Annotated in this window: 31 protein-coding genes and 1 pseudogene (2 of these 32 cut by a window edge); 16 read left to right on the forward strand and 16 right to left on the reverse strand. The window is 68.5% G+C overall.

Going from position 1 to position 57,671, the window contains the following annotated elements:
- The 4 genes in view from fdh3B to GTW51_RS01385 are tightly spaced (at most 7 nt apart) and all read left to right on the forward strand, a layout consistent with a single transcriptional unit that may run on beyond the window.
- Window positions 1–302: the 3' portion of a formate dehydrogenase FDH3 subunit beta gene (gene fdh3B, locus GTW51_RS01370; RefSeq protein ID WP_163042081.1), read on the forward strand. 295 nt of this gene lie to the left of the window's left edge; 302 of the gene's 597 nt are visible here — the last part of the coding sequence; the start codon falls outside the window, past its left edge; it ends in the stop codon at window positions 300–302.
- Between the two features lie 7 nt (window positions 303–309).
- A complete protein-coding gene (locus GTW51_RS01375) occupies window positions 310–1,389 on the forward strand; it encodes a formate dehydrogenase subunit gamma (protein ID WP_163042082.1) in 1,080 nt (359 codons plus the stop codon).
- 5 nt (window positions 1,390–1,394) lie between these two features.
- A complete protein-coding gene (locus GTW51_RS01380) occupies window positions 1,395–2,372 on the forward strand; it encodes a hypothetical protein (protein WP_163042083.1) in 978 nt (325 codons plus the stop codon).
- The gene (locus tag GTW51_RS01385; protein WP_163042084.1) at window positions 2,369–2,557 is read left to right on the forward strand and encodes a hypothetical protein; all 189 of its coding nucleotides are present in this window, start codon (window positions 2,369–2,371) and stop codon (window positions 2,555–2,557) included. The genes GTW51_RS01380 and GTW51_RS01385 overlap by 4 nt, the downstream gene beginning before the upstream one ends.
- A 22-nt stretch (window positions 2,558–2,579) precedes the next feature.
- Here GTW51_RS01385 and GTW51_RS01390 read toward each other — a convergent pair whose 3' ends face one another.
- Window positions 2,580–3,131 (reverse strand): metallophosphoesterase family protein, encoded by a 552-nt coding sequence (locus GTW51_RS01390; protein WP_163042085.1) that lies wholly within the window; start codon window positions 3,129–3,131, stop codon window positions 2,580–2,582.
- A 142-nt stretch (window positions 3,132–3,273) separates the two neighbouring features.
- On the opposite strand from GTW51_RS01390, the gene GTW51_RS01395 reads away from it, so the two are divergent.
- Genes GTW51_RS01395 through GTW51_RS01425 form a run of 7 tightly spaced genes read left to right on the forward strand, consistent with a single transcriptional unit; the run spans window position 3,274 to window position 9,358 of the window.
- Window positions 3,274–4,281: an AAA family ATPase gene (locus GTW51_RS01395; protein WP_163042086.1), complete on the forward strand. Its 1,008-nt coding sequence runs from the start codon at window positions 3,274–3,276 to the stop codon at window positions 4,279–4,281.
- The gene (locus tag GTW51_RS01400) at window positions 4,281–5,216 is read left to right on the forward strand and encodes a DUF58 domain-containing protein (protein ID WP_246232483.1); all 936 of its coding nucleotides are present in this window, start codon (window positions 4,281–4,283) and stop codon (window positions 5,214–5,216) included. Before GTW51_RS01395 ends, GTW51_RS01400 begins: the two co-directional genes overlap by 1 nt.
- The gene (locus GTW51_RS01405) at window positions 5,200–5,637 is read left to right on the forward strand and encodes a hypothetical protein (RefSeq protein WP_163042087.1); all 438 of its coding nucleotides are present in this window, start codon (window positions 5,200–5,202) and stop codon (window positions 5,635–5,637) included. Before GTW51_RS01400 ends, GTW51_RS01405 begins: the two co-directional genes overlap by 17 nt.
- Window positions 5,634–6,596, forward strand: coding sequence for a VWA domain-containing protein (locus GTW51_RS01410; protein ID WP_163042088.1), 963 nt, complete (start codon window positions 5,634–5,636; stop codon window positions 6,594–6,596). The genes GTW51_RS01405 and GTW51_RS01410 overlap by 4 nt, the downstream gene beginning before the upstream one ends.
- The gene (locus GTW51_RS01415; protein WP_163042089.1) at window positions 6,593–7,513 is read left to right on the forward strand and encodes a vWA domain-containing protein; all 921 of its coding nucleotides are present in this window, start codon (window positions 6,593–6,595) and stop codon (window positions 7,511–7,513) included. The genes GTW51_RS01410 and GTW51_RS01415 overlap by 4 nt, the downstream gene beginning before the upstream one ends.
- Window position 7,514: 1 nt before the next feature.
- On the forward strand, window positions 7,515–8,153 hold the full coding sequence (locus GTW51_RS01420) for a hypothetical protein (RefSeq protein ID WP_163042090.1): 639 nt from the start codon (window positions 7,515–7,517) through the stop codon (window positions 8,151–8,153).
- The gene (locus GTW51_RS01425) at window positions 8,147–9,358 is read left to right on the forward strand and encodes a BatD family protein (protein ID WP_163042091.1); all 1,212 of its coding nucleotides are present in this window, start codon (window positions 8,147–8,149) and stop codon (window positions 9,356–9,358) included. The genes GTW51_RS01420 and GTW51_RS01425 overlap by 7 nt, the downstream gene beginning before the upstream one ends.
- 1 nt (window position 9,359) lies before the next feature.
- On the opposite strand, the gene GTW51_RS01430 is transcribed toward GTW51_RS01425, so the two are convergent.
- Window positions 9,360–9,920: a VTT domain-containing protein gene (locus GTW51_RS01430; RefSeq protein ID WP_163042092.1), complete on the reverse strand. Its 561-nt coding sequence runs from the start codon at window positions 9,918–9,920 to the stop codon at window positions 9,360–9,362.
- 265 nt (window positions 9,921–10,185) lie between these two features.
- Here GTW51_RS01430 and GTW51_RS01435 point away from each other — a divergent pair, with 265 nt between their 5' ends.
- Window positions 10,186–11,187 carry a ring-cleaving dioxygenase gene (locus tag GTW51_RS01435; RefSeq protein WP_163042093.1) on the forward strand — a complete coding sequence of 334 codons (1,002 nt, stop codon included), beginning with the start codon at window positions 10,186–10,188 and terminating at the stop codon, window positions 11,185–11,187.
- Here the strand turns inward: GTW51_RS01435 and GTW51_RS01440 are convergent.
- From GTW51_RS01440 to GTW51_RS01470, 7 genes are all read right to left on the reverse strand, one after another.
- Window positions 11,184–11,366 carry a hypothetical protein gene (locus tag GTW51_RS01440; RefSeq protein ID WP_163042094.1) on the reverse strand — a complete coding sequence of 61 codons (183 nt, stop codon included), beginning with the start codon at window positions 11,364–11,366 and terminating at the stop codon, window positions 11,184–11,186. The genes GTW51_RS01435 and GTW51_RS01440 overlap by 4 nt on opposite strands.
- A 138-nt stretch (window positions 11,367–11,504) precedes the next feature.
- The gene (locus GTW51_RS01445) at window positions 11,505–14,438 is read right to left on the reverse strand and encodes an autotransporter family protein (RefSeq protein ID WP_163042095.1); all 2,934 of its coding nucleotides are present in this window, start codon (window positions 14,436–14,438) and stop codon (window positions 11,505–11,507) included.
- A gap of 81 nt (window positions 14,439–14,519) precedes the next feature.
- Window positions 14,520–15,029 carry a hypothetical protein gene (locus GTW51_RS01450; protein WP_163042096.1) on the reverse strand — a complete coding sequence of 170 codons (510 nt, stop codon included), beginning with the start codon at window positions 15,027–15,029 and terminating at the stop codon, window positions 14,520–14,522.
- A gap of 584 nt (window positions 15,030–15,613) precedes the next feature.
- On the reverse strand, window positions 15,614–16,441 hold the full coding sequence (locus GTW51_RS01455) for an alpha/beta fold hydrolase (RefSeq protein WP_163042097.1): 828 nt from the start codon (window positions 16,439–16,441) through the stop codon (window positions 15,614–15,616).
- 480 nt (window positions 16,442–16,921) lie between these two features.
- Complete coding sequence (chrA, locus tag GTW51_RS01460; RefSeq protein ID WP_163042646.1) at window positions 16,922–18,160, reverse strand: chromate efflux transporter; 1,239 nt, start codon at window positions 18,158–18,160, stop codon at window positions 16,922–16,924.
- The gene (locus GTW51_RS01465; protein ID WP_163042098.1) at window positions 18,141–18,455 is read right to left on the reverse strand and encodes a PadR family transcriptional regulator; all 315 of its coding nucleotides are present in this window, start codon (window positions 18,453–18,455) and stop codon (window positions 18,141–18,143) included. Before GTW51_RS01465 ends, chrA begins: the two co-directional genes overlap by 20 nt.
- Window positions 18,456–18,533: 78 nt before the next feature.
- Window positions 18,534–19,355 (reverse strand): sulfurtransferase, encoded by an 822-nt coding sequence (locus GTW51_RS01470; protein ID WP_163042099.1) that lies wholly within the window; start codon window positions 19,353–19,355, stop codon window positions 18,534–18,536.
- Between the two features lie 549 nt (window positions 19,356–19,904).
- Here GTW51_RS01470 and GTW51_RS01475 point away from each other — a divergent pair.
- From GTW51_RS01475 to GTW51_RS01490, 4 genes are all read left to right on the forward strand, one after another.
- On the forward strand, window positions 19,905–20,954 hold the full coding sequence (locus GTW51_RS01475; protein WP_163042100.1) for a DUF3089 domain-containing protein: 1,050 nt from the start codon (window positions 19,905–19,907) through the stop codon (window positions 20,952–20,954).
- A 170-nt stretch (window positions 20,955–21,124) separates the two neighbouring features.
- Complete coding sequence (locus tag GTW51_RS01480) at window positions 21,125–21,784, forward strand: ParA family protein (RefSeq protein WP_163042101.1); 660 nt, start codon at window positions 21,125–21,127, stop codon at window positions 21,782–21,784.
- The gene (locus GTW51_RS24275; protein ID WP_281354554.1) at window positions 21,781–22,407 is read left to right on the forward strand and encodes a DUF697 domain-containing protein; all 627 of its coding nucleotides are present in this window, start codon (window positions 21,781–21,783) and stop codon (window positions 22,405–22,407) included. Before GTW51_RS01480 ends, GTW51_RS24275 begins: the two co-directional genes overlap by 4 nt.
- Window positions 22,408–22,496: 89 nt before the next feature.
- Window positions 22,497–23,186, forward strand: coding sequence for a YcjF family protein (locus tag GTW51_RS01490; protein ID WP_163042103.1), 690 nt, complete (start codon window positions 22,497–22,499; stop codon window positions 23,184–23,186).
- A gap of 122 nt (window positions 23,187–23,308) precedes the next feature.
- Here the strand turns inward: GTW51_RS01490 and GTW51_RS01495 are convergent, their stop codons facing one another.
- The 7 genes and pseudogenes from GTW51_RS01495 to GTW51_RS01525 form a co-directional block, all read right to left on the reverse strand.
- Entirely contained in the window at window positions 23,309–23,512 is a 204-nt protein-coding gene (locus GTW51_RS01495; protein ID WP_163041839.1) for a hypothetical protein, read from the reverse strand.
- A 13-nt stretch (window positions 23,513–23,525) separates the two neighbouring features.
- Window positions 23,526–24,815: an ABC transporter substrate-binding protein gene (locus GTW51_RS01500; RefSeq protein WP_163042104.1), complete on the reverse strand. Its 1,290-nt coding sequence runs from the start codon at window positions 24,813–24,815 to the stop codon at window positions 23,526–23,528.
- Window positions 24,816–24,892: 77 nt separating this feature from the next.
- Window positions 24,893–25,759, reverse strand: a complete 867-nt coding sequence (locus tag GTW51_RS01505) for a prohibitin family protein (RefSeq protein WP_163042105.1) — start codon at window positions 25,757–25,759, stop codon at window positions 24,893–24,895.
- 111 nt (window positions 25,760–25,870) lie between these two features.
- Complete coding sequence (locus GTW51_RS23800; protein WP_163042106.1) at window positions 25,871–37,747, reverse strand: non-ribosomal peptide synthetase; 11,877 nt, start codon at window positions 37,745–37,747, stop codon at window positions 25,871–25,873.
- Window positions 37,748–37,796: 49 nt separating this feature from the next.
- Window positions 37,797–45,599, reverse strand: a pseudogene (locus GTW51_RS01515) (SDR family NAD(P)-dependent oxidoreductase); the annotation flags it as partial.
- Complete coding sequence (locus GTW51_RS01520) at window positions 45,596–46,924, reverse strand: flavin-containing monooxygenase (RefSeq protein ID WP_163042108.1); 1,329 nt, start codon at window positions 46,922–46,924, stop codon at window positions 45,596–45,598. The pseudogene GTW51_RS01515 and the gene GTW51_RS01520, both read right to left, overlap by 4 nt.
- On the reverse strand, window positions 46,912–57,671 hold the 3' portion of the coding sequence (locus tag GTW51_RS01525; RefSeq protein WP_163042109.1) for an SDR family NAD(P)-dependent oxidoreductase. It continues 10,036 nt past the right edge of the window; only the last 10,760 of its 20,796 coding nucleotides appear in the window; the start codon falls outside the window, past its right edge; the stop codon is at window positions 46,912–46,914. The genes GTW51_RS01520 and GTW51_RS01525 overlap by 13 nt, the downstream gene beginning before the upstream one ends.

Consider the following 57,671-nt stretch of genomic DNA (forward strand, 5'->3'; position numbering starts at 1 on the left):
TCGGCGCACCGCAGTATCCGCAGGCCGGCAATTTCGGCTCGCGCGGCAAGATGGACAAGTGCACCTTCTGCGCCGGTGGCCCGGAAGCCGACAACTCGGAGATCGAGTACGCGAAATACGGCAAGAACCGTCTGGCCGAGGGCAAGCTGCCGATGTGCGCCGAGATGTGCTCGACCAAGTCGCTGCTGGCCGGCGACGGCGAGATCATCGCGACGATCTACAAGGAGCGCGTCGCCATGCGCGGCTACGGCACCGGTGCCTGGGGCTGGCAGACGGCCTATCGCGAAACGCTGGGGGCCTGAGACGGCGATGAAAATCATCCGCACCCTCGCCCTCGGGGCGACCCTCGCACTGGCGGCCTTCGCCACCTTGCCGGCGACGGCGCAGATCGAAGGCGGCAACACGCCGGCGCGCACCGAGTCCATCGACCCGCCGGGCGGCGCCCTGCCCGACGGCGTCGACCCGAGCGGTGCCGATCCGACGGCGGCCGCCCCGACCGAGCGTCAGCTCATGGACGCGCTGCAGGGCGGACGCATCGACGGCCGCGTTTCCATTCCCGACAGCAAGTCCGCCGTTCTCGAACAGCCGCAGGGACGTGAATACCGCTCGTTCCGCGAGGGCTGGCTGCCGTGGATCGCCGGGATTGCCATTCTTGGCATGCTTGGCGCCCTGGCGATCTTCTACTTCGTCCGCGGTCGGATCCTGACGGAACCGAGCGAACTCACCGGCCGCAAGATCCTGCGCTTCAGCTTCTTCGAGCGGTTCAACCACTGGATGACGGCCACTGCCTTCATCCTGCTCGCGCTGACCGGCCTTAACTACATCTTCGGCAAGCGGCTGCTCGCTCCCATCATGGGCCCGGACGCCTTCGCCTCGATGAGCCAGTGGGGCAAGTACATCCACGTGTACGTGTCCTGGGCGTTCATGCTCGGGGTGATCTTCATGATCGTCGTGTGGATCAAGGACAACATCCCGTCGAAGACCGACCTGCGCTGGATCAAGGAGTACGGTGGCTTCGTCGGCGACCATCATCCCCCTGCCCGCCGCTTCAACGCCGGGCAGAAGGGGGTCTTCTGGGCGGTGGCGCTCGGAGGCGTGGCGCTGTCGATCACCGGCCTGCTGATGCTGTTCCCGTTCTCGGCGCTGGACATCAACGGCATGCAAACGGCGCAATACATTCACGCCACCGTCGGGGTGCTGCTGGTGGCGGTGATGATCGCCCACATCTACATTGGCTCGCTCGGCATGAAGGGCGCCTACGACGCCATGGGCAGCGGCAAGGTTGATCTCGGCTGGGCCACGACCCACCACAGCCTGTGGGTCGAGGAAGAGCAGGCCAAGACGGCGAAGGGCGCACAGCTGCGCCCCGATGCGACGCCGGCGGAGTGACGAAGATGCGCCTTACCAGACTGATCGTGCTTCTCGCCGCCTCGACGGCCGCCCCGCTCGCGCTGGCGCAGACGCCGCCGGCTGCGACCACCCCGGCGCCGCCTGCCGCGGCGACAGAGGCTCCGCCCGCAGCGGCAACACCGTCTGCGACGCAGACGCCCGCACCGCCCGCCGCCGCCGGTCAGGCACCTGCCGCCGCCGCGCCGGCAGCAACGGGAACAGCCGAGGCCTCGGCGGCCACATCCGGCCCTGCCAATCTGTGCACGGAGTTGGTGACATTCCTGACGCCCGAGCCGCCCGAGACTGCTGCTGCACCGGCAGGCCAGGCCGCGCCTGCCGCGCCGGCGGCGGCATCGGGTCAGGCTGCGGCTCCGGCCGCACAGGGCCAGGCGGCTCCGGCCGCATCCGGCCAACCGGCAGCGGCAGCGCCGGCCGACCAGGCTGCGGGTCAGCCGGCCGCGTCCGGCCAGCCTGAACCGGCGGCGCCGACTGACACGGCCGAGGCACCGCCGGCTGCGCCGGGCGACGCCGAGGCACCTGTCGAAGAAGGCGCGCTGGACAGCGAGGCGCAGCCACAGGCCGCCGATGGACAGCCAGCAGCAGCGGAGGAGGCAGAAGGCGGCTCGGCTCAGGATTCGTCCAACCAGGCCGGCGCCGCGGTCGAGGCACCCCAGGACGGCAATGCGCCAGTAGCCCAGGGCTCGGGCCAGAATGCGCCGCAGACTTCCGGCCTCAGCGCGCCGATACCGGCATCGCCGGAGGTCGAGAAGAAGGCGCCGACCATGACGCTCGAGGAAGGCCAGGCCCTCGCCGACGCGAACGATATCGCGGGATGCCAGGAGGCTGCCCGGTCGATGCGCCGCGAGGGGGTCGACATGCCGCCGGCGCTGATCACGCTCGCCGCCCTCGACCTGCAGTACCAGCAGACGGCCGCTCCCGCCGCCCCGGCGACGACCCCAGACAGCCCCGGAGTGAACCAGTGAAAGCCATCCTTTCGGGAATTCTGATAGCGGGCATCATCGCCGTCGTGGCGTCATTCGCCCTGTCGGAAGCGCAGCGTCCCGCTTACGAGCGTTACAGCACGACCAGCGTCCGGGTCGGCGAGCCGGGCAACAACCTCGTCGGCGCCGACTGGAGCGGCGACGACGTCTCCGAGGTCGACAGCTGACGCCCGCCGCTGATTGATCGGTTCAGCCCGGCCTCTGAGTAGCGGCCGGGTCTATCCGCCGACGTCGCGGCCCCAGTATCTGCGCCAGCGTCACGGGCCTGAAGTCCCACGCATCGACCCCGACGTCGTACTGGCGCGTCTGCGGCTTCAGCTTGCCGTGCGAATGCCCGTGCAGGTCGATGGCGCCCTTGCCCATCTGGTTCCAGGTCCGGAACGCGTAGTGGCAGAGGATGAGCAATCGGCCATCGACGGTAATTTCCTTGTAGGTCTGGACGCTCTCCCATCCGCTCGCCTCGGTCGTGGCGCTGTCGTCGTTGTTGCCGACGATCAGCTGCTTGCGCCCGTTCAGCCGCGCCAGCAGCGCCGATTTGGCGGCCGCGTCGCCGCGCGCGAAGTCGCCGAGATGCCAGACGACGTCATACTCGCCTACGGTCTCGTTCCAGTATGCGACCAGCGCCTCGTCATGCGCCGCCAGATCGGGGAACGGTCGCCGGTCGATGCGCAGGATGCGGGGATCGGTGAAATGCGTGTCGGCCGTGAAGAACATGGAATACGCGGTACCAGTTCGATTCATCGCCGGCCACCCGGCGGGAGATATGCTAAGGAAGGGAAAGCGTCCCCTACCCTTGCGCGGAGGCTTGCGACATAATGGGTGAGTCTGGGGGAAGTGGCACCGACCCACGGGCTGAAGAAAATCCGTCAGGATCGGCAGTGCCATGCATCTATCACCCGTCCAGCCACGCTCCAGCGAGGTCGCTATCGCGGACCGTGATGGGGATCACGCGCTCGCGGCGCTGCAGCGGGCGGTCGAAGCCGGGCTGATCGGTCACCAGCCGCTCGTCGAACGCCTGATGATCGGCCTCCTCACCGGCGGTCATCTGTTGATCGAGGGCCCTCCCGGCCTCGCCAAGACCCGCGCCGTCAAGCGGCTGGCCGACGGGCTGGAATCCTCGTTCTCGCGCATCCAGTGCACGCCAGACCTGATGCCCGCCGATCTCACCGGCACCCAGGTGTTTCGGCCCGAGCGCGGCGTCTTCGAGTTCGTCGAAGGGCCGGTCTTCCACTCCCTCGTGCTGGTCGACGAGATCAACCGCGCGCCGCCGAAGGTGCAGTCGGCACTGCTCGAGGCGATGGCCGAAAATCAGGTGACCGCCGGTGGCGTGACCTATCCCCTGCCCGAACCCTTCATGGTCGTCGCCACCCAGAATTCGATCGAGCACGAGGGCACCTTCCCCCTGCCCGAGGCGCAGCTCGACCGCTTCCTGATGCATGTGCTGGTGCACATGCCGGACGCCGCCTCCGAACTCTCGATCCTCGACCTCGTCGAGCGCGAGGCCAGCGGCGCGGCGCCGAGCATGCCGCACCCGGTCACCGCCGCCGCGATCGTCGCGGCGCGCCGCGCGGCGGCCAACGTCCATCTCGCCCCGGCGCTCAAAGACTATATCGTGCGCCTGGTGATGGCGACGCGCGAGGAGCAGCCGGCGCCGGAAATCCGCCGGGCTATCGAGCATCCGGTCTCGCCGCGCGGCACGCTCGCCCTCGCCGCCTCCGCCAAGGCCCGTGCCTTCCTCCATGGCCGTGATCACGCCGTCCCTGACGACGTTGCCGAGCTCGCGCCCGACATTCTCGCCCACCGGCTGGTGCCGACATGGCGGGCGGCGGCAGACGGGGTGACGGCACGCAGTCTCGTCACAAGACTGCTCGACATCGTCCAGCCGCTCTGATGAGCCGCATCCTGCCGCAGGCGGCGAACAGCGGCGCCGAGGTCGACGCGGACGATCTGTTCCGGCTGCGCCATCTCGTCCGCCACATCCCGGAGCGCGGGCTGGCGCCGACCGGCCGCCCGGGCGGCTTTGCCGGCAAGCGCCGCGGCAACGGGCTGGAGATCGTCGACGTCAGGCCGTTCTCGGAGGGCGACGACAGCCGCCACGTCGATGCCGCCACGACGGCGCGCACCGGCCGGACGCATGTGCGGACCTTTCGCGACGAGCGGGAGAAGACCGCGCTGCTGGTCGCCGACTTCCGACCCTCGATGCTATGGGGCACGCAAGGCCGGCTGCGGTCGGTGGCGGCGGCAACGGCCCTCGCCCTCGCCGGCTGGCGGGTGATCGAGGCCGGCGGGCGGGTCGGCATCTTCGCGATCGGCGCCGGCGCACCCCTCTACATCGCGCCGCAGGGCCGCGAACGGGGTATGGCCGCCGTCGCCGGCGGCCTGGCGCGAGCCCACGCGGAGGCGATCGAAGCCGCTGCTGCCGGACGCCGCACTGAACCCGCCCTTTCCACGGCCCTGGAGGCGACGGTGTCGCTCGTTCCCCGCGACGGCACGCTCTTTCTCGCCACCGGCCTCGACGAGCCGGGCGCGGAGTTCGATGCACTGATGGCCGCACTTCGCCGGCGGGCCAGGCTGGTGGCGCTGCTCGTCCGCGACCGGTTCGAGACCGCTCCGCCGCGCGGCGCCTATCCTTATCTGTCGGGAGCCGGCTCGGCGCTCCGTTGGGCCTTCGTCACCGGCCGCGAGCGATCCGATCCCGATCCGCGGATCGCACGGCTCGAACATCTGGGCGCCGAGGTCCGGACGATCGATGCCGATGCCGATCCCGAAGCGATGGCGCAGTCACTGGTCGAACTGGCAAAGGGTGTCGATGCCGGCCGATCCTGACCTGCTCGCCCAATTGCGCCCGGTGCGCCTGCCGCCCGAACTGCAGGCCTTCGCGTGGCCGGACGTGTTTGCCGCCGTGGCGCTCGGCATTCTGGCGGCGCTGGTGCTCTTGGCCGTCCTGCGGCTTGCCACCCGCCGGCAGGAGACGCCGTTGGCGATTGCCCGGCGCAAACTGGCCGCGGCCAAAGACCTGCCGACCGATAAACGGCTGTTCCGCCAGGCCGTGCTGCTCGACCGCCTGTCGACGGGCAAGGAACAAGCAAGCCGCCGGCCCGCCAATACTGCCACTGCGCTGACACGGGCGAAGGCTGCGATAGGCGACGCGCTCTACCGGCCCGGCGGCGCCAACGATCCGGACGCAATCGACACCGCGATTCTCACCTTCGCCGGCTCCCTGCCCCGGTCGGGACGGGGCGCATGAGCATGTGGAGCTTTGCCTTTCCGTACGCCTTCCTGTCGTTGCCCTTGCCGCTGCTGGCGCTCCTGCTGCTGCCGCCACGCCGCGCCGCCACCGGGGCGCTGATCGTGCCGGCCTCGATCGCCGAGCGGCTCACCGCCGGATCGGCCGATGGCGTCAGGGTGCGTGCCCGACGGCTGCTACCGGCACTGCTGTGGCTGGCCCTCGTCGTCGCCCTCGCGGGCCCGCAGCGTCTCGAGCCTGTCGCGGCGCTGCCGACCAGCGGCCGCGACATCGTCCTGTCGATTGATCTCTCCGGCAGCATGGAGAAGGAGGATTTCGTCCTCGACGGCGCGCCGGTCTCACGCCTGGACGCCGTCAAGCGGGTCGCATCGAGCTTCGTGCGCAGCCGCGCCGGCGACCGCGTGGGCCTGGTGATCTTCGCCGAGACTGCCTATTTCGCCGCGCCGCTGACCTTCGACGTCGAATCAGTCGCCCGCGCCGTCGACGAGGCGGTGATCGGCATCTCCGGCCGCTCCACCGCCATCGCCGACGGCCTGGGCCTCGCGATGAAACGGCTGGAACGCTCCGATGCCGCCTCACGCGTGGTGATCCTCCTGTCCGACGGCGCCAACAATGCCGGGACCGTGCAGCCCGATGACGCCGGCGCGCTGGCCAGCCGGCTCGGCATCCGCGTCCACACCATCGCGCTCGGGCCGGAGGATCTGGAGACCGCGCCGCAATCCCGCGATGCGGTCGACACGGCAACGCTGCGTTCGATCGCCCAGGAGAGCGGCGGCGAGACGTTTCGCGTCCGCACCACCGCCGACCTCGAGGCGGTGACCGGCGCGATCGACGCGCTGGAGACCAGCGCCTTCGACCGCCCGGCGGCGCAGATCCATCGCGCCTACTGGATCTATCCCGGCATTCTGGCGCTGCTCCTGTCGCTGGGCCTGATCCTCGGCGGAAGGCGCATGGCATGAGCGATGCCCTCGTGCTGCTCCGACCGTACTGGCTACTGGCATTGCCGTTGATCGCCCTCGTCGCGATGATCGTCGCGCGCCGGTCGCGGGGCCTCGCCGGCTGGGAGCGGGCCGTCGATCCGCGGCTGCTGGCGGCGATGCAGCGTCTCGGCAGTGTCGTGCCGGGCACCGCCCGGCGGACATGGCTGCCGATCCTGATCGCCGCGCCGATCGTGCTGGGCCTTGCCGGGCCCGGCATGCGCGACGCCAACCCCCCGACGTTCCGCAATCTCGACGGCATCGTCCTCGCCATGGACGTATCCCGCTCGGTCGCCGAAGGCGGCGGGCTCGAAGATGCGAAGGCGGCGGCCCAGCTGGTGCTGCAGCGTGCCGGGGCGCGGCCGGTCATGCTCATCGTCTTTGCCGGCGACGCCTTCGTCGCGACGGCCTTCACCACCGATCCCGAGGCGCTCGGCTCGACCCTTGCGGTCCTCGACGCCGAGACCGTGCCCGCCACCGGCAGCCGCCCCGATCGTGCGCTGGCGCTGGCCCGCCAGACGCTCGCCGACGCGAACATCCTCAACGGCGACGTCGTCCTCATAACCGACGGCGACGGCCTCGGGCCCGCCACCGTCGCGGAGACCGAGACGATGCGCGCGGCCGGGATGCATGTCTCGACGATCTTCGTCGAGCCGACAGAGCGCCCTGGCGACATGCCGGTGCCGGACCCGGCCGGGCTGCAGCGCATGGCAGAGGCCGGCGACGGTTTTTATGCAGCGGCGAACGAGCCTTGGAGCGTCGCCGAAGGCATCGGGCAACGCGCGGCGAGCCGGCTGGAATCCAGCGACTACGCTGTCCTGTTCGTGACCGATTACGGCCGCTATCTCCTCATCCTGGCGCTGTTCCCGGCGCTGGGACTGTTCCGAAGGACGAGCTGAGATGCGGCGCCTCCTTCCCCTGGCGTTCGTCGCCGCCGCCATTCTGGCGGCCGTCATCGCTGGCCCGGCCGCCTTCGCCCGGCTGGCGCTGTCGGCGGGTGTGCCGGGCATCGCCGCGCGACTGGCGGATGATCCCGTGACACGGGGCGTCGCGCTGTTCGAGGCCGGCGACTACGCGGCGGCCGATGATGCGTTCCGCGAAGCCGGACGCGCCGCCACCTACAACCGCGCCATGTCGCTGGCGGCGCTCGGGCGTTACGACGAGTCCGTCGCCTATTTCGAAGCCGTGCTGTTCCTCGATGCCACCGACGCCGATGCACGGTTCAACCGAGATCTCGTCGCCCGCTTCGTCGACCCGGTGATCGGCGAAGCCAACACGATCGACGGCATCGCGGCGACGGCCGACGCGCCGGACGCCGACGCGGCCCAGCCCGATCAGGCGCCCCCCAGCACGCTCACGCTGGCGGAGCAGCGCTCGGTGGTGCGACCGCGCACCGGCCAGGCGGTAGCGGCCAGCGAGGCATGGCTGACGACGCTTGCCGACGATCCCGGTCTCTATCTGAAGCTGCGGCTCAAGGCCGAGCAGCAGCGGCGCGAGGATCTCGGCATCGCCAACCCGCCGGAGGACACGGCATGGTAGCTCTCGCGCTGCGGATCCTGATCCTCGTCTTCGCCTTCACTATGCCGGCCGCCGCCGCGCCGGAGATCACCTCGCGCGACGCGCGGCTGACGGTGGAGATCGACCCCCTCCCGGCAACGCCCTTCGAGGGCGAGATGATCCTCATCACCGTGCGCGGTCTCTACGACGTCACCATCGGCCTCGAGCGGCTGGAACAGCCCGACCTTCGCAATTTCGGCTGGGTGCAGCTTGGCCGCGACAGCTGGACGACGCAGCGCATCGAGGGCCGCCAGCTGACCGTCTTCGAGCGGCGCATGGCGCTCTATCCGGAGGCCGCCGGCGCGCTGACGATCGCGCCCTTCATCCACCACCTGACGCTGGTCGCCGGCAACAGCGAACGCTTCGTCCACGACGTCGTGTCGCCGCCGGTGACCGTCGCGGTCGAGCCGCGTCCGGCCGATGCCGGCGCCTGGTGGCTGCCTGCCCGCTCTCTGACCTACAGCGACGAATGGGATCGCGATCCGGCGATGCTTGGCAATGGCGAGACCGCGACGCGGACGGTGCGGATCGAGGCGACCGGCCTTCCGGCCAACGCGCTTCCGCCGCCGCCGAAGATGCTGGCGCCGTGGCTGATCTCCTTCGTGGCGCCGGAACAGCGCAGCGTCGAGCTGACGGAAGACGGTCCTGTCTCGACGGTCGTGTGGCAATGGCGCATGCGCCCCGTTGGGTCGGAGCCGGGACGACTGGAGGCCTTTCACATCCCCTGGTTCGACACGTCCACGCGGCAGATGCGCGATATCGTGCTCAATTCCCAACGCATCGCGTTCGCCGCGATGGCCGAGCCGCCAGCCGGCGGCATGGCTGGCTTCTTCACCGCCAACGCCGCGCTGCTGGCCGGCGCCGGCAGCTTCCTCGCAGTGCTGGCGCTGCTGCTGCCGGGCCGCCGACTGCGCAGCCGCGCCGAGTTGGCCGGGCTGGCCCGGCGCATCATGCCCGATCGCGATGCCCTGGCGCTCCGCCGCGCCGCGCGCCGCGGCGATATGCCGGCGACGCGGCTGGCGGCACGCGGCCTCGTCGCCCATTCGGCGGGCGCGCGCCTTGCCACGCGCCGAGAGGCCCTGTCCGCGCTCGACCGGCACCTCTACGGACGCTTCCCCACGACCGGCTTCGACCTGCAAGCCTTTGTCCGCACCATGCTTCGCGGCGGGCGGACCGCCGGCGACTGACCTAAGACGCGCGGCGGCGGCGCACGAAGCGGATCGCAAGTGCCACGAGGAGCACGACGACCGCCCCGCCGATCGCCCAATGCTCGATCGAGCCGACCTGACCCATGACCGCCTCGATCGACCGGCTGAACAGATAGCCGAGCGAGATGAAAGTGATGGCCCAGACGCAGGCAGCCACGGCGTTGACCGCGAGGAAACGCCACGCCGAGACGCTCGTGGTGCCGATGGCCACCGGGCTGACCGTCCGCAAGCCGTAGAGAAAGCGGAAGCCGAAGATGAAGCTGTTCGGGTAGCGTTCGAACGTCTGCAGGGCGCGCTTGAAGGCGGCCTTGTCGCGAATGCGCCGGACGAATTCCGTATCGCGGTACCGGCGCCCCAGCGCGAAGAAGACCTGATCAGCGATAAACGACCCTGCCGTGGCCGCGATCACGGCGGGCCCGAACCCGAACAGTTCGCGGTGGACCATCAGGCCGCCCAGGAGGACGATCGTTTCCCCCTCGACACCAGAGCCGACAAGGAGTGCAAGGAGCCCGTAACGGGCGATCAGATCCGGCAGATCCACGGGAGCGGATGGTCCTCGGTTGGGAAGGCCGCGCCAAGATCGCCGCTTCGGTCACAGTGTTCCATCCGCCGGCCGGCCGGGCAACGGCAAATCTGGGATGGCGCATGATCCCGCACAGCCATGCAAACAATGCAGGACGCGACAAGTCCGTATAGAGCCGGTCACCGGAGACCGACGCCCCTCGCCCGAACCGTTCCGACACGGCGGGAATGCGTCTATCCTGAGCCGCGAACCGAGCGCCCAGCCAACCGGAGCAGATGCGACAATGACAAACCGAGGCATCCATCATGTCAGCGTCATCGCCGGGGCGGCCGCGCGCAATGTCGCGTTCTACACGGGGGTCCTCGGCCTGCGGCTGGTCAAGAAGACCGTCAACTTCGACGATTCCGGCGCCTACCACCTCTATTACGGCGACGAGACCGGCACGCCCGGCAGTATCATCACCTTCTTTCCGTGGGAGAATGTCGCGCCCGGCCGTCTCGGCATCGGCGAGACGCAGGAGACCGCCTTCCGCGTGCCGCAGGGCGCCATCGGCTACTGGACGCATCGCTTCATCGACAAGGGCGTCGCCCACGAGCGACTGGAGAAGCGCTTCGGCGAGACGGTCCTGCCCTTCCGCGACCCGGACGGCACGCGCCTCGCCCTCGTCGCGGTGCCCGGCATCGAGGCCGAGCCGGCTTATGTCGCGGGCGGGATCCCGGCCGAGAACGCGCTCCGCGGTCTGCACTCCGTCAGCCTCCTGCTGGAGGACGCGGGGCCGACCGGCGCCATCCTGACCGACGTGCTGGGCTTCAGGCAGAGCGCCAGCGAGGGTTTCCTGACCCGCTTCGACAGCGGCGCGCCGTTCGGCGGTATCGTCGACATCCGTGCCGTCGGCGATTTCCTCAAGCCGCGCCAGGGTGGCGGCTCGGTGCACCATGTCGCGTTCCGCGCCGCCGACGATGCGGAGGAAGCCGCGATGGTCGAGCGCCTCGCCGAGAACCACGGCGTCACCACCACGGAGCCGCTGGACCGCAACTATTTCCGCTCGGTGTATTTTCGCGAGCCGGGCCACGTGCTGTTCGAGATCGCCACGGACATCCCGGGCTTCACCGTCGACGAAACGATGGCCGAACTCGGCGGATCGCTGCAACTGCCCGCACAGTTCGAGCCGTTCCGCGAACGCATCGAGGCGGCCCTGCCCCCGATCGACGGACGCCCGAACCAGTCAGATGCCGGCAGCGCCTTCGACGATCGCCCGGCAGACGAGGGCTCGTCGGCCGGCTAGTTGTTCCAGCGATCGAGCCGCGAGGCCCGCTTGGGCGGCAGCGTCGCCTGAATGATCTGCTGCTTGTGCCGCAGCTCCTCCGGATCCATGCCGAGTAGGTACGCGCTGGCGCGGAACGCCCTGAAGGCCTGGTAACGGTACTCGGCTGGCTTGAGGGTGCAGGGCTTCCTGTTCGGCAAGCCGATGCGCTTCGACGATCTGTGCGACGTGCTGAGTCAGGGCTCGCCGAACCTTCCCCGCGCCCTGGACCTAAAAGTCGTAACGCCTGGCGAACCGGGATCCGCGACCAGCTGGCCGCGGATCCCGTCGCGTGTCGGCTAGAACTGCCACCGCAGATTGGCCTGTACCGCATTGGCGGTAACGTCGTCGGCGAACTGCCCGAGATAGGAGACGCCGAAGCTCGTCCGCTCGTTGAGCGCGAGGTCCGCACCGATTTCCACCAGCGCAGTATTCTGCGCGAGCGGCGTGCCGAACACGGTGAAGTCCGCGGCCGGCGCAGCGGCGAAGGCCAGCCGCGCCTCGGGCGTGGTGTCACCGAAGGCGTACTGCCAGGTCAGCGAGGCATTGGGCTTCAACGCCATGCCGTTGGGAAGCGCGATGTCCGTCGCAACCCTGAGACCGAGCGAGGAATAGCCGACATCGGTGGAGCTCGATGCGCTGGTCAGTCCGGCCGCGGCGCCCGTTTCGGTGAAGCCGTCGTTGTGGACATTGACGTAGGCAAGCCCCGCGAAGGGCTCCATCGCCAGCTGCCCGAGTGCGAAGCCGTAGCCGATCTCGGCAAAGCCTTGGGCGGTCCCGCCGTCATATTCCGCCTCGGCCCGCTCGCCATAGCCCGGATAGGCGATGGTTCGCGACGCATCGATCTGGTTGAAGGCGTAGCTGGCGCCGAGGCGCAGGTTCCAAGGCCCGTAGCCGGTGCCGGCATAGAGCGCCAGGAGCAGGCTGTCGACGTCCGATGAACTTGCCAGCGCGTCGGTGTCGGCGGTGGAACGCGAGTAGCCGATGGCCGCACCGAGGAGCCAGTTCTCGACCGTCACGTCGGCGCCCGCGATGATGCCCTCGATATCGGCGTCCACGTCGGCGATGCCGCTGCCGCCGTCGTAATCGCTCCAGCCGCCGAAGGCCTGTCCCCAGACGGTGCCGTCGAAGGTCGGGGCAGCACCGTTCGGCGCCATGTTCGGCGTCGGTGCGCCAAAGGTGGTCGACGGCCCATAGGCCAGCGCCGGGCCGCCATTGGAAAGGGCCGCCATCGGACCGGACTGGCCGGCGTAGGTTTCCTGGCGCAGACGCCCGAGCAGCGCCTGGCGGGTGTAGAGGCTGTTGCCGGTCAGCACGGATTGCTGGCTCGCATAGGCTTCGCCGGACAGAGCAGAGAGAGCGCCCGGCAATTCGCCGGCGGTGAGGCTGTAGAGCGGGGCCAGCGCCGTCGGCAGGCTGGTCAGCATGCCGTTCGTTGTGGTGTTGATGTAGCCATCGAGTGCGGAGGCGACCGCGTTCTGGTTCCGCGTCATGCCCGGCAGGCTGGCGATATCGGCGGTGAGGCCGAGCGTCACCGTGTTCGCACCATAGTCGAGGCTGGCTGCGAACAGGTCCGGCAGGCCGGTGATCGACACCGTATCGAACGTCCCGGTGATCCCCTGCGTCGCGCCGACGATCGTGTAGCTCTCGGCAAAGTCGAGGGTCTGGAAGGAAGCGCCCAACGCACCGGCGAGCCGGGCCGTGCCGACGATCTGGAGCGTGTCGGCTCCCTCGTCGAGCATCCGGACGTTGAAGGTGCCGGCCGCGGTCTGCACGAATGTGCCGCCGAACAGATGCGTGATCGGAACGCCGGTTCCGGACACGCTGATCAGGCCGCTGTTCTCGAACCGCTTGCCCACGCCCGCCGTGGCGGCGATCCGGCCGTCGATGACACCCTGGTTGACGATGATCGTGCCGGCGCTGGTCGGTCCGGTGCGCAGGGCATCGGCGACAGGCGTGGCATACAATATGCCCTCGTTGAGCAACGTGCCGTCGCGGCCGTGCATATCCGCCGCGGCACCGGCAAGGCCGGTCGCGGTGATCGTGCCGGTGTTCTTCAGCACGCCATAGGTCTCGCCGCGCATGCCGATGCCGGCCGTGCCGCTGACCTCGATGGTGCCGCTGTTGATGAGGTCCTCGCCGCGGACTCCGGAGAGCACCGCGGTATTGTCGGCGTCGGAGATCAGCGTGCCGGTGTTGCGGGTCGGATTGTAGATTCCCGGAATGGTGGCGAGATAGCCGTTGATGCCGTTCGCGTCGACATAGATGCCGACGACATTGTCGCCATAGGCGGAGTTCGAGGAGACCAGCGCGCCGGGGATGTCGATATTGTGCCAAGTATGCACACCGAATGCGTCGACATGCATCACCGCCGGATGCACGACGCCGTCCGCGGTGACCCAGTTCACGACGAGGTTGTACTCGCCGGGCTGCCCGGCGCCGGTAATGCCTTCGAAATGCGTGGCGACGGCACCTGGATGGTCATAGGTGTCATAGGTGCCGGTTTCCATGTCGTAGATGTAGCCGTGCTCCGCATGGAGCACGCCGTCGACGAACAGCTCGCCGTAGCCGCCGGCAATCTTGTTGCCATAGATGCCGTAGGCGGTGGTGCTGATCGCACCGGGAACGTTGTTGGTCGTGTAGGTGCCGGCATTGATGTCGTAGATGAAGGCGTTGCCGGTCGCGAAACGGGTGTCGTAATTGCCGACCACGTGGTTGCCGAACGTGCTGTGCGCGATGGTGAACTCGGTGTCCGCGCCGGGATAGATCAGGTTCGTGATCTGCTGTCCCGGCACCGCAGCGCCGTCGTAGAGATAGCTGAGATCGAACGGGTTCGAGGCTTCCGTCTTGTAGCTGCCGACCACGCGCAGGACGCCGTCCGGGTTGCCGAAATGCGGCCCGTAGGGCGACGAGCCGATGGCGCCGGGGAAATTCGCGCCGTTGGCCGTGGCCTCCGGCATCGGCGACCAGGCTTTGCTGGTCATGTTGTAGTAGAGCCCGCCGGTCTGGCCCGACGAAGGAATCGTGTAATTGCCGACGATGTTGTCGTCGCGGATGCCTGTGAGGAAGGTGCCGTTGGTGCCGAAATTCAATGTCTGGAACGATGTCGGCTCGACCGACCTCACGGACTGCGCCTGAACCGGATGCGTCAGGGCGCTGCTGCCCAGGAGCAAGGCGACGAAGCCAAGCGAGCGCGCGCGCGCCTTGAACGGCCGAACAGATTGAATTGTCATGGCTTCCCCCAGCTCCCTGATACGGGGCCATGGAACGTTAGGCGCCTAAGCAGCAAAAGGCGATCCGCTTTTTCGCCCGATTTAGGCCACGAAGTCGCTTTCTTCGCCGAACGACAAATATGCCATGGTCTTCGCTTGCCTTACGGTTGACGAGTCGGCGCCGGTGAACGATGCCACGTTGCCGCCGGTGAACCCGCCGTCCTGCGGCACGGCGAGGTTCTCCCTCGTCGCCTCGGCGCCGAGATAATTATAGGAGAACTTGGCGCCCCAGAGCCATTGGCTGTCGCCGAAATGGCTGAAATAACCCGCTTGCACGCTTGGTGCGAATACCGATTCGGTCCCGAAGCCCGGGCTGATCGATCCGCCCGCGGCGCCGACCGCGTACAATTCCTCATTGGCGAAGATCGCCGCGACGCCCTGCGCATAGACGTTCTGGTCGGTGAACTTCACCGAATTGAAGCTGCCGCCAAAGCCGGCAAAGAACGCCGCATTCGGCACCAGCGACGGGGAGACGGCTGCAGCCGGGCTCGTCACATCGCCCGCTTGCGCGCCGAACGCGCTGCCCATGGCGACCAACCCGCCGAGCGTCAAAGAATAAATTGCTCTTCTCATCGTATTCCAGCCCCTTGGAATGTAAATTATTTCGTTGAAGTAACATCGGAATACGAAAGCAACGCCCCATTCTGCTGACGAAATAATCCGCTGATGATCGCGCGCTCTTAGCCGTGCTTTGACGGGTCAAAGCCTGGATAGGATAGAGCATTGCGCAAATGTCGGACGCGGTTTTTCATGCCCGCGGCAGAATTCACCTGGAGTGTGGCTGGCATGCCCTTACTGCGGGCGCGAACGCGGCGGGCAAAATGCCAAGGACGGATGCTTGAAAAGCCCCGTGCTGGGGGTAGCCCTGAGTCACTTTCGTTGAGCTGCCCCGCCGAAGACACGACCTCGATGCCAGCAGATCTGGAACCGCTCCGGCAACTCTCGCAACTCTCGCGCGGCAATATGAATTGGCGGCGCGTAATGGTCTGAACGATATGGTGGGCCCGGCAGGAAAACTACCTAGCCAATAAAATACAATTAATTCAAACGGTTATAGTATCGCGTTGGAACCCGTGTTGGAACCGCTTAGCTGATTTTATTGCACCTGGTTTCAAACATGAACGAACCGGGTGTCTCTATCGGCGATCAGACTGGGATGCATCAGCGATGATCCTGGCAATGCACTCGTTTACGACCTCGGGTTTATGACCCGCGAGCGAGAGATGCCCCAGACCGTTTAGCAAATGGAAATGGCCGTTTCCGGCGAGCTGCGCAGCCTCCTCACCGAAACGGGGCGGTGCCTGCAGGTCTTGGGAGAACCCGATGATGTGGATCGGAACTCTGCAGCTAGGAAGCCTGTCCGTCACGTCGAAATCGATGCATGCCTGCCATTGCGCGACCAGGAACTCCCCGGCACGGTCGCCATAGCTCCGCTCCACAAACGGACGCAGCTTTGACCACAGCTGGTCATTCCCGAGCACTTCTGACGGGTACATGAATGCCCCGTAGTGGTGGATGGCGAACTCCAGCGGGAGCCGGCCTCCATTCTTGCGGAATTCGACCTCGGCGATCATCCAGTCACGGCAAAAGCCCGTCGGCTTCTGGGCGGCCCCCATCGGAATGGCTAGACTTACGAGGTCGGGATAACCCAAAGCCATCTGCAGCGTCACGAGCGATCCCATCGACAGCCCCACGACGACAACAGGTGGCTCGCAAACGGCCCCGATCAGATCAGCGCAATTTCTTGCCATATCGGCGATGGACCACGGCGGATCGCGCCGGCTGACCGTCTGACCCGCGCCTCGCGGATCGAAGGACGTGTTCCGAAATTGGCTGGAGAAAAAGTCAAACTGATCGGCCCAATCGGCTGCAACGTTATCCCCTCCGGGGACCCAGACAATGTCCGGCCCCCTTCCCTCCTGTAGATAATAGAGGCTGGCGTCTGAAAGCTCTAAAACGGGCATCTCCAACGATCCTTTTTGGAAACCGCGTGAGGTTGCGTGTCGCGAAAATGCTGGCTGAGGATAGACCGCACCGCCCGGCTCCTACACGCTTCTCGTGGTCTGAAAATAGAGCACATTGACGTCTGAAAGGGATCACTTGGCCATCCAAATGGATCACTTCACAATGGTCGGCTGGCTCTGCAGGAGAACTCGCGAAGCCTGCCTTGCAAGGCATTAAGGGTTTCTCCGCTTGATCCGCGAAGACTTCGTACCCATCCAAGTGAGCCTGTTTTGATTTTGCATCCTGAGGGAAATTATTTGATACCGGTTGCAAGAAACTATTCAAACCGTCTTTTGCACTTGCGCTCGTGCTGATCTCCTCACTCAATCCACTTGTCCAACGCCGGATCAGCTTCACGCACCCACTTGCGCACTTGGATAGTGGCTCATCGCCGGGAAACGGACGTCACGATGGGGTCGGCGAGAACGCCTAGCGAGAAACTAGACGGTCGCTGTGGTCAGGCTCAGGCTCATCCCACCTAACCCCATGAGCAGGACCACAATCCATGGCGGCGCCTTCCAGATGGTCAGCAGCACAAATCCCGCCAGGGCCAAGGCGAAATCGTATGGACCGAGAACGGCGCTCGTCCAGACGGGATCGTAGAGCGCCGCCCCGAGAATGCCGACGACGGCCGCATTGGCGCCCCGCATGGCGGCCTGCGCCTTCGGACGGGTTCGGAACGCATCCCAGAACGGCAAGGCGCCAATCAACAGCAGGAAGCCCGGCAAGAACACCGCGACAAGACAGATGACGGCTCCGACCAAGCCATCCGGCTCCGGTCCCATTACGGCGCCGAGGTAGGCGGCGAAGGTGAACAGAGGACCCGGCACGGCTTGCGCGGCGCCATATCCCGCCAGGAAGGCGTCAGGGCCGACCCAGCCGGGCCGGACAACCTCAGCCTCGAGCAAGGGCAGAACCACATGTCCGCCCCCGAATACCAGCGAGCCCGCCCGATAGAAGGCGTCCAGCAGGGCCACGCCCTGTGATGAACTGGCGGCGGCAAGAAGGGGCAGAGAGACTAGCAGCAGGAAGAACAGAGCAAGGGCGATCAGCCCGGCTCGTTTGGATACGGGGAACGCCAGATGCCCGACCGTTGCAGCGGGAGCATGACGGCAGAGCCACAGCCCTCCCAGCGCCCCGACGACAATGGCCGCGACCTGCCCGACCGAACCGGCGAGGGTCACGACCAGCAACACCGCAACCAGCGCGATGCTTGCCCGCTCGCGATCCCGCGCGAGCGATCGCGCCATTCCCCAAACCGCTTGCGCGACGACGGCGACCGCGACGATCTTCAATCCGTGAAGCAGGCCAACGCCAAGCCGGCCGTCGAACGCCGTCGCGCTGTAGGCGAAAAGGACGAGGAGCAAGGCGGAGGGAAGCGTGAAGGCCGCCCAAGCGGCGAAGGCGCCGATCGGTCCGCCCCGCAGCAGACCAAGCGCGAACCCGACTTGGCTCGACGCCGGACCGGGCAGGAACTGGCAGAGGGCAACGAGGTCGGCGTAGCCAGCCTCGTCGATCCACTTGCGGCGCGTTACCAGCTCGTCGCGGAAGTAGCCGAGATGAGCGATCGGCCCGCCGAACGACGTCAGCCCGAGTTTCAGAAAAGCCCGAAAGACCTCTCCGGCCGTTCCGCCCCGTGGGCCGAGTTCGCCCGGAGCGTCAGGAACGGTTGCGGCCATCTGCGACTTCACGAAACAGCTCCGCGACTTTGCCCCTGGCCAGCGCCAGTGCCTCGACGCCGTAGGGCGTGGCCCGGTAGATGCGACGCTGCGTGCGACCCGCTCGCTCCGTGCGCGATGTAAGATATCCCTTGCGCTCGAGCGCATGGAGCATCGGGTAGAGCGTTCCGGGACTGACCTTGTAACCGTGTCGAGCCAGTTCCTCGATCATCCAGTGACCGTAGAGATCGCCCTCCGCCGCATGGTGCAGCACGTGGAGACGGACGAGGCCGGACAGGATCTCCTGATGTTCCATTCCTCACGTACCGCAAAACCTGCCCTCACAATCGGATCTCGATAACGATAACCGATCTAAAGGTAGCTTGACTATATCTCAATCGGATGACGCGCTTTGCCGTTCCGACGCGATCGGACAAGCCTCGTCCTTGGACCAGTCCGAGAAGCTCAGGTAGTAGGCATCTACCTTCACATACCCGGCCTCGACGGCCGCCAAAACCGCCAGGGCGGCCCGACCACCGCCGTCGCAATGGGTGATGATCCGATCGCCCGGCTGAAATCCCGATTCCTCCAGAATGGTCTTGATGTCGACAGCCGACTTCAGGCGACCGTCCGGCTGGAGCAGGTCTGCATGTCCCACGCGTCGGGCATCTGGCAGGTGACCGCCTCGGGCGTTTCCGCGCATGTCGACGCCGTCGAACTCGTCAGCGGTACGAGCATCCAGAATGCGCGTCTGCGTTCCCAAGGCAGCCTTCACGTCGTCGCGTGTGACCAGCCCAACCGGTCCGACACCGCGCTTGCCCTGGAACGGCACCGACCGCGGTTCAGTGACGGTGTCGTCCGGTTGGAAACCCGGCCGAGAGCGGATGACCCGCCACCCGCCGTCCACTACCGATGCCGTCACGCCGAAATGCCGCAGAATGAACCACACACGAGCGGCCTCGGTCATTCGGCCCTCGTCGTAGACCGCCACAGGCCGATCGCCGTCGATCCCGAGTTCCCCGATCAGCGTGTCCCAGTGCGCGGTGTTGGCTAATCCGGTTTCGGCCTGCTTCCCCGCCATTTCCCAGTCCCGCAGCGGCACAAGCACGGCGCCGGGCCAATGGCCCGCGCGGTAGTCCGCTTCGTCCCGGACATCGAGCACGAGCCAAACCGACTGGTCGAGCGCCTCCGCCTCTATCAGGTTCTCACGGGACATCAGCACTTTCCTCGCATCGGTTGATCCGTTGGCTTCGACAGATAAGGCGGCAACCGCCCTTTGCACTCCTGATGCCGCGATAAGGGATCCCTGGTGGGCGGCGTTTTCCTCTCTTGTAATACTGGCGTCGGATGTGAAATTCGGCGGAATTGCAGGAGCATCACGCATCCTTCAGCCTCAACATTCCGATGTCGACTTTCTCATGATCAGACCTGAGAGCCGACAGTTCGTTCTTCCACCCATAGCCGCCTTCGGCGTCGGTTCATTTGGGGTATGCCTTTACCGAACCACATCGCCAGCGCTTGGCGAATCGGCGATGTCGCTTGCCCATCGCAAGCTCCTCTCTCTGTCAGAAGAGCCCTCCGGTTTTGCAAAGACGAGCCCGACCGCGACGGACGCGGCATCCCAGGCAACGATGCCGGCGTGGCACGCCCTCCACCACCCACATGGACTCCTGCGTCAATAGGGGTATGTCTCGATGCTGGGTCAGTCAGACGCTGCCGTCATTTGTGAAATCGATGGCCCGCCTGCAGATATGGGGAGTCGGCCATGCACTCTTTCATCGATGGCGGGGCTGCGCGATCAGGCCCGATCCTGTTTGCCGCTGCGATCCTCGCCTTTCTGGCGATCCAGACGAGCAGTCGAGCCCTTGCGACAGGCGAGGAGCGTTTGCCGCCCGCCGCGCAGGCTGTGATACCGTCGGCGCCCGACTACGACGACGAGGATAGCTGGCTCGCCATTCCGGACGACCCGGACCGCTTCGCCGTCGATGTCATCTGGGTCTACCCGTCGGTGCTCACCGACCAGTCGGCCTGGCTGATGGACATTTCCCGACAAGACCTCGTCGAGGCAGCCGCCGAGACGGTTGCGACCGAGGCGCGCGTCTTTTCCGGTCAGGCCAACCTCTACGCGCCGCTTTACCGCCAGATGAATCTCGCGGGTTTCGGCCTCGAAGACGGGGCGCGGGCCAAGCTGGTGGCCGAAGGCGCCGACGACGTCGGCCGTGCGATGCGAAACTACATGGCGCATCACAACAAGGGGCGCCCGTTCATTCTCGCCGGCCACAGCCAGGGCTCCTACGTGCTGACCGAACTGCTCGTCCAGAACTGGGGACGGCTCGGCATTGAGGATCAGCTGGTCGCCGGGTATCTAATCGGCTGGTCGATCACCGACGAGGACCTTCGGGCCAATCCGGCGATGACGATCTGCGACACCCCGGACCAGACCGGCTGCTTCGTCAGCTACAACTCCGTCGCTCCCGGCAAGCAGGGCAAAGCGCCGATGATCCTGCCCGGCGCCGTCGTCGTCAATCCGCTGACCTGGACGCGGAACACGGGGCTGGCGCCCGCCAGCGCCAATCTCGGATCGACCTTCTTCAATCCCGACGGCACGTCCGACACGCTGCCGGGCTTTGCCTCCGCCGAGATTGCCGATGGCGGGCTGGCCGTGGTGGTCAAGGATCCGAACCGCGTGAAGCAGAGCTTTTTCCCCGCCGGCGTCTATCACGGCTATGACTATGCACTGTTCTTCGAAAATCTTCGCTCCAACGCGGCGCAGCGCATCCAGTCGATCCTGGCCGCGCCGCCGTCGTCGCCTTAGGGTCGTCAAACGTGGCGCGATCGCCCTACGAACCGATCGAGGGGCATCGATGCCGGCCGCGGCAAGGCGCGGGCAAGCCAAGGGGGGCAGGGTCTGAACATGCGTCGCGGCCACCTGGCCTGCCGGCGCGAGGTCCCTGGCCAACAGGAAAACGGCGGGATGTGAACCGTATGGGTGGATCCGTCATTGCCGTCGCATCGCTGAAGGGGGGCAGCGGCAAGACCACGCTGGCCTGCTGTCTCGCCGTCCACTGGCATCTGAAGGGCAGGACCACGCTCCTGGTAGACGCGGACCCGCAGCGCTCGGCGATGCGGCTCGCCGAGCGCCCCAAGGCGCTGGGGGGCGTCGCACTGTTCGAGCGGGCGAACGCCGATGTCTGGAACGCCGTCCGGCGGCGATCCGGCGGCCAAGACGTGACCGTGATCGACACGCCGGGCTTCGACAGCGAGATCACCGTCGCCGCCCTGGCCGCAGCCGATCTCGTGCTGATCCCGGTCAAGGCTTCGCCGCTGGACGTGGACAGGATGATGGATACCGTCAAGACCCTGATGCACGGCGTTCCCGGATGGACACCGACCTTCCGCTGCGTCCTCACGCAGACGACGCGGGGCAGCGTGATCGCCCGGCATGTCCGCGAGGAACTGACGGATGGCGGGTTTCCGCTGCTCGACGGCGAGATGTTCAACCGTGTAGCCTATGCCGAGGCCGGCCTCTTCGGCGCGACTCCCAGCATGGTCATGCCGGGCAATCCGGCCGATCGCGAGATTGCCGCGATCGCTGAGGAGATCGAGCCGCTGCTGGATAGGGCAAGCAGGGCCATGAGCGCATGAGCAGGAAGCTTCCGCGGACATCCTCCCAGACGCTGGAAGACCTCCGCCCGGCCGAAGTCGTCCCGCCCCCTCGCCCGTCGATCCCGGCGCCGCGCCGGAAGAAGGCCGGAACGCCGGGCGCCGCGACCCCAGATGCAACGATAATCGCGCCATCGGATCCGGCACCCGCCGCGCCTCCGCCCGCTGCGGCGGTCGACGCCCGCGTGCGGCGGGAAGCGCGGATGGCGTTTCGGACCGCCGCTGCCCGGCTGGTCATCGAGCGCCACTCCAATATGGCGGCTTTCGCCGGACTGATCCCGCTGCCGCTGGTCGATATCGCCGCCATCTCGGCAATCGTCGACCGGATGCTGCGCAAGCTGGCGCACCTGCACGGGCGGCGCCTGCGCCCCGAACGCAGTCGGCGAATGGCAACCGCCCTCCTCGCCGGCGTCGCCGCGCCCGGCATCGCCCGGCTGACGGCGACGACACTGCTCGGGCTCGTGCCGGCGGCGCAGATGCTGGGCATGGTCGTCGGCTCCATCTCGGCGGCGGTGCTCGTCCGCATCATCGGCGAGGCCTATCTCAACAGCCTGTCCGAATCCCGACCCGCGCGGCATGCCGCGGCTTCCGCTGCGCCGGCCTGAGCGGGCGCCGGACCGCACGCCCTGCGGTGGCGGCTGAGCAGTAATTTGCTTGCGGTAACCCTTCCCATTGTCGGTAGGGAAGAGTACGTTTGCTAGGCAATTACATGGCTCGTGTATTCCGCACGAAATCCTTGTCGCCGCGTGTTCTTCGACCCGGCAGAAGCCTTGGGAGGCAATCGATGGCGAACAGTGCGACGGCGCGAATAGCAGAAGAACCGGGCGGCGATGCGGACGCCGCAGCGAAGGCAGCCGCCCTCGAAGCTGACTTCGACGAACTCGACGATACCAAGCACGAACTGGTCGCCGATAACCTCATCAAGGACTACGTTCTGGCGGCGACAGCGGCCAGTATCGTTCCGGTCGCCTTCTTCGACATCGCCGCCGTGGTCGCGATCCAGCTGCGGATGATCCAGAAGCTGTCGCATCTCTACAGCCGGCCGTTCTCCGAAAGCGCGGGCCGGAAGGTGATATACGCCCTCGCGGGGGGCGTGCTGGGCTACGGCGCCGGGTACATGGTCGCGGCCAGCGCGACGAAGCTGATCCCGGGCATCGGCTGGATGGTCGGGATGGTCTCGCTGCCCGTCGTCGCCGGCGCATCGACCTACGCCGTGGGACGGTCCATCATCCGTCACTACGAGGACGGCGGTACGTTGCTCGACTTTGATTCCAGCAAGATGCGGGCGTTCTACAAGGAGCAGTTCGAGAGCGGCAAGGATCTCGCTCGCAAGGTCAAAGGCAAAGCGCGGAAGGAAGGCTTCAAGGAAGAAGCCGCTTCCTGACACGCCCGCCTGCCGGGCACCGCGCCCGGCACAAATGACGAAAGCCGCTGCCCTGACCGGCGGCGGCTTTTTCGTTCTGACGCGCCGCAGGCGGATGTCGCCCTGCGGGGCGTCGCGTTCCCTCAAGCCTTGAAGCGCTTCCGGGGCTCGACCGGTCTCCGTCGGTCGGCGGCGATCAGCACGATGATCCCGACCAGGGGGCTGAAGAAGAACGAGATGAGGAAGTTTCCGGCGAATCCGAACCGCGTATCGCGGCCGAGCATGCCGATGACCCAGCTCGCAACCGCCCAGATCAGGAAACCCCAAGGATTCACCAGCATCGTCATCTGTCGATCCAATCTAGTCCAGCGCGGCCGGCAGACCGCTGTCCACCTTCTGGTGGTCCGAAGGCACATTATCCCATTGGAGAGGAATCTTGTAATTCGCCACCGCACGGAATTCCTCGCCGTCGTGGCGCACGATGAAGACTTCCGTGTCGGTCACCAATCCGGTGCGGTCAAAGAGCAAGGGGCCGCTGACGCCGGTGAAGGGTGACGCCTTGTAGCGGGCGACCTTCATCGTGTCGGCCATCGCCCTGGCCTCCACGGTTCCGGCTCGCTTGGCGACGTCGCCGAGCAGGGTCACCGCATCATAGCCGAGCGCCGCATCGAGATCCGGCGTGGCGCCGAATTCCGTGCGGAACGCCGTGGAGAAAGCCTTTGCCCGCTCGGAGATGTTGGCGGGATCGTAGAGCGACACGCCGACGACATCCAGCATCGCGGCCTTGCCGACGGCCTTCTCGATGCTGGCCGAGAACATGTATTCCATGCCGAGGATCGGTACGCGGACCCCCAACGCCCGGGCCCGGGTGATGAAATCCGCCGTTTCCGCCAGGGAGGACGAGACGACGAAGATCGCGTCGAAATCGGTCCGGGCGAAAGCGTTGTTTTCGAGAATGAACATCAGCAACTGGTCGTTCGAACGCTGGCTGCTCGACACATAGCCCCGGAACACCAGTTCGCCCCCGGCGTTCGTGGCGGCGGCGGTGAAGAAGTTGGCGCTCTCCTTGGCATAGTCCGTCTTGTCCGACAGGACGATGAAGCGACTCAGACTGTTCTTCAAGGCGTAGTTCGCCATCATCTCGGCGTTGGTGCCATTGTTCGGCTGCAGCGCGAAGACGGTCTGGAAGTTGTGGTTGGTCAGCGACTGCGCGGTAGCGTGGGTCGCCAGATACAGGACGTCGCCGCGGCTGTAGACCGCGCTCGCGGCCACGGCCGTATCGGACCACTCATGCCCGACGACGGCCAGGAGATTGTCTGTGCGGGCGATGCTGTGGGAGAGATCCAGCGTCTCGCTGACCGTTCGCTCCAGTGCCCGATCCTCCGAATGGGCCTCCTCGGCGACGAGTTCGAGCACGACCTGGCGACCGAGAACGCCACCTTCGTCCTCGTTCAGCCTATCGACCGCCATTCGCGCGCCGCGGACGAAATTCTTCTCGTCGTCATCCGAGGAGTAGACCGCGACCACCCTCAGCCGATCGTCAGGCGGGCCGAAAAGCGTCGCGAGACGGGGAGAGCGGGTGTGAAACGACGTGGTGCCGGTCAGTTCCGCGACCGCCAGGAGGCCGAGCGCTGCGATCGATGCCGCCAAGACCAGCCAAGGCCATGTCCGCCGAACGATCGGCTTCCCTCGTACCGGCACCGGGTCGCTTTGGTCCGCCATCATCCCTACCGATCGCCGCCGAGAATGATCGGCAACCCGTCAGCGCCCGACCCGATCACGACGGTCTTCGAATTGGGTGAGTTCGCGAGGTCGCGCGTCGCCTGGATGCCCTGCCAGCGCAGCAGATCCTCGTTCAGGCTCTGCCGGATGATGTCCTGGTAACGCCTGGTGCCCTCGGCCTCGATCGCCTTGCGCTCGGCCTCCTGGCGCTCGATCCCCAGCCGGTATTCGTATGACTTCTCCTCTTCCGACAAGGTCAACTTGCGCTCGACCGCCAGACGTACGGCGGCCGGCAGTTCGACGCTGCGGACCAGGACGTCGTCGATGATAACGTAGCGGTCCTCGACGCTGGTCAGGCTGCTGACGACGATGGATTCGAGGAAGCCGCGTCCGCTCGTATAGACCTGTTCCGGCGTGTATTGGCCGACCGCCCGGCGCAGTACCGCTTCGGTTTCCGGAAACACGATCTTGTCGAGATATTCCGGGCCGACCGTGACGTGCAGCAGCGGCAGCAGCCGCAGGTCCGGCTGATAGCGGACGGCGATCTCCAGTTCGATCGGCAGTCCGCCCTGGGTCAGCATCGTGTAGGCGCGCTCCTTGGTCTGCAGGCGCACGTTGTAGACATACATCCGGTCCCACGGGAAAATGAGGTGCAGACCCTCACCGTAGATCTGGTTCATCTCGGTGCCGGTGAACCATCGGTAGAGAACACCCGCCTCACCGGACTCGACGGTGATGACGATCCGGTGCCAGAGCACCGCGAACGTGACGCCGAGACCGATCAGAAGCACCAGCAGATACAGACGGACGCGCCGGCTGCGGTCGCTGCGCAGCACCCTCTCGTAGTCGTCGAACTCTTCATCCGATGTCATTCGACGGACTCGCTTTGGGGAACTCGGCACAAGGGAAGACTATACGGGGTCGGACGCCCCACCGCCAGCATGCGGTGCCGGCCAAGGCCCGAGACGGGCATCCCGCGACGGTCAATCATCGCGGCCATCCAAGGCCGCGCGCAGGATCGGAAGCCATTCGGCAAGCCCAGACCCCACAAGCACGCCGTAATGATCGCCGGCAACGCGGTGCAACGTCAGCGAGCGGGCGACCCCGCGCCATCCGCCGATGCCGCCCGACGTTCCCTCGCACCGCACCAGGGTGATCGACGTGTCGGACGTTCCCGGTCGGTAGGCCGCGAAGGCCTCGTAATGGACGCAGAAGACCGCGAACAGGCGCCTGATGTCGTCCGCACTTGCGCCCGGCAAAACCATGCTCAACTGCGGCAGGCCCATGACGAAATCGACGACGTCCTGGCCGGGCGCCGGCGCGACGCCGATTCCGAACAGGTCGCGCAGGAAGTTCCGGGCCCGGAGCCCGACGCCGTCGTCGCCCGCACTGCCCGTTGGTCCGGCAAGCTCGTCCGGCGTGTAGGAATCGATCAGCCCGAGAAACGCGACCGCCTCCCCGGCCTGCTGCAATTGCCGCGCCATCTCGTACGCGACGACACCGCCGAATGACCAGCCGCAGAGCCGATACGGCCCGCGCGGCTGGACCGCCCGGATCTGATCGCAATAGGAAGCCGCAAGATCCTCGATGCTCCGCCCGTCGCAGGCTTCGCCCGACTCCAGCCCTACGGCGCGGATGCCGTAGACCGGCCGGGTTGTATTCAGCTCCGCGACCAGCGTCTGGTAGCAGGTCAGCGTCCCGGCAATCGCGTGGATCAGGAACAGCGGCGTCTTCGCATCGTATCCGCCGTCGGTCGGATGCTGCAGCAGAACGATTTGCGGGGCTCTCGCCGACAGGGACGGCGGAGCTTCGACGTCTACCGGCGCACGCGCCCGTTCCCTGTATCCCCGTTGGCGCAGCAATCGCGCCTGGTCGGCGATCGTGCAGGCATGGGCTAGATCGGCGACCGAGACCGCGCTTCCCAGTGCGTTCTCGAGCCGGCCGAGCAGTCGCACTGCCAGCAGGCTGTTGCCGCCCACGGACGCGAAATCGTCGTCGATGCCGATCGCAGCGGCCTGCGGATCCAGGCCGAGAACGTCGATCCAGATCGCCATGATCTGCATCTCCAGCGCGTCGCGCGGGGCGCGGGGCGCGGCCGAGGCGACGTCCGGCCTGGCAACATTGCGCAACGCGGCGCGGTCGATCTTTCCGCTGGTCGTGGTCGGCAGCCGGTCGAGGCGCACGATCACGGACGGCACCATGTGGGCCGGGAGCCTTTGCGAAAGGAGCTGCCGTACCCCGGGCTCGTCGAAGTCGGAAGCGCAGGCTCCCACATAGGCCGTCAGCGAGGCGTCTCCGCTGAGCGAGCGTTCTGCAAGGACGGCGACTTCCTGGCAACCCGATGCGCCACCGATCGCGGCTTCGATCTCGCCCAGCTCGACGCGGAACCCGCGGACCTTCACCTGCGCATCCGCCCTGCCGTGAAACTCGACCACCCCGCCGCTGCGCGGCCGGAAGCAGGCGAGATCGCCGGTCCTGTAGAGCCGCACGCTCCGGTCCCCGAGACGATGAACCCGGAACGCCCGGTCGGTCAGGTCGGCGCGCCCGTGATAGCCGGCGGCAAGCCGCCTACCGCCGATATGGAGCTCCCCGACGATGCCGTCCGGGACCATGTTGCCATCCGGGTCGAGGATGTAGATCTCGGTTCCCGGCAGCGGCCGGCCGATGGGAATGAGTTGCTCACCGGCCCTGACCTCATGCACCAGTGCCGTGACGGTCGCTTCCGTCGGACCATAGGCATTGAGCAGCCGCCGCCGCGCAAGCGGGCCTCTTGCCCACAGGGCGACGACCTCCGGGGCGAGGGTCTCGCCGCCCACGATCAGCAGGCGCAGCTTCAGCGCTTCCAGATCGGCGCCGCTGCGCTCCCATGAAGCCAAGAGCTCTTGCAAGTAGACCGGCGGCAGGTCGGCCACGGTGACCTGCGCCTCGGCCAGAAAGGCCCGGAAGCTTTCCGATGTCGGAAGTTGGTCCGGCCGCAGGACCAGCCGTGCTCCCGCCGCCAGTGTCGGCAGGATCTGCTCGATGGCCGTATCGACGGCACTCGAGGCGAACTGCAGCACCCCGTCGCCCGCCGTCAGTTCGTATTGCCGGGCGATGACCTGGCAGTGCTCGGAGAGCGCGCCATGGGACACCACGACGCCCTTGGGTGTCCCGGTCGAGCCGGAAGTGTAGATGACATAGGCGGGGTCGGAGGGCCCGACCGTCACCGCGACGGGCCGGGCGAACCGTTCGAGGAGGCCGGGCCGCGCCCGGTCGAGATCGACCACGGGGAACGGCTCGCCTTCCAGCTCCCGGACCCGCTCCGCCGTCGAGCCGCGGCAAAGGACCAGCACCGCGCCGATATCACGCAGGATGATTAAAACGCGCGCGTCGGGATAGGTGGGATCGACCGGGACCCAGACGGCGCCGATGCTCATGACCGCGACGAGCGCCGCCACCATATCCGGCTCGCGCGGCAGCAGCACCGCAACGGCGTCACCCGGCCCGACACCCTGCCGGCGAAGCAGCCGCGCGATCTGCCGGACGCGGGCGACCAGTTGCCTGTAGCTTAGGCGCGTCGGGCCCGCGGCCATCGCGATTGCCGCGGGCGTCCGTTCCGCCTGGGCGAATATCTGCTCGTGGATTGGCGGCGCGGCGGCCGGCAGGGCCCCACTGCGGCTCCAATGGTGCAGCGAACGGTTGATCTCCGGCGGGGTCAGCATGGGCAGGACGGACGGTGCCGGCGCCACCGGAGCGATCGCGACCTCCAGAATGCGGCGCAGATGCGCCACCATGGCCTCGACGATGCCGTCGGAAAAGCGATTGCCGTCATAGGTCACGACCAGCAGCGCGCCGCTCGCATCGTCCTGGACCTCCAGGCCGAGCGCCGTGTCGCCGATCTGGCGGATATGGGCCATATGCGATACGCCGCCCCGCGCGAAAGGCGACATGTCCCCTGCCTCGGAACCGAAGTTCTGGTAGGCGAAGGTCACCTGGTAGGGTGGTTCCCCGGTGGCGGTCCCGCCCCGTTCGCGGGCGATTGCGGCGAAGGGATAGTCGGCGTTGTCCAAGCCCTCGGCGAGCGCTCCCTGAACCGAGGCGGCCAGATCGGCAAAGGGACGCGCCGGATCGAGAGCGAGCCGCAGCGCGATCATGTTGGCGCAGTAGCCGACCGTGGACGCGAAGCGGCGCGACGGCCGCCGCAAGGTCGGCACCCCGACGACGAGGTCCGTTTCCCCCGTGTAGCGATAGAGCAGCGTCGCGAACGCGCCGAGGTAGAAGGCCGCGGCGCCGCATCCGAGCCGCGCCGCGGCCTCGCGCAGCCGTTCCGTCATGGCCGGCGGCAAGCGACATTCGAGGACGCGACCATCGGCGGTCGCTTGCGGGCAGGCGATCGCCTGCGATGGCAGCCTTAGTTGCGGCAGGGGGCCTGCGAGCCGATCCAGCCAATAGGCCTTCTGCGCCTGCCCCTCGGCCGATGCGGCAAAGGCGGTCTCCCAGGCGACGAAGTCGGCATAGTCCGCCCCAAGCTCCGGCTCCGGCAAGGCGGCTCCGGTGGCGAAATGGTCGTAGGCGGCCCAGAATCGCTGCGCGATGAGGGCGCTGGAGAGACCGTCGGTGACGATATGGTGGGCGACGAGCAGGACGACGCTCTCGCCCATCGCCAGCCGGCCGCCGCTGACATGCTCGGCCCGGAACACGCCCTGGCCGAGATCGAACGGGGCGAGGACCCGTTGCCGCAGGAATTCCGCGGCCTCCACTTCCTTCGGCATCGCCACGGCGCGGACGCGGACGGCATCCGACCTTGCGGCCAGGGCGACGTCCTTTCCGTCATCGACGATACGACACGCCAGCAGCGGATGTTCCTGCGTCAGCCACGCCAGCGCCGCGTCGAGGGCCGATGCATCAACGGAGCGGACCGTGAAGGCCAGCGGGACATTGTAGTCGCCGCGTTCGGGCACGAGGCGCTGCAGCACCCAGAGGCCCTTCTGGCTCTCGCCGAGCGGACAGGCGAAGGCCCGGCCATTGCCCCGATCCGGCGCGCGAGGGACCGTCGCCACGGGAAGCGGGAGCTCCTCGCCCTCCACGAACGCGGCAAGGGCGCGCGGGGTCTGGTGCGTCGCGAGCGTCCGGTGATCGACTATCAGCCCACTGGTGGCCTCGACGGCATAGATCAGCCGCATGCGGATCATGGAATCGACGCCGAGGGCGTCGAAGCGATCGTCTGGCTGGATGGCCTCGATGGCGAGGCCGAGTTCGGCAGCGAGGGTCCGGCTGATGAGCCGGAGCGGCGTTTCGCCGGGCTCGGCCGCTGGCGGCGAAGCAGCGGGCGGCGGAAGGGCTGCCGATGCGCCCGCGCCCGCCTGTTCGGGCGCGGCGCCCGGCAGCCAATGGCGTTCGCGCGCGAAAGGATAGCCGGGCAGGACCAGCATCGCCGGGAGGGCCGCCTCTTCCACGAACGCCGTAGCCAATGTCTCCGGACTCTCCCGGTGGCCTTGATCGGCGAGCTTGCGGGCTAGCTCCACCTGGTCCGTCGCGACGATGTCGATCCGGCAATCGAACGCCTCGCGGCCCTCGATGAGGGTCCGCGACAAGGCTCCCATCGACAGGCCCGGCGTGGCGGCCAGATGATCCGCGAGCAGAAGGCGCAGCTCGGCGAGATGGGCGTCGGTGCGTGCAGAGACCGGAAACAACCGTGGCCCCAGCGCCTCGGCAATCGAGTCAGGCGGGATCGGCCCTTCCTCCAGGATGAGATGGACGTTCGATCCGCCTGCGCCGAAGGCGCTGACGGTCGCCCGCCGCGGCTGCGGCTCACCCCCGGTCACCGGCGCAGCCCAGGGCAGCAACTCTGTTTGTGGCGTGAAGGGCGTGCCGTGGAAAGCGTCTGCTGCTGATGCGGAACCCAGCCCCGGGGACGGAAACAGGCTCTTCTGGTCGAACTGCAGCAGCACCTTGGTCAGCTGCGCCAGGCCGGAAGCCGCCTCGGCATGACCGATATTCGCCTTCACCGATCCCAGCGCGATCGAGGCCGGTGCCGCCTCGGCGAAGACCCGCGTCAAGGCGCGCAGTTCGATCGCATCGCCGAGCGACGATCCGTTGGCGGCGGCCTCGACATAGCCGATCGTCGCCTTGTCGATGCCGGCCCTGCGGAACGCACCGTCCAGCAGACGCACCTGCGCGTCGACACTGGGCACTGCGTAACCGGCGGAATGGCCCGAATGATTGGCGAGACTGCCCTTGATCACGCCGAGGATGCGTTCGCCGTCGCGTCGCGCGTCCCGCAGCGGCTTCAACAGGACCGCGCCGACGCCCTCCGCCGGCAGGTAGCCGTCGCCGCCGGAGAAGGGCCGGCTCCCGGCATCGCTGCCGACGAGCCCGCCGCGACTGAGCGCCTCGTATTTGGCCGGATGGATCGACAGGTTGACGCCGCCGGCGATCGCCAGCCGGCATTCGCCGGCGCGCAGGCTCTGGCAAGCAAGGTGCACGGCCTGCAGGCCGGCCGAGCACATGCTGTCGACCGCGATGCTCGGCCCCTGCAGGTCGAAGAAGAACGAGGTCCGGTTGGCGATGCCGGAATAGGAGGACAGCGCCAGCATTGCGCGACTGTCGGAGTCGACGGCCAGAGCGGGATACTGGTTGTACATCGCACCGACGAAGACGCCGACGCGCGCCTCGTAGTGGTGGGCAAGATGCGCGCGCGTATGGCCGGCGCGCTCGAGGAGATGCCAAGCGGTCTGGAGGAACAGGCGTTCCTGCGGATCGGCCAGCGCGGCCGCGCGAGGGCTGTAGCCAAAGAACGCTGCGTCGAACCGGTCGACATCGGAAAGGAATCCGCCCCATCGGCAATAGCTGGCGCCGGGCTCGCCCTTACGCTCGGAGAAGCGTGGCAGGAGCTCCGTGCGATCCGGCGGGATCTCGGTGATGCCGTCGCGCCCCGCGCGAAGTGCCGCACCGAAGGCCTCGATCGTATCCGCGCCCGGATAGCGTCCGGCGACGGCGATGATCGCGATGTCCCGGCTGCTCGCGGCCTCCTGATCCTGAAAAGCCCCTGCTGGCAGGCCTTCAACTGCCGGGGTATTCGCGTTGACAATGAGCTCTTGAGTCGTCGCCACCGCAGCGGCCTGCCGCGCGAGCAGCTCATCGGCCAGCCGGCCGATCGTCGGGAACTCGAACAGCAGCGTCTGCGGCAACGGGCCGAGCCTTGCTTCCATCGCCTCGACGATCTGCGTCGCGGAGACCGAGTCGACGCCGAAGCGATCGATCGTGTCGTCGAGCGACAGGCGGCTTTCGGCGATGCCGAGAACGGCCGAGAAGCAGGACAGGATGGTGGCGACGAGTGCCCGCCGGTCGGCAGCGCCCGCCGGGTCGGCGACAGTACCCGCCACCACCGGGGCTGCAGAAGCAGCTTCGGCCGGGGGTGGCGCCACATCCGCGAGACGCATGAGCCGGCGCAGCCGGTCGTGATCGCCATCGAGCACGAGCAGCTGCTCGTCCGGCATCGCGAGGACGGCCGCGAGCGCCGCGAGCGCCGGGCCGGTTTCGAGCGGCCGCGCGCCCACTTCGCGGGCCATGGCCGCTATGGCCCTGTCGGGCATTTGCATCCCGCCGTCGCGCCAATAGGGCCAGTCGACGGCGATCGTCCGGCCCTGTCGCAAGCCCCTGGCGACCTCGGCATTGCGCGCCGTGGCGAACGCATCGAGGAAACCGTTCGCCGCCCCGTAGTCCGCTTGTCCGGGATTGCCTACCGCCCCGGCCGCCGAAGCGAAGAGCAGCATGAAGTCGAGCGGTCGATCGCCGATCGCCGCGTCGAGAATCCGCGTGCCGGCAACCTTTGGCGCCAGCACGGCGCGCAGCGTCGCCGCATCCTTGCCGAGGAAACGTCCGTCGCGGGAGATACCCGCGCCGTGGAAGACCCCGGCCAGGCGCCCGTCGGCCAATTCGATCTCGCGCAGCAGGGCCGACATGGCCGCTTCGTCGAGAAGGTCGACGCGGCGATAGCGGGCGGTTGCGCCGGCCGCTTCCAGCGCCTCCAGGCGCTGGCGGATACCCGGGTCGAGGGGCGAACGGCCGGTCAGCCAGAGCGCGACATGGCCGCCGGCCGCGGCGATGGCGCCGGCCACATGCAGGCCGATTCCACCGGCGCCGCCGGTGAGGAGATAGCTGCCGCCGTGCTTCCAGGGCGACGCGATGGCGGCGTCGCCGGGCGTTGCCTCCCGCCAGGATCGCACGAGACGGCGCCCGGCGAGATGGCGGATGTCGCGGTCGCCGGCCGCGTGCGCGGCGTCCTCGGCCAGCCGGGTCGGAAGACCGTCGACCCCCGTCTCGACCGCGACCAGCTGACAGGCGATCGTTGGATGCTCCAGGGACACGCAACGCAGCATGCCGGCCAGGCCCTCCAGCGGAGCGTCCCTGCCCGTGGCTGGCACGACGACCTGAACGACGGCCGCCGCCGGCCGGTCGCGCGCCAGCCGCTGCAGCAGTTCCATCAGCCGAGCCGCGTAGAAGGCATAGCGTTCATCGATGCTGCCGGCCGACGCCTGCAGCCGCACGATATCGACCGACCGGGCGCGCGACGCGTCGTGGAAGCTGGCGTCGTCGACGCCGCAAAGGATGACGAGCCGCGACGTTTCCGGCGGCAGTACCGCCGACCGGCGCGGCCGCTCCTGCCAGACCGGCGCGAAGAGAAGCGGCAGGCCTAGCCGGCTGGCGGCGGCCGGGGTTGGCAAGGGCGCCGCGTCCGCGGCATCCGGCAGCCAGCAATGCTCCGTGGCGAAAGGATAGGTCGGCAGGCTGACCGGCCGCGGCCGCAGGCCCGTACGCCGAGCCGCCCAGTCGATCGCCACGCCCCGGACCCATGCTTCGGCCATGGCCTCCGGCCCGGGAGCATGACCGTCCTCCCCCGCCACACGCCGGGCGCGCCCGCGAACCGTCCCGGCAGTTTCCCGGCCCGAGAGAACTCCGCCCAGCTTCTCGGCCAGTTCGTCCTTGTTGCCGGCAACGATGGCGAGCCGCTCCTCGAAGGCTTCCCGGCCCTCCTGCAGGACGTGGGCCACGGCAGGCAGGTCCGCTGCGTTCAGGTCATTTAGCGCCGCCAGCAAGCTCTCGGCGGCCGCCTGCAGACGCTCCGGGCTGCGCGCCGACAGCGGATAGATGTCGGGACGGGGCTCGGCGGCCGGTTCATCGGCATGGCGATACTCTGCGAGGATGACATGCGCGTTCGACCCGCCGGCCCCGAACGAGGACAGGCCGGCGATCCGTGGCAGGCCACCCGCTTCCCGCTCCCACGGCTGCAGTTCGCGCTGTACCCGGAACGGTGTCTCGTCCCAGGCGATGTTAGGGTTCAGCGTCTCTGCATGCAGGGATGGCGCGAACTGGCTGTGCCGCATCTGCAGGAGAAGCTTTGTCAGCCCTGCGATGCCCGCGGCGCTCTCGCCATGGCCGATATTGGACTTGACCGACCCGATCGCGACGCTGCCCGCGCGTTCGCCGCCATAGGCCTGGGAAAGCGCCGCGATCTCGATCGGGTCGCCCAGGCTGGTGCCCGTGCCGTGCGCCTCGACATAGCTGACCTCGCCCGGGCGGACGCCCGCCCTGGCCATCGCCGCCGCGATCACCGCCGCCTGCGCCGCTGGATTGGGAACCGTGTAGCCGTTGGTCTTGCCACCGTGGTTGAGCGCCGAGCCGAGGATCACGCCATGGATCCGGTCGCCGTCGGCTTCCGCCTGCCGCAGCGGCTTCAACAGGACAGCGCCGACGCCCTCGGCCGGAACATAGCCATCGCCACCTTCGCCGAAGCTCTCACAGCGCCCGGTGCTGGAGAGAAAGCGGCCCTGCGCCAAAGCCAGGTACTTGTTCGGGTGCAGCGTCAGGTTGACGCCGCCGGCCAGCGCGACCGCGCAGCTTCCGGCCCGCAGGCTGTCGCAGGCAAGATGGATCGCCGTCAGCGACGAGGAGCACATGCTGTCGACGGCAAGGCTGGGCCCCTGGAAATTGCAGAAATAGGAAACCCGGTTAGCGATCGAGGCGGCGCTGCCCGTCAGCGCCATCGGCTGTCCCTGCGCGCTGCGTTCCGGGCCGTAGAGCTGATATTCCTGGTACATGACACCGACGAAGACGCCGACGTCGCCGCCCCCCGCGGCACCGGGCGCGATGCTATCTCTCGTGTAACCGGCGTCCTCCAGCGTCTCCCAGGCGCATTGCAGGAATAGCCGCTCCTGCGGGTCGATGAACTGGGCGTCGCGCGGCGCGATGTTGAAGAACAGCGGATCGAACCGGTCGTGGCCGTCGACGAAGCCGCCCCAGCGGCTGGTCGTCTTGCCCGCCTGCCGCTGCGGATCGAAGAAGCGGCGATGGTCCCACCGGTCGGCGGGGATTTCGGTAACGCTGTCGCGCCCCGCGGCCAGATTCCGCCAGAATTCTGGCAGCGTCCGCGCACCGGGATAGCGACCGGCGAGACCGATGATGGCGATCGGCTCGCCGCTGCCCGAGATTTTCCGGCTGCTTCCGGACGCGGCCTGAGGGGGAGCGGAACGCGCGACGCGCTCTGGCTGGGCGCCGGCGACCGAAGCGAGACGCGCGCCATGCCGCTCGCGGAAATGGCCGATCAGCGCGCCGAGCGTCTGGTGCTCGAAGAACAATGTCCGCGACAGCTGTCCGAAATCCTCCTCCAGCCGATCGGTCAGGCGCGTGATCATGATCGAGTCGATGCCGTATTCCTCCAGCGGCGCCGAAACCGAGATGGCCGCGGCGTCCATGCCGGAAGCGTGGGCGACCAACCCGACGAAATAGGTCTCCGCGACGTCCCGCCCCGGCGTTGCGGTTTCCGGAGCGACGCCTGGCAACGTTCGGCCTTCGGGCAACGTGGCCAGCCGGCGCAGGGAGAACCCCTCAATGCGGACGCAAAGCCGGCCCGATTCGTCGGCGAGATCGATGTCCAGCTTCCGGATCGCCGCGCCCGAGGGGACGGTCCGCAGATGCGCCCACATCGCGCCGGTGGTCGGGGCGTACACCTCCATCCGCTCGATGCCGAAAGGCAGGGCCAGCTGGGCGTCGTCGTCATCAACGAACAACGCCATCGCTGCTTGAAAGGCGGCGTCGAGCATGGCCGGATGCAGATAACAGCCGGACGCCTCTGCCGTTGGCAGCCGCAGTTGCGCCAATACCTGGCCGTTGCCGGACCAGAGGCCGACAACGGAACGGAAGCTCGGCCCATACGCGATGCCGAGCGCAGCATAAGCCGCGTAGAGCCAATCTGGATCGTGTACGCGTCGGCAGGCGGCCTTCGACGACTCGAGATCGATCGTCTGCGGCGCTTCCGCCGGGGTCGTCGCCGCGACCGTGCCACGCACATAATCCGACTGCGGATCGTCCCTCGCGACCAGGCGGAAGCCGGAACTTGCCGTCCTCGTTGCCGTCGTCTCGACCCGGACGTCGATCGTGCCGCTGTTCAGCTCGAGGGGCCGGCGCCAGGTCAGGCCGGAGAGCGTCGCCGTCCCCACGCCGTCAACCCCGGCGGCTGCGCGGCGGACGAGCTCCAGGCTCATCGCGCCGGGGAGTATCCGGCTGCCCTGCACCCGATGGTCGCGCAGATAGAAGGCGTCGGCCTCCAGCCTCGTATCGGTGAAGGACGCTTCGGCCGCCGGCGTGGCCGTTGCGCGCGTCGCTGCCTTCGACGCCCCGTCTCCATCGATCCGATAGATATCGCGGGCAAACGGATAGGTCGGCAGCCTGAGCCGGCGGCGCGGTGCGGGATCGATCGCGCGCCAGTCCACCGTGCCGCCGCCCGCCCAGTGGCGCGCGATGTCGGCCGGCTTCGCGCCAGGCGACAGTGCATCCGCGTTGACGTGGGCACGCCCGAAATGCAGATCAGCGGCGCTCTCCCCCGCCAGGAAGTGACCCAGTTGTGCCTGCAGCGCCGCGACGGAGGCTGCGACGACGGCCAGGCGCTCCGCCATGGCGGCGCGACCGACCTGAAGCGTGTGCGCCAGGTCGTGCAGATCGGCGTTACCGATTCTTCCGCTGTCCAGCACCGCGAGGAGATTTTGAGCACTCTCCTTCAGACGTTCGCCGTCGCGCGACGACAGGACAACGATCGCCGGTGGCTGCGCGCCCGGCGCCGCCGCAACCGGCAGGGGGGCCGGTTGCCGGTATTCCTCCAGGATCACATGCGCGTTGACGCCGCCGAAACCGAAGCTGCTGACCCCTGCCCGAAGCGGCAGCGCCGCACCGGACGCATCGCGAGCCGGCATCCAGGGACGCTGGCCGCGCACGATCTCGAACGGGCTGTCGCCGAGATCGATGAACGGGTTCAATGCCTCGCAGTGGAGGCTCGGCGCGATCTGGCGGTGCTCGATCTGCTTCAGCACCTTGATCACCCCGGCCATCCCGGCGGCGAGCTCCAGATGGCCGATATTGGTCTTGACCGCGCCGATCGCGCAACCCACGCCGGCGATGCCTTCGTCTCGCTCCGGAAGCGACCGGAACGCCGACTTCAGCGCGTTGATCTCGACCGGATCGCCCAGCGCCGTGCCCGTGCCGTGTGCCTCGACATAGCCGACGCTGCGCGGATCGACCCCGGCGCGCGCGTAGACGCTGCGCAACAGATCCGCCTGCGCCCGCGTGTTGGGAGCGGTCAGCGACTGGGCGTGTCCACCATGGTTGATGCCGGTGCCGCGCACGATCGCCAGGATCGGATCACCATCCCGCTCGGCGTCCGACAGGCGCCGGACCAGGATCATGCCGACGCCCTCGCCCCTGCCATAGCCGTCGGCATCCGGCGAGAAGGTCTTGCAGCGCCCGTCCGGGGCCAGCATGCCCGCCTTGGCGAAGGCGATATGGCCCTCCGGCGTGACCATCGTGTTGACGCCGCCGACGAGGGCCATGGTGCAGTCGCCGCCGCGGATCGCCTGCACCGCGCGGGTGCAGGGCGACGAGCGAACTCGAACAGGCTGTCTCCACCGGTTCGCTCGGCCCGTGCAGATCGAGGAAATAGCTGATGCGGTTCGGCCCGACGGACGCGACGGAGCCGGTGGCGAGATAGCCTTCGCCCGCCGGATCGGCGTCGATCCCATCGCGATAGCCGCTCGACGCGGTAGCGACGAACACGCCGACGCTTTGGCCGGCGAGGCTGCGCGGCGAGTGCCCCGCATCCTCGATCGCCTTCCAGGCATGCATCAGCATCAATCGCTGCTGCGGGTCCATCAGCCGGGCTTCGCGCGGCGAGATGCCGAAGAACAGCGGGTCGAATTCGAAAACGCCCTGGATGAAACCGCCCCAGTGGATGTCGGTCTTGCCTGCCTCGTGCTTCGGATCGCCGTCGAGCGCCTGCCAGGACCATCGGTCGGCGGGCACGGGGCTGATACAGTCGCGGCCGGCCAGGAGGTTGTCCCAGAACTCGTCGGCGTCCCGCGCCATCGGAAAACTGCAACTCTGGCCGACGATGACGATCGGGTCTTCGTCGTTGGGACGGGCAGCCTCCGCGACCGGGCGCCGCGCCGGCCCGGCAATCGCTTCCACGTCGCGGCGCATAGCCGAAGCACTGTGGGGGGCGGCTTCCGGTTCGGCAAGCGCCGGCCCATCCGGGGGGAGCGCGCCCGCGACATGTTCCGCCAGCCGCTTGAGCGTTCCGAACTCGAAGAAGTCCGCCGGCGTCAGCGACAGGCCGAGTTCGTCATTCAGTCGCGACGCGAAGCTCGTCATCATCAGGGAATCGAAACCGTAGTCGCCAAGCTCGGTTTCCCCGTCGAGGGCTGCGGCGTCGACTTCCAGGGTCCGCGCGGCGATGGCGGTCACGCGGCCGAGCACGTGCGCCAGCCTGGCGATGCCGGACGCCACAGGATCGCCCCCTGCTCGCGCGGCAACGGGCGGGACCACGTCCTGCCGATCTCCGGCCCCGGAGACGACGGCGGCAATGGCCGCTGCGAAGGTGCTGGCCCCGGCAGTCGCCTGCGTCACCCAATGCCGGGTGGTCGCGAAGGGATAGCCCGGAAGCGCGATCCGCCGGCCACTTCGGCCGCGTCGGAGCGCGGACCAGTCGACGTTCAACCCGCCGGCCCAGAGCGCCAGCAGGTCTTCCGCCCGTCCCCGATCCGCCAGCCCGGCGGCGGCATCCCGCAGCGGGCCGTCCGATTCCAGCACCGCCATCAGGCTACGGTTGGTCTTCACTTGGCCGACATGGAGGTCCGGGGGCGACCGATCCTCCAGGAAGTCCGACAGTCGCTCGATCACCCCGGCCAGATCGTTCGCCGGGAAGCCGAGGCGAAACGCCATCGGTTCCCGCGCGACCTGCAGCATATGGACGAAATCGGCGAGCGCGATGTCGCGCCCCGGCTCCGCCAGGAACGCCAAAAGCCGCTCCGCCATCTGCTTCAGCTGCGGCGCCGACCGCGCCGACAGGACGACGAGGCTCGGCCCATCGTCGCCAACGCTCTGCGCCGGCGCTGCCGCCGGGCCACGATATTCCTCGAGCACCAGATGGGCGTTGGAACCGCCGAAGCCGAAACTGCTGACACCGGCGCGGCGCGGCAGGTTCCTGCCGCCCGCGTCCACCGGCGCGATCCACGGCGCTTGCTGCCGCGCGACGTGGAAGGGTCCGCCGCCGAGCTTCAGATAAGGGTTCAACTCGTCGCAATGCAGCGTTGCGGCGATCGTGCCATGGCGCAGCTGCAGCAGGACCTTGATCAGCCCGGCGGCACCGGCCGCCAGCTCGAGATGGCCGATATTGGACTTGATCGAGCCGATCGCGCAGCTTTGCGCCGGTGCCGGCCCGAACGTCGCCGCGGCGTCGCGCGAGAGGTCGGCAAAGGCCGCCGTCAGCGCTTCGACCTCGATCGGGTCGCCCAGCGGCGTCCCCGTGCCGTGCGCCTCGATATAGGTGACGCTGCGCGGATCGATCCCCGCGACGCTATAGGCCGCGCGCAGGAGATCGGCCTGGGCCTTCGGATTGGGCGCCGTCAGCGAAGCGGCGCGGCCGCCATGGTTTTCCGCGCTGGCGCGAATGACGGCAAGGATGCGGTCGCCGTCGGCCTCGGCCACGGCCAGCGGCTTCAGCAGCACCAGGCCGATGCCCTCGCCGCGGGCATAGCCGTCGGCAGCAGCGGAAAACGGCTTGCAGCGCCCGCCCGGCGACAGCATGCCGGCCCTGGAGAAGCCGACAAAGGCCTCCGGCAGCAACAGAGCGTTGACGCCGCCGGCGATCGCCGCGGTGCAGTGGCCCGAGCGGATCGCCTCGATCGCCCGGTGAACGGCGACGAGGGCGCTGGAACAGGCCGTCTCGACGGCGACGCTCGGGCCGTGGAAGTCGAGATGATAGCTGACGCGGTTCGGCCCGAGAGAGGGGGCGAGCCCGGTCATCGTGTAGGCCTCGATGGTAGTCCCGGCATCGGCGACCAGTCGGCTGTAGCCGGTGTCGGCGGTGCCGATGAAGACGCCGGTGCGAGATCCCGCCAGCGACGACGGCGCGTAGCCGGCATCCTCGATGACCCGCCAGGCCTCGGTCAGCAGCAGCCGCTGCTGCGGGTCCATCATCCGCGCCTCGGGCGCCGAAATGCCGAAGAACGCCGCGTCGAAGGCGGCCATGCCGTCGATGAAGCCGCCCCAACGGGCATTGCCCCGCCCGGGCCCGGAGTGCGGGTCGCCGGCATAGTCGCGCCAGTCCCAGCGCTCCGGCGGCACCTCGCCGATGCAGTCCCGCCCTTCACTGAGAGCCTGCCACAGCGCGTCGACATTCGGCGCGCCGGGAAACTGCCCGCTCATGCCGATGATGGCGACGGCATCCGGCGCCGTGTCGCTCGCTTCGGAAAGGCGCGGCGATGCCTGGAGCCCGACGGGCGCGGGCGGTGGCGCGGCCTGCGCGCTGGCCGGCGCCATGGCATTCGGTGCCGCCGGCCGGGGCGCCAGGCCCAGCGCCTTCATCATGGCCCCGCCCGCGTTGCGGCTCAGACAGGTGGCAAGTCCTTCGAGCGTCGGATGCTCGAAGAACAGGGTCGGCGTCAGTTCGAGGCAGAAGCGGTCGTTCAGCCGATTGGCGAACTGGGTAAAACCCATCGAGTCGAAGCCGTATTCGGTGAGTTCGACATCGGCCTCGAGATCCGACACCGCGACCTTCAGCTGGGTCCCGGCCTCCACCAGAAGCGCGGCCAGGATCGGCCGGTAGAGGTCCCGTGGGTCCGGCGCCCCGGCCGCCGGCACGCCGGCTTCGCGGCCATCCTTCGTCTCGGCGACCGGCGCGCCTTCCTCTGCCGGCCGCAATGCGCCGACGAAGCGCCGGATACGCGCTGGGTCGCCGGCGGCAATCATCCGGCGCGGCGCATCGCCGGCAAGGGCCGCATGGAGCGCGCCGAGGCCGGCGGCGGTGCCGAGCGGCACCATGCCGGTGACACGGTGCATCAGCGCTTCCTGCGCCTCGTCCAGCCGCATGCCGCCCTCGCGCCAGAGCGGCCATGCGATGGACAGCGTCCGTCCATGACATTCGCCGCGCTGGCGCCGCGCCTCGCGGGCTTCGGCGAACCCGTCGAGAAAGCCGTTGGCGGCGGCATAGTCGGCCTGCCCGGCATTTCCGGTGACGGCCGAAATCGAGGAGAACAGCAGGAAGAAATCGAGCGGCGCGGTGCCGATGGCCCCATCGAGCGCCAGAACGCCCGTTACCTTGGGGGCAAGGACGGCACCGAGCTGCGCTGCGCTCTTGTCCCGGAAGGCGCCGTCGTCGCGCGTGCCGGCCGCGTGGATCACACCGTCGAGTCCGCCTTGGTCGTGGCGCACCTGGTCGACCAGCCTCGCGACTGACACCGGGTCCGAAAGATCCGCCGTGACATGATGCAGGGTCGGGTTGTCCCGCAGCAGGATTGCCAGTCCGCCCGCCGGCGCGTGCCGGCTGGCCAGGATCACCGTGGCGCGTGGCGCGGCGGCGAGGATGTCCCGCGCCAGGATCTGGCCGAGCCCGCCGGAGCCGCCGGTGATCAGGGTGACGCCGTCCTGCCGCCAGCCGGGCGGCGCCGCGACGATCGCGGCCTCCTCCCAGGCCTCGATCGAGACCCCCGAAGGCGCGGCGCGCAGCAAGGCGCCGGCGGGCGCGTGTTCCGCCTCGCGCAGGCCGGCGGCCAAGGCCGGCATGTCGCCACCAGGATCGCTGCCGCACACCTGCCCGTGCACCTGACGCTGTTCGCGGCAGAGGCTGCGCATCATCCCCGCGAGCCCGGAGAGCAGCGGCGGGCAGCCCGATTCGACGACCATCTGCAGCAGCAGCGGAGCGTCGCCGCGCTCGGCGAGAATTGTCTGCGCATGGCTGAGAAACTGCGTCGCGAGATGCTTGAAACGCTGGGCCAGAGGCAACGCCGTGCCCGCATCCAGCAGGACGCATGCCGTTCCCGGCAAGGCAGCCTCCAGGCCCTCGGCGCTGGTGATGCCGTCAGCGAGCAAGACGACGCGCCGGCCGAACATGGGCGGCGCGTCCGACGCCGTCAGCGGAACCCATCGGGGCTCGAAAGGGAGAAGTTCGGCCGCCATCGCCGGTGTCGCTGCAAGGGACTGGCGGGTGACGAAGCCGGTGATCGCAACCCTGACACTGCCGTCGGCGGCAACCAGATCGACGTCCATAGCCTGCGCGCCGGGAGACTGCGCATCGCTGGCGCGAACATGCGCCCACATCCGCGCTTCGCACGGACCGAGGATCTCGACGCCTGCGATGGAAAAGGGCAGCGCCGTGCCGCCGCCCGCCTGAGCAAGGCCGATGGCGGACTGGAGCGCGCCGTCGACAAGGCTCGGATGCAGCGTGAAGTCGTTCATCGTCGTCCGCAGCGCCTCGGGCAGAGCGAGTTCGGCGAGCACCGCGTCGCTTCCCTCGCCCGTCTTGATGATCGCTAGATCGACGATGACGCGATGGGCCGGGCCATAGACGAGGCCGATGGCGTCGAAAGTGGCGTAGATGTCGGATGGGGTCCGGTGGCGGGCGGGCGCGCCACGCAGGGCCGCCAGGTCGACGGTCCGCCGGACGGGTTCGCCGGCGAGCGCGATCCGCATCTGGGCGTGCACCGTGCGCTCGCCGGTCTCGGCGGTGCTGTATATCTCGACCCGCCCGCGGCCGTCTTCGCCCGGCAGGATCTCGCAGATCACGGTGACGGGACGATCGACGCGCAGTGGCGCCGTCCAGACCACCTGGCGAAGCGACGGCCGCTCGTGGCCCGCCTGCACGGCCGCTTCCCGCGCCAGCTCCAGATAGGCGACGCCCGGCAGGACCGGGCTACCGGCGACACGATGATCGGCGAGGAAGGTCTCCTGTCCCGTCAAAACGAGAGCGTAGCGGTCATCGCCCATCGGGTCCGGCCGGAGCAGTGCCGGTGTCGCGGCCTTCGAAGCTTCCGGCGTCAGCCAATAGCGGCTGCGCTGGAAGGCATAGGGAGGCAGTGCGATGCGACGGCGCGGGCGCTCCGCATGCAGCGCCTGCCAGTCGATGGCGCCGCCCGCCGTCCAATGTGCCGCGACCGTGGCGGGGTCGCTGCCGCGCGGATCGAGGGCGTCACCCGCCGGCCGTCGTCCGGCCGGCAGGATGCCGATCGTCGCGCATCCGGGCGCCGTGGTCAGGAACGCGTCCATGGCTCCGAGGAGTTCGGCCCGATCGGCTGCCGCGAAACAGACCCGCACCCGCATCGCGTCGCGTCCGACTTGTAGCGTCGCCGCCATATCCGGCAGATCCGCCGTCCCGGCCGCGGCCCGCAGCCGCGCGACCCCGTCTCGCAGGGCCGCCTCGCTCTTCGCCGAGACGGGAAACAGATGCGGGCCCGGCGGCGGGGCGGGTCGGGCTACCGTCGTCGGCCGGTATTCCTCGATCACCAGATGCACGTTCGCACCGCCCGCGCCGAAGGAGCTGAGCCCGGCTCGAAGCGGCTGCTCCGCCCCATCGACGACCGGGCGCTTCCAGGGCGCTGCCTGCGTCAGCAGATGGAAGGGCGTGCCGGCGAGATCCAGCAGCGGGTTGGGTTCCGCGCAATGCAGGGTCCGGTAGAGCGTCGTCTCGCGCATGGCGAGAAGGATCTTGATGAGCCCGGCAACGCCAGCCGCCGTCTCGGCATGGCCGATATTGGACTTCACCGATCCGATGCCGATCGTCGGCGCAGTCGGCGGGTCGAGCTGCCAGTCGCGATGGAGTTCGGCGAAGGCGAGTTTCAGCCCCTCGATCTCGACCGGATCGCCCAGGGGTGTCCCGGTGCCATGGCACTCGATCAGCCCGATGCTGCGCGGGTCGACGCCGGCCTGGCGATGCGCCTCGACGATCAGCCTGGCTTGCGACTTCGGGTTGGGTGCGGTCAGCGACGTCGCCCCGCCGCCATGATGGGCGACCGAGCCGCGGATCACACCAAGGATCGGATCGCCGTCGCGCTCGGCCAGATCCAGACGCTTCAGCAGCACCGCGCCGACGCCATCGGCGCGGGCATAGCCGTCGGCAGCAGCGGAAAAGCTCTTGCAGCGCCCGTCCGGGGTGATCATCCCGACCTTGGAGAACATGATGTGCTGGGTCGGCGAGAGCATCAGGTTGGAGCCGCCGGCGATGGCCATCTCGCAGCCCTCGTGCCGGATGCTCATCACCGCGCGGTGGATGGCGACGAGCGAGCTAGAGCAAGCAGTATCAACGACTTCGCTCGGGCCGTGAATGTCGAGCAGGAAGGAAAGCCGGTTCGGGCAGAAGGCGTGACCGAGGCCGGTCAGCTGCAGGGCCTCCATGATGCCGGCGCGATTGATCATGTCTGTATAGTCGAGGAGGTTGATGCCGAGGAAGACGCTGATCTTCCGGCCGGCCAGCGCGCCCGGCGCGTAGCCGCCCTTCTCGATCAGGCCGAAGACGCATTCCATGAACAGCCGGTGCTGCGGGTCGATCAGTTCGGCCTCGCGCGGCGAAATGTTGAAGAAACCCGCGTCGAAACGGTCCGCATCCGGCACAAAGCCGCCGAATCGCACGTCCGTAAAGGCGCCCTTCTTCGGGTCGCCATGCACGGCCTGCCAGCCCCAGCGCGATGGCGGCACTTCCTCGATGCAGTCGTCGCCGTCCCGCAGATGCGCCGCGAAGGCCTCGAGGTCCGGGCTTTGCGGAAACCTGCCTTCCATCGAGATGATCGCGATCGGCGCGTTATCGGGCGCGACTGCCGCAAGCGCATGCACCGGTCCGGCGGTTGCAACCGCCTCTCCTCCGGCTTGCGGGGTGACCGGAGCTGGTCGAGCGGTGCGCGCCGACCGGCGGTGCCGGGCGATCCAGCTCTGGGGAACCGATGGGCTTGCAGGCGTGGGTACCGTTGGCGCAACGGCTGGCAATGGCCGGGATGCGGCGTCCGCCGACACCTCCTTCTCGGCGTAACGCGCGGCGATCGCCTTGCCATGGCGATCGAATAGGATGGCGGCGAGATCCTCGAGGTGCCTTGCCTCGAAGAAAACGGTCGGCGCGACGGAAAGGCCGAAATGCCGCGAGATCTGCACCATCACTTCGGTGATGGCGATCGAGTCGATGCCGAGATTGGCGAGGTTCTCGCGCGGGTCGAGCTCGTCCGGCGGCATGCGCAGGGCTTTTGCCGCGATCCGCCACACGTCCTCCGCCAGGCGCGCCGACGGGCCGGGCGCCGGCGCCGCGGCTTCCGGCTGCGCGGGCGGAGCGGTGGCACGGGTCTCGGCCAGGCATGCGCCGGCCCGCTCGATCAGATCGCGATCGAGTCTCTCTCTGGCCCAGGCCCGCAGATCGCCCCGACGGGTCATTCAGCCGCCGCTTTCGTCTCGCCATTGTCGGCCAGCATGTCGCGATAGCGCCGCATGTGGCCGAGCAGCTTCCACAGATCCGCCTCCCATTGGTGGCGATAGGACTGGATGAAATAGGCCTGGCCGAGGTCGGGGGCGTCGGTCCGCTTCGCCGCCAGGAAGCGCTCTAGCCCGGCGGTGCGGCCGAACAGGGCCTTTGCATAGCTCAGGACGAACAGGCCCTGCGTCTTCAGCCCGTCGCCGAGACCGCCCGCCGCATTGATGAACCCCATGAACAGGAGGTTGTCGTGATTGCGCGGCGTCGAATGCAGGAAGAGGTCCGGAATGTCGCCCTTCCACTGCAGCAGGCCGGGGTCGAGAAACGGAAAATCGCGCCGGTAGCCGGTGGCGTAGAGCACGAGATCGAACGCCGCCTCGCTGCCGTCCACGAAGCGGGCGGTGCTGCCGGGAAAACCCGCCACGTCGCCCTTCGGCACCACGTCGCCATGGCCGATATGGTAGAGCAGCAGCGAGTTCATCACCGGATGCGCGCCGTCCAGCGGATAGTCCGGGCGGGGCAGGCCGTAATCGGCGCCGTCATAGCCGGCGAGACGGAACACCGCCTCGATATAGGCCAGCGTCTCCTCCTTGCTGGCGAATTTGTTGCCGAGTTCCAACATCCATTGCGGCGTCGGTTTGCCGTCGATGAATTTCGGCTGGTAGTAGTAGCCACGCCGCGTGCTGTGATGGACGCTCTCGGCGGTGCGGATGGCGTCGACCGCGATGTCGCAGCCGGAATTGCCGCCCCCCACCACCAGGACTTTCCTGCCGCGCAGCTGATCGGCGGACTTGTAGTCGTGCGCGTGCAGAACCTCGCCCTCGAACCGGCCGGGATAGGCCGGATCGGGAAAGCGCGGGACGCGCTGCAGGCCGTTGCAGACGACGACCAGCCGGTAATGGGCGTCGTGGCCGGCGGTGCTGGTCAGCCGCCATCCATCTCCTTCCGGCACCAGGGTCTCGACCGCCGCGTTGAAGCGGGTGCGCTCGTAGAGGCCGAACTCCCGGGCGCAAGCGCGGATGTAGCGAAGCATCTGGCGATGGTCCGGATAGGGCGGATAGTCCTCCGGCATCGGGAAGTCGGGCAGCTGCGTGTTGAATTTCGGCGAGATCAGGTGCAGCGAGCGATAGGTCCGCCCGCAGGCGGCCTCGCCGTTCCACACGCCGCCGAAGTCCGCCTCGGCCTCGTAGAGATCGAACGCGACGCCGCCCGCGATCAGTTCCCGCGCCACGCCGATGCCGGTCGGGCCGCCGCCGATGATCGCCACTCTGGCCGTCATGTCGCCCATTCGGGTTCCTCCTCGTCCAGCGGGATATCACGGCAGGCCTCCAGCGGCAGGGTCCGGACCCCCTCCAGCCGCAGGCATTCGCGCCCTTGCGGATTGAAGACCGCCACCCGGGACGCCTCGCCCTGCGAAGACCCCGCCTCGCCGCAAATCCGCACGATCGCGCCATCCGGTAGCGGCGCAAAGCCGGTCATCGCCGCGATTCTGAGCGGGAACGCCAGCTGCGCCGCGCCGGGCGCCGATCCGCTCCAGCGATCGGCCCGGAAGGTCAGGAGCCGCCAGACGGCATCGAGGCAGAACGGGTCGAACAGATGGCCCTGGGGCGTCACCCCGCGTGGCCATTGCAGGCGTGCCGTCAGCGTGTCGCCCTCACGACGGAGCACGGTCACCGCCGCCATCTCCGGCGTCGGCGGGCCGGAAGCCGCTGCGCAGAGACGGGAAAAGCGCGCGAAGTCTTCGCGGGCATCGCCGCCCCAGTCCGTCTCGTCCAGCGGCAGGGTCGCCCGGTCGGGCATGGCGGCCGCAAGAGGCGCAGCGGCACCGAGATGGCAGAGTCCGCTGCCATCGGCCTCCACCCGGTAGAGCAGGCCTTCGGCGTCGGCGTTGACCACCACCGTCAGGTCGCGTGGCCGGCCGTTGATGGTGGCGGGCATGCCCCATACGAGCTGTTCGAGGCGATGGACGGGCGAACCGCCGAACCGCTCCAGCGCCGTTCTGGCCAGTTCCGGCAGGAACAGCCCCAGCATGTGACGCCGCTCGCCGCCCGTGTGGGTCGTGAGAAACGCCTCGTCCCCCTCGATCCGGATCACCTGCCGGCCGATCTCGCCCGTTGCGGGGTGCCCGCCGAGGAGGGAGGCCGGCGGGACTGCGGTCGGCCTCTCGGCAGCCGGCCCCTGGGCTGATTCGACCCAGAACTCGGTGCGCGCGAAGGGATAGCCCGGCACATGGATGCGCGAGGCGCCTGCGATGGGCGGCCACGCCACGTCGAGCCCGGCAACCCAGAGACGGGCGACCTTCGACAGCTTCTCCCGGTCGCCGGATCGCAGCCAGGCCGATACCAGCGCCGCGCTCTCCTCGTCCGTGCCGATGATCGAGGCAGCCTGCCGATCGGGGCCCGACAAATGAACCTCCGCGACCGGCTCGCCCGCGACGACCGAGGCCAGCGCGCGCAACAGCGTCGCCCGCTCTGAGCAGACGAAGGCAAGACGCTCGGGATATTCCGTCCGGCCTCTCTGCAGCGTCAGGGCGAGATTCCCGAGGTCGAGGTCGGTCCGGGCGGCGACGAAGCGTTCGATGGTGCTCGCATAGTCCACCAGCCTGTCGCGTTCGCGCGCCGAGAGCACGAAGATCCACGGTCCCTTCTGCCCGACCGTAGCACCGCGCGGGGATTCCTCCAGAACCACATGCGCATTGGTGCCGCTGAAGCCGAAGGCGCTGACGCCCGCCCGTCGCGGCGAGCCCGCCGGCGCCGCCCAGGCGGTAAGGTCGCGGCCGACGGTGAAGGGCGTATTGGCGAGTTCGATATGGTCGTTCAGCGTTTCCCAGTTGATCGACGGCGGGATCTGGCGGTTCTCCAGCGCCAGCATGGCCTTGAGCACGCCGGCGATCCCGGCCGAGGCAAGCAGGTGGCCGACATTGCTCTTCACCGAGCCGATGGCGCAGCGATCACCCGCCGGCACGCCCTCGAACGCCCCCGCCAGTCCCTCGATTTCGATCGGGTCGCCCAGTCTCGTGCCGGTGCCGTGGCACTCGATGAGGCCGATCGTCGCCGGATCGATGCCGAACCGATCGTAGACTTCCCTCAGGAGCGCCGTCTGCGCCTTCGGGTTCGGCGCGGTGATACCGTTTGTCCGCCCGTCCTGGTTGACGCCCCAGCCACGGATCACCGCATGGATCGGATCGCCGTCGCGCATCGCGTCGTCGAGCCGCTTCAGCAGCACCGCGCCGACCCCCTCGCCCGGCACGAAGCCGTCGGCCCGTCCGTCGAAGGAGAAACAGCGACCCTGCGGCGAGAGCATGCCGACCTTGGCCGTGTCGATGAACATGTTCGGCCCGACGAGGACGCAGGCACCCCCCGCGATCGCCATGTCGCAGACCCCCGACGCGAGGCTGACGCAGGCCTGCGCCAGCGCCACCAGCGAGCTGGAACAGGCGGTGTCGATCGAAAGGCACGGCCCGCGTAGGTCGAGGAGATAGGCGATGCGCGCGGCAAGGACCGAGCCGGAACTGCCGAGCAGGCTGTAGGTGTTGCGCTCCTCGATCAGGTCTTCGTAGCCGGATGGTCCGGACGAGACATAGATACCGCAGCGACTGCCCGCGAGGCGCAAGGGATCGATCGCCGCGTCCTCGATGGCGTGCCAGGCCGTCTCCAGGAACAGCCGCTGCTGCGGGTCCATGAGTTCGGCCTCAAGCGGCGTGATGGCGAAGAAGCGGGCGTCGAACGCCGCCTCCCCGTCGAGGGCACCCATCCATTTGCAATAGGTCTTGCCAGGTGCCTGCGGATCCGGGTCGTAGAAGCGGTCGATCTCCCAGCGCGAGGCCGGCACTTCGCCGATGCAGTCCCGCCCGTTCGCAAGGTTTGCCCAGAAGGCTGCAAGATCGGCGGCCCTGGGGAATTTTCCGGCGGCACCGATAATGGCAATGGCGTCGGCGCCTGCCGGCGAACCGAGACGGTCGTCCGGCGCCGGCCGCGATTCCGCTGCCGCTGCAGGGCCGGCAACCGGACGATCCGCGGCGGGTGCCGGCGCGTCGGGCGCAGCCGTCACCGCATCGGACGTCTCCTGCTGTGGCAGAAGCGCCATGACATGGTCGACCAAGGCGCCGACCGAGGGGTGGGCGTAAACCACGGTCGCCGGGAAATCGATGCCGTAACGCCGATTGAGCCCGCGGATCCAGGTCACCGCGAGGATGGAGTCGAGCCCGAGTTCGAGAAAGGCGGCGCGATCCTCGATCTCGGCCGCATCGATCATCAGGTCGTCGGCGAGCGAGGCGACGATCCCGGCCCGCAGGATGGCGCGTCGGCCCGATCGCCCGGGCTGCGGCGGCAGGATGGCGGCAGGCGGCGTCTGCGCTACCGGCGTCGGCAGGTCTGCCCCGGCGCCTTCGCACGGCCTGTCCCCCACCAGCCCTGCCACATGGGCGGCCAGGGCCGCGACGGTCGGGTGGGCATAGACCGCCGTCGCCGGCAGCGTGATGCCGAAGCGCCCGTTCAGCTGGCGGATCCAGGTGACGGCGAGGATCGAGTCGAGGCCGAGATCGACGAAGCTGTCGCCGGGGGCGATGTCGGTCTTGTCGATCATCAGCGCCTCGGCCAGCGAGGCGACGACCGCGCCGGCCAGATCGGTGCCGCTTGTCGATGTAGAGGCCGTCGGAGCGCAGGACGCGGCCTCTTCTGCGGCATCGCCGAATTTCTCGGCGATCCTTGCGCGCACGGATTCGTTGCCGATGAAGGTCTCGGCGTGCATCGCCAGTTCCTGTTCGAGCGCCCTGCCGAGCGCGGCACGCAAGGGCCTCGCCGCCCTCGCCTTTTTCGCCAGCAGTTCGTCGCGCGGCAGCCGGGCCCATGCGTGCGCCCGGTCGAGCGCCGCCGTCAGGACCTCCGAGGCGGGCAGCACTGCGACGCCTCGCGTCCGTGCGCCGATCTCCCGGCCGCGATACTCGCGCGCGGTGAACAGCACCTCGCGCCCGAGATCGTCGCCGAGACGATGCGGCAGGACCAAGGTCACCCCGGCGCCGGGGGTGAAGCCGTACCAGAGATAATTGCTGTGATAGATCGCCTCGGTGGCGAGGAACGCGGTGTCGCAATACATGCCGAGCGCCCAGCCGGCGCCGATGCCGTGGCCCTGCATGGCGCCGATCACCGGCAGGTCGCAGGCGAGCGGCAGGGCATAGATCTGGCGGTCGGTGAAATGGCTGTCGCCGCTCTGCAGGTCGCGCAGGCCCTCCGCCGTGCCGCCGCAGGCAAAGTAGGTTTCGTGTCCGGTGAGAACGACCATCTTCGCCTCAGGCAGTCGCGGGATCGTCGCGAAGGCTTTTTCCAGGCCGTCCATCAGGGCCGGGGTGAACATGTTGCGCCCGGCGCGCTCGGTCATGCGCAGCAGGACGACGCCGTCGTCGAATAGCGTGAGCTCGACGACCGCGGAAGCGAGCGGAACGCGGCGTGACGGGATCAGCGCGGGGACAAGGCCCGTATCGGCTGCCGCCTCGGACAAGCCGAGGACAAGGCCTTCCGCAACGGGCAGCAGATCCCGGCGCATATGCCGCTTCAGCAGCACGAGCGGCAGCCGCGGCGCCTCGGCCATCTGGCGCGCCACGGACAAGGCGGTCGCGGCCACATCTTCCGTGGCGACGACGGCGATGCCGGGATTGGCGCGGGCCAGGGCGGCCGCGTCCAGGTCGTTGCCAGCGCGCGGGTCGGCCGTTCCGAGCCGGCGTGCCGAGAGGCGTTCCGTCAGCGCCGATCCGGGGAGCGGGACGTCGACCAGCCGGGCGTCTTCGCCAAGCACCAGGAAGTCTGCCAGCAGCGCGAGATGGGCCGCCTGACCCGCAGCGGTGCCGCGGACCGCGACCACGACCGGCACGGCGCAGGTCACGATCGCCTCGGGATCCCACGCCGATCCGCTTCGGTCGCGCCAGTCCATGTCGCCGCCAAGCACCACCGCGCGCACCGCCGCATCGCTGCCGGCCGCCACCAGCTCCGCCGACAGCTGCTCGGCCATCGGCCGCCCCCAGACACCGGAGAGCGTCAGGACGCGAACGCCCGCGTCGTCTCCGGTGCGCTCCACGACGCCGATGGCCCCGGGCTGCGAGGACAAGACTAGGGGAGACAGCGTCACATTGGCCGCACGGGCGACGGACGGCGTCCGAGCGAGAGCGATCGCCCCCGTCTCCGCCAGCCGCACGATCGGACCGGCGCGCTTTGCCGGAGCAGCCGACTCTTGCTCGCTCCCGGTGCCGTGAGGCTCTCCGGCCCCGAGGCCGACCGGCACGGAAGGGGCGAGGTCGCCCTGATCGGGTGCGCTGGCCGTCACCCAAAAGCGCCTGCCGGCGAATGGATAGGTCGGTAGCGGCACCCGGCGGCGCGGCGTCGGAAACAGCGCCCCGGCGTCCAGCCGGCCGCCGGCGGTGAAATGCCGGCCGAGCCCTTGCAGATCCGTGCGGCGCTGCGGATCGGCGATCGCCGGCGCCGCGAGGCCATCGAGGCCGGCGCCGCTGGCTTCGCCGACGTCGACGCCGGTCTGCGGCTGCCCCGAGAGCCAGGCGCCGAGCGCCACGACGAGGCCACGCCGATCATCCACGACCACCGCCAGCCGATGCGCGAAATGCCGGCGACCGGCGACGAGCGTGAAGGCGACATCCTCCAGGAGGATCTCCGGGTATCCGTCGAGATGCTGGCACAGCGCCGCCGCCTGGGCCCGCAACTGCTCCGGGCTTCGCGCCGACAGGACGATCAGCTGGGTGCGCCGGGGCTCGGGAATGGACGCCGCCTGCCCGGCCTCTTCGACGACGAGATGGGCGTTGGTGCCGCCAAAGCCGAAGGAACTGACGGCGGCCCGGCGCCGGCGCCCGGCCCCCGCCGGCCAGGCGACCGGCACCTCGTTGACGGTGAACGGCCCGCCGGCGAAATCGATGGCTGGATTGCCGCCGCCGAAATGCAGCGTCGGCGGAATTGTCTGATGTTGCAGGCTCGACAGGACCTTGGCGAGGCCCGCGATGCCCGCCGCCGTGGTGGCATGGCCGATATTGGACTTCACTGAGCCGAGATAGGTCGGGCCGTCGCGCGAGCCGCCATCGGCAAAGGCCCGGACCAGCGCCGCGTGCTCGATCGGGTCGCCGAGCACCGTGCCCGTGCCATGCGCCTCGACGAGGTCGATGCTGGCCGGATCGATCGCGAATTCCGCGTAGACCTGCCGGATCAGCCCTTCCTGCGAGGCGGCGCTCGGCGCGGTGATGCCGTTCGTGGTGCCGTCCTGGTTGACGCCCGACCCGACAATGACGCCGAGCACGGTGTCGCCGTCGGCCAGCGCCTCGGCCAGCGGGCGCAGCAGCACCGCCCCCACCGCCTCGCCAGGGACAATGCCGTCTGCGCCGGCGCCGAAAGCCGCGCAGCGTCCTGAGGGAGACAGCATTTTTGCCGCATTGGCATAGCGGAAGAAGCGCGGCGAACACTGAATAAAGACGCCGCCGGCCAGCGCCATGTCGCTGTCCCCGCTCCACAGGCTCTGGCAGGCCATGTGGATGGCGACGAGCGAGCTGGAACAGGCCGTGTCGATGGCGACCGCCGGGCCCTTAAGGTCGAGCCAGTAGGATATCCGCGCCGGGATCAGCGATGTCGTGTTGCCCCAGAAGGCCTGGCCCGGCGGCTGCGCGTCGAACAGTTCCTGATAGTCGCCGTGGGCGCAGCCGACGAAGACGCCGCAGCGTCGCCCGACCATGTCCTCGCCCGCGTGCCCGGCGTTTTCCAAGGCCTTCCAGGCCTCTTCCAGGAACAGGCGCTGCTGCGGATCCATGTAAGTCGCCTCGACGCCCGAGATGCCGAAGAACACCGGGTCGAACCGGTCGATTCCGTCGATGAAACTGCCGTGGGTTGCGTAGGTGCCGGGCTCGGCATCGCGGTAGAAGGGCGCGAGGTCGAAGCGCGTCACCGGCTGCACCAGGTCGTCCCCGGCGGACAGATGCTGCCAGAGCGCCTCGATGGTTTCCGATCCGGCGAACCGCCCGCTGGCCCCGACGATGGCGATCGGCTCCCGGCCGCGCTCCTTGCCGATGGTCTGGCAGGGCGGCTGCGGTGCCGGCACGGCGACGAGGGCTGCTTCCGGCTCCGGCCGTACCGCCGACCGCGCGGCGACACCCGGGTACTGGCGTGTCAGGAAGGCCTCCAGCCGCTCGACGCTGGCAAAGTCGAACAGGCCCGTCTGGTCGAGATCGATGCTGAGCGCCTTGCGCAGCCGGTGCACGAACTCCGCCCCGAGGATGGAGTCGAGCCCGTAATCGGCGAAGCTGCGCTCGACGTCGATGTGGGCGTGCGCGACGTTCAGGGTCTCGGCCAGAGCGCCGAGTAGCAAGCTGCGCAGGGACGATGCGGTCTGCGGCTCCGCCCGGTCCTCGACCTGACCGCCTGGAGCCGCTTCCTTCTTCGATGCTTGTGAGTGTCGCAGAACCGAGGCGGGGATCGCCCCGTCATGCCCCGGCGCACCGGTCGCCCGGGCGGCAATGACCTGCTGGCCGAGGGCGCGTTCCGCGGCCGAGGAGCCAGCGAGCCACCCAAAGCCCGTCTCCGCCAGCGCCTCGCGCCACATCTCCTGCCTCAAGGACGGTGTGCCGGCGATGCGGCGCTCGGGGTCGGCGAACCGCCACCAGCCCTCCAGGAGGCCGAAGGTCACGTGCGTGAAGAGCGTCGGCATCGCGGTTTCGTTGAGCAGCAGGATCCCGCCCGGCCCCATCGTCTCGCGGACATGCGACAGCGTCCGATGGATGTCCGCGGTCGCGTGCAGCACGTTGGCAGCGATCACCAGATCATAGCAGCCCGCATCGATCGCCTGATCGGCCAGTGGTTTCTCGATGTCGAACAAGAGGGTGGTCAGGCCCGGCACGCGATCGGCGTAGGATCGCTCGGCATGGATCAGGAAGGCGCGGGAGACGTCGCTATAGGCGTATTCCCCGATCAGGCTCTGCCAGGGGCGCAGCGCCTCGAACACCGGCTCGCTCGTGCCACCGGTACCGGCGCCGATCTCCAGGATGCGCAGCTTGCGGCCGAGATCGCGTTTCGCCTGCACCGCGGACGCTGCGGCCACGGCCAGCGTTCGGCTGAACCGCCTGGCGACGGCATTCTGCTTGTAGGTAGCCTCGACGAGGGTCTGGCGGCCCTCCGGGAAGATCACGTCGGTGGGCCGGCGTCGTCCGGTCAGGATGTCTGGCAGCGCGCGCAGGGTGGCTTCGGCGAGGGTCATCTGCGCCGCCGCAAGGCCTGTCTGCCGCAATGCCGTCCAGGACGCCCAGGCCTCCGCCAGCGAACTCGGGTCCGCCGCCGTCGGGCACAAGTCCTTTGCCGCCGCGATCCACGGCCGGAAGCCGGGCGCGATTGGGGCATGCGCCACCGTTTCGAGCACCGGCGCGAGAATGGCAGCGATCGCCGATTCCAGCGCCGCGATCTCCGCCGCGAGCGCGACATTGCCGGCACCCACCGTGATCGCCGCCGTCAGATCGTCTGGGCCGTCTGGCGACCCGGCCGGATTCGCAACCGGCCGGCCAGGGGGGATCCAATAGCGGTTGGTCTCGAACGGATAGGTCGGCAGCGACACGATGCGGGCACGATCCCGATGGCGCAGCGCGTGCCAGTCGACAAAGCCGCCTTGTGCCCAATGGTCGGCGACTGTGTCGAGGCGGCCGCTCTCCCAGGTCTGCTGGAGCTTATCCAAGCCGGCCCCTTCACCGGGCAGGCTGCGGCGCAGTGGACGGCGGGCGTTGTCGACGATGGCAGGATCGTCGTTGCGCCCGGCCAGCCAGGCTTCCAGCCTGCCGACCATTTCCGCGGTCGTTCCGGCGACGATGGCCAGCCGGCAATCCATCGCCTCACGGCCGACCTGCAGCGTGTAGGCGATGTCGGCCAGATCCCCGTCGCCGCGTGCCGGCGCCGCATGGGCCTGGATGATCGCAGCCAGACGCTCGGTTGTACCCGCAAGGCCCACATCCGAGCGATCGGGCGTAAAGCCGTATTCCGCCGCGATCCACCGCGTCAGCATCGGCAGATGCGCGGTTTCCAGGCCCAGCGCGTCGAAACCCTCGGCGGGATCGATGTCGCACGCCGGAACGTCCAGCATCTCGGCCAGTCGCTCGCACAGCGCCGCTGTCACGGCATCCGGCGCGGCCGTCCGCTTCGATCCTGTCTCGCGGACGAAAGCCAGAAGGCGCGCGGCAGCCGCGTTCAGACGGTCAGGATTGCGTGCCGACAGGACGAACAATTGCGCGCGCGGCGCGGAAGCGTCAGGCGCCGGCTTCGCCGGTTGCTCGATCCATTCCTCCAGGACGACATGCGCGTTGGCGCCGCCGGCCCCAAAGGAGGAGACACCGGCGATCCGCGGTCCTTCCCAGGGCCCAGCCTGCCGCTGGAGCACGAAGGGCGTCGACGCCAGATCGATGGCCGGGTTGGGCGCTGCCGCATGGAGGCTCGGTACCAGCATGCGGTGCTTCATCTGCAGGACGATCTTGGTGACGCCGGCGATCCCGGCCGCTGCCTCCAGATGGCCAATGGCGGATTTCACCGACCCGAGGGCGCAGGAGGCCGGCGCGGCCCCGTCCGCCGCAAAGGCCTCGGTCAGGCCATCGATCTCGATCGGATCGCCGAGATCGGTGCCGGTGCCGTGCGCCTCGACATAGCTCACCGCCGATGCATCGACGCCGGCGCGGGTCAGGGCCGACCGGATCACGTCACGCTGGGCGACAGGATTGGGCACCGTATAGCCATGGGTCCGCCCGCCATGGTTCACCGCGCTGCCGCGGATCAGCGCATGGATGCGGTCGCCGTCGGCCAGCGCCCGCGACAGCGGCTTGAGCAGCAGGGCGCCGACGCCCTCGCCCGGCACGAAGCCATCGGCTCCGGCGCCGAAACTGCGGCACAGGCCGGTCGGGCTCAGCATCCGCGCAGCGCTCAGTTCCACGTAGGTGGCGGGATGGAGATAGAGATTGACCCCGCCGGCGATCGCCATGGCGCAGCGTCCGGCGCGCAGATTCTCGCAGGCCTCGTGGATCGCCGTCAGTGATGACGAGCACATCGTGTCTACAGAAAGGCTCGGCCCCGACAGGTCGAGGAGATGCGAGACGCGGTTGGCGATGCCGGCAAAGGACGTGGTGGGCCGCACCGTGGCGCCGCTCTCGGTCCGGAACGGATCGTGCAGCGCATAGCCGGTCTTGGTGACGCCGACGAAGACGCCGACATCGGCCCGGGTTCCGTCGCCGCAGACCGATTTGAGACGCGCCGGCGTGTAGCCGGCGTCCTCGCAGGCCTGCCAGGCACAGGTCATGAACAGCCGCTCCTGCGGGTCCATCGCCGCCGCCTCGCGCGGCGAGAGCTTGAAGAACAGCGGATCGAAATCGGCGAAGCCGTCGAGGAAGGCGCCCCATTTCGAGTAGCTCTTGCCCTGTGCGACGGCCTCGTCGGGATCGGGCTCGAAGACATCGTCCAGCGACCAGCGCTCCGGGGGGAGCTCGCGCACCGCGTCGTGCCCGGCAACCAGATTGTCCCAGAACACGCCGAGATCCGGCGCATCGGGATAGGTGCCGCTCATGCCGATGATGGCGATCGGCTCGTTGGCCGGCGCGGACGCGGCGATCTGCGTTTCACCGGATAACGCGGCGCCGGCCGCCGACGTAACAGCCACCCCGGCCATGGCTTCGCGTCCATCGGTCCAAGCCTGGCAGGCGGCTGGCTGCGTCTCAAGCAGATGATCGGCAACCGCCGCGAGCGTCCGGTGCCGGAAGAACAGCGTCTTCGGCAGGCCCGCGAAATTGTCGCCGAGCGCGGCGTTGAGCCGGGTGATCATCAGCGAGTCGATGCCGTAATTCTCCAGCGCCGCCGCCGGATCGATGGCCTCGGGCGCCAGCCCGCTGACCTGACCGAACAAGGCCCCCAGCTTTGCCCGGACTGCCGGCAGGAGATCGGTGGACACGGCGTGATCGGATCGCGGCGTCGAAGCGGCCGGTCGGCCATCCGCCGCGAAGAAGGCCTCGATAAGGGTTGCATCGCCGGCGATGA

Origin of the sequence: Aurantimonas aggregata (assembly GCF_010500835.1) — a bacterium.
Taxonomy (GTDB): Bacteria; Pseudomonadota; Alphaproteobacteria; order Rhizobiales; family Rhizobiaceae; genus Aurantimonas; species Aurantimonas aggregata.

Coding starts and splice junctions, on each gene's coding strand:
- GTW51_RS01375 (WP_163042082.1), top strand. CDS start 310: ATGAAAATCATCCGCACCCTCGCCCTCGGGGCGACCCTCGCACTGGCG.
- GTW51_RS01380 (WP_163042083.1), top strand. CDS start 1,395: ATGCGCCTTACCAGACTGATCGTGCTTCTCGCCGCCTCGACGGCCGCC.
- GTW51_RS01390 (WP_163042085.1), bottom strand. CDS start 3,131: ATGAATCGAACTGGTACCGCGTATTCCATGTTCTTCACGGCCGACACG.
- GTW51_RS01395 (WP_163042086.1), top strand. CDS start 3,274: ATGCATCTATCACCCGTCCAGCCACGCTCCAGCGAGGTCGCTATCGCG.
- GTW51_RS01400 (WP_246232483.1), top strand. CDS start 4,281: ATGAGCCGCATCCTGCCGCAGGCGGCGAACAGCGGCGCCGAGGTCGAC.
- GTW51_RS01405 (WP_163042087.1), top strand. CDS start 5,200: ATGCCGGCCGATCCTGACCTGCTCGCCCAATTGCGCCCGGTGCGCCTG.
- GTW51_RS01410 (WP_163042088.1), top strand. CDS start 5,634: ATGAGCATGTGGAGCTTTGCCTTTCCGTACGCCTTCCTGTCGTTGCCC.
- GTW51_RS01415 (WP_163042089.1), top strand. CDS start 6,593: ATGAGCGATGCCCTCGTGCTGCTCCGACCGTACTGGCTACTGGCATTG.
- GTW51_RS01420 (WP_163042090.1), top strand. CDS start 7,515: ATGCGGCGCCTCCTTCCCCTGGCGTTCGTCGCCGCCGCCATTCTGGCG.
- GTW51_RS01425 (WP_163042091.1), top strand. CDS start 8,147: ATGGTAGCTCTCGCGCTGCGGATCCTGATCCTCGTCTTCGCCTTCACT.
- GTW51_RS01435 (WP_163042093.1), top strand. CDS start 10,186: ATGACAAACCGAGGCATCCATCATGTCAGCGTCATCGCCGGGGCGGCC.
- GTW51_RS01445 (WP_163042095.1), bottom strand. CDS start 14,438: ATGACAATTCAATCTGTTCGGCCGTTCAAGGCGCGCGCGCGCTCGCTT.
- GTW51_RS01455 (WP_163042097.1), bottom strand. CDS start 16,441: ATGCCCGTTTTAGAGCTTTCAGACGCCAGCCTCTATTATCTACAGGAG.
- chrA (WP_163042646.1), bottom strand. CDS start 18,160: ATGGCCGCAACCGTTCCTGACGCTCCGGGCGAACTCGGCCCACGGGGC.
- GTW51_RS01465 (WP_163042098.1), bottom strand. CDS start 18,455: ATGGAACATCAGGAGATCCTGTCCGGCCTCGTCCGTCTCCACGTGCTG.
- GTW51_RS01470 (WP_163042099.1), bottom strand. CDS start 19,355: ATGTCCCGTGAGAACCTGATAGAGGCGGAGGCGCTCGACCAGTCGGTT.
- GTW51_RS01475 (WP_163042100.1), top strand. CDS start 19,905: ATGCACTCTTTCATCGATGGCGGGGCTGCGCGATCAGGCCCGATCCTG.
- GTW51_RS01480 (WP_163042101.1), top strand. CDS start 21,125: ATGGGTGGATCCGTCATTGCCGTCGCATCGCTGAAGGGGGGCAGCGGC.
- GTW51_RS24275 (WP_281354554.1), top strand. CDS start 21,781: ATGAGCAGGAAGCTTCCGCGGACATCCTCCCAGACGCTGGAAGACCTC.
- GTW51_RS01495 (WP_163041839.1), bottom strand. CDS start 23,512: ATGACGATGCTGGTGAATCCTTGGGGTTTCCTGATCTGGGCGGTTGCG.
- GTW51_RS01505 (WP_163042105.1), bottom strand. CDS start 25,759: ATGACATCGGATGAAGAGTTCGACGACTACGAGAGGGTGCTGCGCAGC.
- GTW51_RS23800 (WP_163042106.1), bottom strand. CDS start 37,747: ATGGCCCTCGTCGGCGGCGTCAACACGATGGTCACGCCGGAGGGCCAT.
- GTW51_RS01520 (WP_163042108.1), bottom strand. CDS start 46,924: ATGGGCGACATGACGGCCAGAGTGGCGATCATCGGCGGCGGCCCGACC.